Source organism: Blastococcus sp. SYSU D00922, assembly GCF_054050495.1.
Genome location: NZ_JBJGZL010000012.1, coordinates 56,858 through 112,907 on the forward strand (window position 1 = coordinate 56,858; position 56,050 = coordinate 112,907).

At 73.4% G+C, this 56,050-nt stretch carries 53 protein-coding genes, 2 tRNA genes and 1 riboswitch (2 of these 56 cut by a window edge); of the genes, 26 read left to right on the plus strand and 29 right to left on the minus strand.

What is annotated here, in order from left to right:
- The 4 genes from ACI78T_RS16360 to ACI78T_RS16375 form a co-directional block, all read right to left on the minus strand.
- Window positions 1-146: the beginning of an esterase/lipase family protein gene (locus tag ACI78T_RS16360; RefSeq protein ID WP_456559177.1), read on the minus strand. It extends 586 nt beyond the left edge of the window; only the first 146 of its 732 coding nucleotides appear in the window; it begins with the start codon at window positions 144-146; its stop codon lies beyond the left edge, outside the window.
- A 7-nt stretch (window positions 147-153) separates the two neighbouring features.
- Entirely contained in the window at window positions 154-942 is a 789-nt protein-coding gene (locus ACI78T_RS16365) for a class E sortase (protein ID WP_456559178.1), read from the minus strand.
- 8 nt (window positions 943-950) lie between these two features.
- A complete protein-coding gene (locus ACI78T_RS16370) occupies window positions 951-1,256 on the minus strand; it encodes a hypothetical protein (RefSeq protein ID WP_456559179.1) in 306 nt (101 codons plus the stop codon).
- Between the two features lie 63 nt (window positions 1,257-1,319).
- Window positions 1,320-1,898, minus strand: a complete 579-nt coding sequence (locus ACI78T_RS16375) for a hemerythrin domain-containing protein (RefSeq protein WP_456559180.1) — start codon at window positions 1,896-1,898, stop codon at window positions 1,320-1,322.
- A gap of 151 nt (window positions 1,899-2,049) precedes the next feature.
- Here ACI78T_RS16375 and ACI78T_RS16380 point away from each other — a divergent pair, with 151 nt between their 5' ends.
- The gene (locus ACI78T_RS16380; protein ID WP_456559181.1) at window positions 2,050-2,310 is read left to right on the plus strand and encodes a hypothetical protein; all 261 of its coding nucleotides are present in this window, start codon (window positions 2,050-2,052) and stop codon (window positions 2,308-2,310) included.
- 9 nt (window positions 2,311-2,319) lie between these two features.
- Here ACI78T_RS16380 and ACI78T_RS16385 read toward each other — a convergent pair whose 3' ends face one another.
- Both ACI78T_RS16385 and ACI78T_RS16390 read right to left on the minus strand, forming a co-directional pair.
- Window positions 2,320-3,504, minus strand: a complete 1,185-nt coding sequence (locus tag ACI78T_RS16385) for an acyl-CoA dehydrogenase family protein (protein ID WP_456559182.1) — start codon at window positions 3,502-3,504, stop codon at window positions 2,320-2,322.
- A 50-nt stretch (window positions 3,505-3,554) separates the two neighbouring features.
- Window positions 3,555-4,061, minus strand: coding sequence for a mycothiol transferase (locus tag ACI78T_RS16390; RefSeq protein ID WP_456559183.1), 507 nt, complete (start codon window positions 4,059-4,061; stop codon window positions 3,555-3,557).
- 86 nt (window positions 4,062-4,147) lie between these two features.
- On the opposite strand from ACI78T_RS16390, the gene ACI78T_RS16395 reads away from it, so the two are divergent.
- Window positions 4,148-5,179, plus strand: coding sequence for an ion channel (locus tag ACI78T_RS16395; protein ID WP_456559184.1), 1,032 nt, complete (start codon window positions 4,148-4,150; stop codon window positions 5,177-5,179).
- A 1-nt stretch (window position 5,180) separates the two neighbouring features.
- On the opposite strand, the gene ACI78T_RS16400 is transcribed toward ACI78T_RS16395, so the two are convergent.
- From ACI78T_RS16400 to ACI78T_RS16410, 3 genes are all read right to left on the minus strand, one after another.
- Window positions 5,181-6,356 (minus strand): serine/threonine-protein kinase, encoded by a 1,176-nt coding sequence (locus ACI78T_RS16400; protein ID WP_456559185.1) that lies wholly within the window; start codon window positions 6,354-6,356, stop codon window positions 5,181-5,183.
- A gap of 180 nt (window positions 6,357-6,536) precedes the next feature.
- A complete protein-coding gene (locus ACI78T_RS16405; protein ID WP_456559186.1) occupies window positions 6,537-8,183 on the minus strand; it encodes an AMP-binding protein in 1,647 nt (548 codons plus the stop codon).
- Window positions 8,184-8,191: 8 nt separating this feature from the next.
- Window positions 8,192-9,160 (minus strand): cyclase family protein, encoded by a 969-nt coding sequence (locus tag ACI78T_RS16410; RefSeq protein ID WP_456559187.1) that lies wholly within the window; start codon window positions 9,158-9,160, stop codon window positions 8,192-8,194.
- A gap of 132 nt (window positions 9,161-9,292) precedes the next feature.
- Here ACI78T_RS16410 and ACI78T_RS16415 point away from each other — a divergent pair, with 132 nt between their 5' ends.
- Window positions 9,293-10,582 carry a hydroxyacid-oxoacid transhydrogenase gene (locus ACI78T_RS16415; RefSeq protein WP_456559188.1) on the plus strand — a complete coding sequence of 430 codons (1,290 nt, stop codon included), beginning with the start codon at window positions 9,293-9,295 and terminating at the stop codon, window positions 10,580-10,582.
- Here ACI78T_RS16415 and ACI78T_RS16420 read toward each other — a convergent pair whose 3' ends face one another.
- Window positions 10,583-10,999, minus strand: a complete 417-nt coding sequence (locus tag ACI78T_RS16420) for a PaaI family thioesterase (RefSeq protein WP_456559189.1) — start codon at window positions 10,997-10,999, stop codon at window positions 10,583-10,585.
- A 114-nt stretch (window positions 11,000-11,113) separates the two neighbouring features.
- Window positions 11,114-12,187, minus strand: coding sequence for a hypothetical protein (locus ACI78T_RS16425; RefSeq protein WP_456559190.1), 1,074 nt, complete (start codon window positions 12,185-12,187; stop codon window positions 11,114-11,116).
- A 336-nt stretch (window positions 12,188-12,523) separates the two neighbouring features.
- Between ACI78T_RS16425 and ACI78T_RS16430 the strand changes: the two genes are divergently transcribed.
- The 3 genes from ACI78T_RS16430 to ACI78T_RS16440 all read left to right on the plus strand — a co-directional run bounded on the left by ACI78T_RS16430 (window position 12,524) and on the right by ACI78T_RS16440 (window position 15,826).
- Window positions 12,524-13,792: an arginine deiminase gene (locus tag ACI78T_RS16430; protein WP_456559191.1), complete on the plus strand. Its 1,269-nt coding sequence runs from the start codon at window positions 12,524-12,526 to the stop codon at window positions 13,790-13,792.
- Window positions 13,793-13,862: 70 nt separating this feature from the next.
- On the plus strand, window positions 13,863-15,272 hold the full coding sequence (locus ACI78T_RS16435) for a basic amino acid/polyamine antiporter (RefSeq protein WP_456559192.1): 1,410 nt from the start codon (window positions 13,863-13,865) through the stop codon (window positions 15,270-15,272).
- A gap of 20 nt (window positions 15,273-15,292) precedes the next feature.
- Window positions 15,293-15,826 (plus strand): copper chaperone PCu(A)C, encoded by a 534-nt coding sequence (locus ACI78T_RS16440; RefSeq protein ID WP_456559193.1) that lies wholly within the window; start codon window positions 15,293-15,295, stop codon window positions 15,824-15,826.
- An 18-nt stretch (window positions 15,827-15,844) separates the two neighbouring features.
- Here the strand turns inward: ACI78T_RS16440 and ACI78T_RS16445 are convergent.
- A tRNA-Ile gene (locus ACI78T_RS16445) sits at window positions 15,845-15,918 on the minus strand.
- Between the two features lie 216 nt (window positions 15,919-16,134).
- Window positions 16,135-16,287, plus strand: a riboswitch (cyclic di-AMP (ydaO/yuaA leader).
- Window positions 16,288-16,298: 11 nt separating this feature from the next.
- Here ACI78T_RS16445 and ACI78T_RS16450 point away from each other — a divergent pair.
- Both ACI78T_RS16450 and ACI78T_RS16455 read left to right on the plus strand, forming a co-directional pair.
- Window positions 16,299-17,516, plus strand: a complete 1,218-nt coding sequence (locus ACI78T_RS16450; RefSeq protein ID WP_456559194.1) for a peptidoglycan DD-metalloendopeptidase family protein — start codon at window positions 16,299-16,301, stop codon at window positions 17,514-17,516.
- Between the two features lie 33 nt (window positions 17,517-17,549).
- Window positions 17,550-18,224 carry a TVP38/TMEM64 family protein gene (locus ACI78T_RS16455; protein WP_456559195.1) on the plus strand — a complete coding sequence of 225 codons (675 nt, stop codon included), beginning with the start codon at window positions 17,550-17,552 and terminating at the stop codon, window positions 18,222-18,224.
- On the opposite strand, the gene ACI78T_RS16460 is transcribed toward ACI78T_RS16455, so the two are convergent.
- Window positions 18,221-19,114 carry a maleylpyruvate isomerase family mycothiol-dependent enzyme gene (locus ACI78T_RS16460; protein ID WP_456559196.1) on the minus strand — a complete coding sequence of 298 codons (894 nt, stop codon included), beginning with the start codon at window positions 19,112-19,114 and terminating at the stop codon, window positions 18,221-18,223. The two genes, ACI78T_RS16455 and ACI78T_RS16460, sit on opposite strands and share 4 nt — an antisense overlap.
- A 150-nt stretch (window positions 19,115-19,264) precedes the next feature.
- On the opposite strand from ACI78T_RS16460, the gene ACI78T_RS16465 reads away from it, so the two are divergent.
- Window positions 19,265-20,404 (plus strand): diguanylate cyclase domain-containing protein, encoded by a 1,140-nt coding sequence (locus ACI78T_RS16465; protein ID WP_456559197.1) that lies wholly within the window; start codon window positions 19,265-19,267, stop codon window positions 20,402-20,404.
- A 389-nt stretch (window positions 20,405-20,793) separates the two neighbouring features.
- Window positions 20,794-21,294 carry a DUF3145 domain-containing protein gene (locus tag ACI78T_RS16470; protein ID WP_116452324.1) on the plus strand — a complete coding sequence of 167 codons (501 nt, stop codon included), beginning with the start codon at window positions 20,794-20,796 and terminating at the stop codon, window positions 21,292-21,294.
- A gap of 127 nt (window positions 21,295-21,421) precedes the next feature.
- Here the strand turns inward: ACI78T_RS16470 and ACI78T_RS16475 are convergent, their stop codons facing one another.
- The 6 genes from ACI78T_RS16475 to ACI78T_RS16500 all read right to left on the minus strand — a co-directional run bounded on the left by ACI78T_RS16475 (window position 21,422) and on the right by ACI78T_RS16500 (window position 27,946).
- Window positions 21,422-22,834 carry an acyl-CoA carboxylase subunit beta gene (locus tag ACI78T_RS16475; protein WP_456559198.1) on the minus strand — a complete coding sequence of 471 codons (1,413 nt, stop codon included), beginning with the start codon at window positions 22,832-22,834 and terminating at the stop codon, window positions 21,422-21,424.
- A gap of 20 nt (window positions 22,835-22,854) precedes the next feature.
- Window positions 22,855-24,096 (minus strand): beta-ketoacyl-[acyl-carrier-protein] synthase family protein, encoded by a 1,242-nt coding sequence (locus ACI78T_RS16480; protein ID WP_456559199.1) that lies wholly within the window; start codon window positions 24,094-24,096, stop codon window positions 22,855-22,857.
- A gap of 46 nt (window positions 24,097-24,142) precedes the next feature.
- On the minus strand, window positions 24,143-24,388 hold the full coding sequence (locus ACI78T_RS16485; RefSeq protein ID WP_097185612.1) for an acyl carrier protein: 246 nt from the start codon (window positions 24,386-24,388) through the stop codon (window positions 24,143-24,145).
- A gap of 85 nt (window positions 24,389-24,473) precedes the next feature.
- Entirely contained in the window at window positions 24,474-25,439 is a 966-nt protein-coding gene (locus ACI78T_RS16490; RefSeq protein WP_456559200.1) for a beta-ketoacyl-ACP synthase III, read from the minus strand.
- Window positions 25,436-26,686, minus strand: a complete 1,251-nt coding sequence (locus ACI78T_RS16495; protein WP_456559201.1) for an acyltransferase domain-containing protein — start codon at window positions 26,684-26,686, stop codon at window positions 25,436-25,438. Before ACI78T_RS16495 ends, ACI78T_RS16490 begins: the two co-directional genes overlap by 4 nt.
- Window positions 26,687-26,776: 90 nt before the next feature.
- The gene (locus tag ACI78T_RS16500) at window positions 26,777-27,946 is read right to left on the minus strand and encodes a PucR family transcriptional regulator (RefSeq protein WP_456559202.1); all 1,170 of its coding nucleotides are present in this window, start codon (window positions 27,944-27,946) and stop codon (window positions 26,777-26,779) included.
- 56 nt (window positions 27,947-28,002) lie between these two features.
- On the opposite strand from ACI78T_RS16500, the gene ACI78T_RS16505 reads away from it, so the two are divergent.
- Genes ACI78T_RS16505 through ACI78T_RS16515 form a run of 3 tightly spaced genes read left to right on the plus strand, consistent with a single transcriptional unit; the run spans window position 28,003 to window position 30,457 of the window.
- Window positions 28,003-28,698 carry a phosphatase PAP2 family protein gene (locus ACI78T_RS16505; RefSeq protein ID WP_456559203.1) on the plus strand — a complete coding sequence of 232 codons (696 nt, stop codon included), beginning with the start codon at window positions 28,003-28,005 and terminating at the stop codon, window positions 28,696-28,698.
- Window positions 28,695-29,240 carry a pirin family protein gene (locus ACI78T_RS16510; protein ID WP_456559204.1) on the plus strand — a complete coding sequence of 182 codons (546 nt, stop codon included), beginning with the start codon at window positions 28,695-28,697 and terminating at the stop codon, window positions 29,238-29,240. Before ACI78T_RS16505 ends, ACI78T_RS16510 begins: the two co-directional genes overlap by 4 nt.
- A gap of 11 nt (window positions 29,241-29,251) precedes the next feature.
- Entirely contained in the window at window positions 29,252-30,457 is a 1,206-nt protein-coding gene (locus ACI78T_RS16515; RefSeq protein WP_456559205.1) for a M20 metallopeptidase family protein, read from the plus strand.
- Here the strand turns inward: ACI78T_RS16515 and ACI78T_RS16520 are convergent.
- On the minus strand, window positions 30,454-31,479 hold the full coding sequence (locus ACI78T_RS16520; protein WP_456559206.1) for a LacI family DNA-binding transcriptional regulator: 1,026 nt from the start codon (window positions 31,477-31,479) through the stop codon (window positions 30,454-30,456). The two genes, ACI78T_RS16515 and ACI78T_RS16520, sit on opposite strands and share 4 nt — an antisense overlap.
- Before the next feature lie 191 nt (window positions 31,480-31,670).
- Here ACI78T_RS16520 and ACI78T_RS16525 point away from each other — a divergent pair, with 191 nt between their 5' ends.
- From ACI78T_RS16525 to ACI78T_RS16545, 5 genes are all read left to right on the plus strand, one after another.
- A complete protein-coding gene (locus ACI78T_RS16525) occupies window positions 31,671-32,987 on the plus strand; it encodes an extracellular solute-binding protein (protein WP_456559207.1) in 1,317 nt (438 codons plus the stop codon).
- Between the two features lie 115 nt (window positions 32,988-33,102).
- A complete protein-coding gene (locus ACI78T_RS16530) occupies window positions 33,103-34,080 on the plus strand; it encodes a carbohydrate ABC transporter permease (RefSeq protein ID WP_456559208.1) in 978 nt (325 codons plus the stop codon).
- Window positions 34,081-34,089: 9 nt separating this feature from the next.
- The gene (locus tag ACI78T_RS16535) at window positions 34,090-34,983 is read left to right on the plus strand and encodes a carbohydrate ABC transporter permease (protein ID WP_456559209.1); all 894 of its coding nucleotides are present in this window, start codon (window positions 34,090-34,092) and stop codon (window positions 34,981-34,983) included.
- 49 nt (window positions 34,984-35,032) lie between these two features.
- Window positions 35,033-36,130 (plus strand): ABC transporter ATP-binding protein, encoded by a 1,098-nt coding sequence (locus ACI78T_RS16540; protein WP_456559210.1) that lies wholly within the window; start codon window positions 35,033-35,035, stop codon window positions 36,128-36,130.
- A gap of 71 nt (window positions 36,131-36,201) precedes the next feature.
- Window positions 36,202-37,605 carry a GH1 family beta-glucosidase gene (locus ACI78T_RS16545; protein ID WP_456559211.1) on the plus strand — a complete coding sequence of 468 codons (1,404 nt, stop codon included), beginning with the start codon at window positions 36,202-36,204 and terminating at the stop codon, window positions 37,603-37,605.
- 45 nt (window positions 37,606-37,650) lie between these two features.
- Here ACI78T_RS16545 and aceE read toward each other — a convergent pair whose 3' ends face one another.
- Entirely contained in the window at window positions 37,651-40,458 is a 2,808-nt protein-coding gene (gene aceE, locus ACI78T_RS16550) for a pyruvate dehydrogenase (acetyl-transferring), homodimeric type (RefSeq protein WP_456559212.1), read from the minus strand.
- A 417-nt stretch (window positions 40,459-40,875) separates the two neighbouring features.
- On the opposite strand from aceE, the gene ACI78T_RS16555 reads away from it, so the two are divergent.
- The 3 genes from ACI78T_RS16555 to ACI78T_RS16565 all read left to right on the plus strand — a co-directional run bounded on the left by ACI78T_RS16555 (window position 40,876) and on the right by ACI78T_RS16565 (window position 41,911).
- Complete coding sequence (locus ACI78T_RS16555) at window positions 40,876-41,295, plus strand: DUF3052 domain-containing protein (protein WP_456559213.1); 420 nt, start codon at window positions 40,876-40,878, stop codon at window positions 41,293-41,295.
- 48 nt (window positions 41,296-41,343) lie between these two features.
- Window positions 41,344-41,805: a peroxiredoxin gene (locus ACI78T_RS16560; RefSeq protein WP_456559214.1), complete on the plus strand. Its 462-nt coding sequence runs from the start codon at window positions 41,344-41,346 to the stop codon at window positions 41,803-41,805.
- A 34-nt stretch (window positions 41,806-41,839) separates the two neighbouring features.
- Window positions 41,840-41,911 (plus strand) — tRNA-Val (locus ACI78T_RS16565).
- Between the two features lie 41 nt (window positions 41,912-41,952).
- Here the strand turns inward: ACI78T_RS16565 and ACI78T_RS16570 are convergent.
- Both ACI78T_RS16570 and ACI78T_RS16575 read right to left on the minus strand, forming a co-directional pair.
- Window positions 41,953-42,141: a hypothetical protein gene (locus ACI78T_RS16570; RefSeq protein WP_456559215.1), complete on the minus strand. Its 189-nt coding sequence runs from the start codon at window positions 42,139-42,141 to the stop codon at window positions 41,953-41,955.
- A gap of 43 nt (window positions 42,142-42,184) precedes the next feature.
- Window positions 42,185-42,994 (minus strand): esterase/lipase family protein, encoded by an 810-nt coding sequence (locus ACI78T_RS16575; protein WP_456559216.1) that lies wholly within the window; start codon window positions 42,992-42,994, stop codon window positions 42,185-42,187.
- Between the two features lie 233 nt (window positions 42,995-43,227).
- Here ACI78T_RS16575 and ACI78T_RS16580 point away from each other — a divergent pair, with 233 nt between their 5' ends.
- Window positions 43,228-44,142, plus strand: coding sequence for an alpha/beta fold hydrolase (locus tag ACI78T_RS16580; RefSeq protein ID WP_456559217.1), 915 nt, complete (start codon window positions 43,228-43,230; stop codon window positions 44,140-44,142).
- On the opposite strand, the gene ACI78T_RS16585 is transcribed toward ACI78T_RS16580, so the two are convergent.
- From ACI78T_RS16585 to ACI78T_RS16600, 4 genes are all read right to left on the minus strand, one after another.
- Window positions 44,143-45,216 carry an NAD-dependent epimerase/dehydratase family protein gene (locus ACI78T_RS16585; RefSeq protein WP_456559218.1) on the minus strand — a complete coding sequence of 358 codons (1,074 nt, stop codon included), beginning with the start codon at window positions 45,214-45,216 and terminating at the stop codon, window positions 44,143-44,145. It lies immediately after the preceding gene.
- Window positions 45,213-46,775 carry a WS/DGAT/MGAT family O-acyltransferase gene (locus tag ACI78T_RS16590; protein ID WP_456559219.1) on the minus strand — a complete coding sequence of 521 codons (1,563 nt, stop codon included), beginning with the start codon at window positions 46,773-46,775 and terminating at the stop codon, window positions 45,213-45,215. The genes ACI78T_RS16585 and ACI78T_RS16590 overlap by 4 nt, the downstream gene beginning before the upstream one ends.
- A 158-nt stretch (window positions 46,776-46,933) precedes the next feature.
- Window positions 46,934-47,830 (minus strand): alpha/beta fold hydrolase, encoded by an 897-nt coding sequence (locus tag ACI78T_RS16595; RefSeq protein WP_456559220.1) that lies wholly within the window; start codon window positions 47,828-47,830, stop codon window positions 46,934-46,936.
- Between the two features lie 100 nt (window positions 47,831-47,930).
- Window positions 47,931-49,895: an FUSC family protein gene (locus tag ACI78T_RS16600; RefSeq protein WP_456559221.1), complete on the minus strand. Its 1,965-nt coding sequence runs from the start codon at window positions 49,893-49,895 to the stop codon at window positions 47,931-47,933.
- Window positions 49,896-49,958: 63 nt separating this feature from the next.
- Between ACI78T_RS16600 and ACI78T_RS16605 the strand changes: the two genes are divergently transcribed.
- The 4 genes from ACI78T_RS16605 to ACI78T_RS16620 are packed head-to-tail and all read left to right on the plus strand — an operon-like array spanning window position 49,959 to window position 53,078.
- A complete protein-coding gene (locus ACI78T_RS16605) occupies window positions 49,959-50,786 on the plus strand; it encodes a Nif3-like dinuclear metal center hexameric protein (RefSeq protein WP_456559222.1) in 828 nt (275 codons plus the stop codon).
- Window positions 50,787-50,816: 30 nt separating this feature from the next.
- Window positions 50,817-51,557, plus strand: a complete 741-nt coding sequence (locus ACI78T_RS16610; protein ID WP_456559223.1) for a zinc ribbon domain-containing protein — start codon at window positions 50,817-50,819, stop codon at window positions 51,555-51,557.
- Window positions 51,554-52,648, plus strand: coding sequence for a bifunctional RNase H/acid phosphatase (locus ACI78T_RS16615; protein WP_456559224.1), 1,095 nt, complete (start codon window positions 51,554-51,556; stop codon window positions 52,646-52,648). Before ACI78T_RS16610 ends, ACI78T_RS16615 begins: the two co-directional genes overlap by 4 nt.
- Window position 52,649: 1 nt before the next feature.
- Window positions 52,650-53,078: a GNAT family N-acetyltransferase gene (locus ACI78T_RS16620; RefSeq protein WP_456559225.1), complete on the plus strand. Its 429-nt coding sequence runs from the start codon at window positions 52,650-52,652 to the stop codon at window positions 53,076-53,078.
- Here ACI78T_RS16620 and ACI78T_RS16625 read toward each other — a convergent pair.
- Window positions 53,068-55,347 carry a putative bifunctional diguanylate cyclase/phosphodiesterase gene (locus ACI78T_RS16625; RefSeq protein ID WP_456559226.1) on the minus strand — a complete coding sequence of 760 codons (2,280 nt, stop codon included), beginning with the start codon at window positions 55,345-55,347 and terminating at the stop codon, window positions 53,068-53,070. The genes ACI78T_RS16620 and ACI78T_RS16625 overlap by 11 nt on opposite strands.
- A 69-nt stretch (window positions 55,348-55,416) precedes the next feature.
- Window positions 55,417-56,050, minus strand: partial view of an SLC13 family permease gene (locus ACI78T_RS16630; RefSeq protein ID WP_456559227.1) — the 3' portion only. It continues 608 nt past the right edge of the window; the window shows 634 of its 1,242 coding nt (coding positions 609-1,242); the start codon falls outside the window, past its right edge — the gene reads right to left on this strand; the stop codon is at window positions 55,417-55,419.

Below are 56,050 nucleotides of genomic sequence, written 5' to 3' on the forward strand. Positions count from 1 at the left end.
AGCACCGGGTGCGGCTCCCCGCGGGGCGCCCACCGGAGGAGGGGCAGCGCCGACGCCGCGGCCCCACCGGCGCTCACCAGCGTCCGGGCGGGCTCCGTGGCGGCGAGGAACAGGGCGCGACGACGGGCGGAACGGGGATCGGTCACCGGCGCCTCAGCCGCCGTGGAGGGCGGCCGGGCCCTCCGGCGCCTCGGACCGCGCCACCGGGGGTCCGGTCAGCACCGCGTGGACGATCATGCGCTGGGCCGCGGAGAACTTCGGGTGGCAGGTCGTCAGCGTCAGGTAGGAACCGGTGGCCGCGGCGCCCGGCTGCCCCGGGACGGGGGCGATCACGTCGACCGCGGAGGGGTCGACGATCTGCCGGCCCGGCACGCCGTCGACGGCCACCGAGAGGTCGCCGGTCTGCTGGTCGCCCAGGACGCGGTACTCGTACCAGGCTTCGGCGGTCTCGACGACGATCGGGTCACCCGGCCGCAACAGGTCCAGGTCGAGGAACGGCGAGCCCTTCCCCACGCGGTGCCCGGCGACGGCGAAGTTGCCCGGCTCCCCGGGCATGGCGGTGTCGACGTAGTGCCCCGGTCCCTGCGCCAGCTCCTCCTGGCTCGTGCCCTCGACGATCGCCCGGGCGTAGTCGTCCCCGAGCCGCGGGATGTGCAGGAAGGCGAAGGCCTGGCCGACCGGCACGTCGCCGACGGGTGCCGGGGGAGCGGCCTCCACGGGTGCCGCTCCCCAGTCGTCGCGCAGCTCGTTCGTCAGGTCGTCCTGCGCGCGGTCGCTCAGCAGATCGGTGACGTAGAGCTCGTAGACCACGAAGAGGAGGACGACGGCCCCGGCGGTGACCATCAGCTCCCCGAGGGCCCGCATGAAGGTGCCGACGGGGTCCCGCGGCACCGGGGGAGGCGGCCTGCGCTCGAGCGGCTCCGCCGTGGCGACGTCGTCCATGCGCCGGCTCAGCCGTCCGTCGGCGGGAGCAGGCGGGGGGCGAACACCTCGTCGATGGGGCGGGGCCCCACGTACTGGCGGCAGGTGCACGGCACCCACGCGACCCCGGCCCAGCGCCCCCGCTTGTCGAACGTGTCGCGGCGGAGCTCGGCGTAGCAGGTGTCGGTCGAGCGGTCGTGCTGGCTCAGCGTGTGCCCGCAGCCGCACACCGGCGTCACGGGAGGGGTCGGAGCGGCCTTGCGGCGGCCGACCCGGCCGGCCACGAACCCGGCGACCAGCAGCGCGCCGCCGACCAGCAGGCTGACCGGATCCATCCCCCGCACTCCCTCCGCTCGGCGGTCCCACGACGGTAACGCGGCAGCGGGCGCGAAGGTTCGTCAGCCGCCGTGCTTGCCCCGCCCGCTGACCGCGTCGCGCAGGTGGTCGAGGAGGCTGGCCACCGGCCCGACGGCCAGGCGGACGCCCGCCTCGTTCGGCGTCATCGGGTGCGCGCGGGTGGGCGCGATCTTCTTGATCGCCTCCACCTCGTGCGCCATGCCGACCAGCTCCTCGCGGCTGAAGCCGGCGCGCAGCTCGGTGAACATCCGGCTCTCCTCGTGCTCGACGTGGTGCCGGATCTCGCGGATCAGCTCCGCGACGGCGCCGTCGAACCCGGGGTCCCCGGCGTCCATGCGCTCGAGGCGCTTCATGGTCTCCTCGGCCTCGGCGTGCTCCTCCTTGGAGTGCTGCGCCTCCTGCTCGTCGAGCTGCTTCTCGACCTTCGGGTAGACCCGCGTCTCCTCGGCGACGGAGTGCTTCACCAGGCCGATCGTCACCTCGTCCACGAGTGCCCGCTTGCGTTCGAGCGACTCGGGGCCGGTCTGCCCGAACAGCTGCTCGAGCTCGCCGAAGATGCGGTCGAACTCGCGGTGGTCGGCGGACAGGACGTCGACGACGTCGCGTTCGGTGTCGGTCATGGGGGCTCCTGCCTCGCAGGATCGTCGGGAGGCTGCTTCTCCCGACGAGGCTGTTCCCGCAGGTAGGACTCGGCACACGTGCGGCTCGGGATCGTCCGGATTCCCCCGTTCGTGGCGGTTGACCGCCTGTGAGGCGGGGCACAGGGAGGTCGTGGACACGTACGCCGTGGGATTCGCGCGACCCGATCGCTGGTCGCTCGGCCACGAGAAGGAGCAGTCGCATCCCTGGCACGCGGTCGAGGCGCACCGGCCCACGGCCGAGCTCGACGGCGAGGTGGAGCTCGCCGTCTGCGGCGCCATCGTCCAGGTGTGGGGATCGCAGAAGTGGGAGCGCGTGGGCAGCGGCCGGACCGCCTGCCCCGAGTGCCGGCGGGTCGCCGCCCGCGTCCAGCCGCTGACGTCGGCGCGCTGAGCTCGTCCGTCAGCGGGTGGGCTTGCGCCCGCTGATCGCCGAGAGGCCGGTGATCTCCCGGCCGACGATGAGCGCCTGCACCGAGTCGGTGCCCTCGAACGTGAAGACCGCCTCCATGTCGGCGTGGTGCCGGGCGACGTGGTGGTCGATGAGGATCCCGTCGCCGCCGAGGATGTCGCGGGCGTCGGCGACGATCGCCCGGGCCTTGGCCGCGTGGTTCATCTTCGCCAGCGACGCCATGGCCGCGGTCATCCGGCCGGCGTCGGCCAGCTTCGACAGCCGCCAGCACATCAGCTGCATCGACGTGATCTCGGCGAGCATCCGCGCCAGCTTGTCCTGCACCAGCTGGAACCCCGCGATGGGCTGGCCGAACTGCACCCGCTGGAGCGCGTGCGCCAGGGCGAGCTCGTAGGAGGCGGTCGCCAGGCCCAGCGCACGCCAGGCGACGGTGTAGCGCGTGCGGTCGAGGACCTGGGACACGTCCTTGAACGAGTGGCAGTTGGCGAGCTTGTTCTCGGCCGGCACCCGGACGTCGTCCAGGGTGATCTCGGCCTGCCACACCGCCCGCAGCGCCGTCTTGCCCGTCATGACCGTCGCCGACCAGCCGGGCGTGCCCTTCTCCACGACGTAGCCGCCGACCGCGCCGTCCTCGCCGCGGGCCCAGATGATCACGTAGTCGGCGATGGAGCCGTTGCCGATCCACTTCTTCTGCCCGTTCAGGACGAAGGCGTCGCCGTCCCGTCGGGCCGAGGTCTCCAGGCCGACGGCGTCGGAGCCGTGCTGGGGCTCGGTGAGCCCGAACGCGCCGATCTTCTCCAGCCGCGCCATCTCCGGCAGCCAGCGCTCGCGCTGCTCCTCGTTCCCGAGCAGGGCGATCGACTGCATGGCGAGGAAGCTGTGCACCCCGTTGAAGGTCCCCACGCTGCCGTCGGCCCGGGCCAGCTCGGCGGCGACCAGCCCGGCCGAGACCGCGCTCATGCCGGGGCAGCCGTAGCCCTCGATGGTGCCGCCCACGATCCCGACCTCGGCCAGCCGCGGCACCAGCTCGAACGGGAACTCGGCCCTCTCCCAGTACTCGTTGATCCGCGGGGTCACCTCCTTCTCGCAGAAGGTGCGGACCCGATCGCGGATCTCGATCTCCTCGGGCTCGAGGAGCTCCTCCAGGGCGTAGAAGTCGGGGCTCAGGTCGCTCACCCGACGGACGGTACGGCCGCGAGGGCCGCGCCGCGCGCCGTGGCCGCTGCTCAGCCCGGGAGGAGACCGCGGACGTAGGCCGCCTGGCCCACGTGCTGCAGGTCGTCGGAGAGCACGCTGATCAGCCGGACCCCGAGCGTCACCGGCGGGTCGTACGACTCGTCCACCACCCGGTCGAGGTCGTCGTCGGTCAGACCGCCGAGGAACTCCGCCGTCCGGGCGTGGACAGCCGAGGCGTAGCCGAGCAGGAGGTCCTCCGACGGCACGCGCACGGAGGCGACCTGGTCGGGGTCGAAGCCGTAGCCGGTGGCCGCCGCGTCGAACGGCAGGGCGAACCGCTCCACCCAGCCCTCCGAGGTCCAGACCTGCTCGCGTCCGGCGACCTCGGCGACGTGGTCGTCCTGCACGCGCAGGAGGTGCCACGCGAGCCAGGCGATCGTGTTGGCGCCTGGCGCGACCGGGCGGGCGAGGTCGTCGGCGGACAGCCCCTCGACCGCGGACCGCAGGGTGTCGTGGACCTGGTCGAAGGCGTAGGCGAGGAGGTCACGGCTGCGCATGGGAGGTGCGCTACCCGGACGTGGGGCCTCCGGTAACGCGGGGCGGTAGCTTGCGCTGACCCTCCGAACTCGCCAGGAGTGACGCAGTGCCGTTCTTGATCGTGCGCCTCGCGCGGTACCTGCGGCTGCGCCTGAAGGGGTGGCGGCTGCCCCTGGCCGTCGCGCTGTTCGTGTTCCTCACCAGCTGGCTGGGCATGGCGCTGCTCGAGACCGCCGACAGCGACATCGCCGACCCCGGCACCTACTGGTGGTACTTCCTGGTCACGTCGGCGACGGTCGGCTACGGCGACGTCTTCCCCGCGACGACCGGGGGCCGGATCATCGGCGCCTACGTGATCGTCGGCGGCATCGTCACGCTCACCCTCCTGTTCACCCAGCTGGCCGGTGCCCTCCAGTCGATCCGGGGCCGGCGTCTGAGAGGTGTGGTTCCCCTGGACCTGTCCGGGCACGTCGTCCTCCTCGGCTACTGGCCGGGGCGCACCGAGCGGATCGTCGAGGAGCTGACGGCGGAGGGGCGGTTCCAGGTGGCGTTGTGCGCCTGGGACGACGTCCCGGAGAACCCGCTGCCCGACCAGCCCGCCGTGCATTTCGTCCGCGGCGATCTCACCCACGAGGACGTCATGACGCGGGCCTGCGTCCAGCGCGCCCGGACGGCGGTCATCGACGGGCGCGACGACAACGAGACGCTGGCGATCGCGGTCGCCGTCGACCACGCCAACCCCGACATCCACCTGGTGGCGGCGGTTCGCGACCTCGGCCGGCGGGAGAACCTGCGGTACGTGAACCCGGGCGTGCAGGCGGTGCAGTGGCACATGCCCTTCCTGCTGTCGGAGGAGGCGACCGACCCGGGCATCACGCAGATCTACAACGACCTGATGAGCAGCGGCGGGCACGGCAACACCTACTCGATGCGCGTCCCGGCGGGCTTCCCGCACTCGACCTTCGGCGACTGCCAGACCTGGTTCGGGCGAACCTTCGGGGCGACCGTGCTGGCCGTGCGCGGGGACGACGGGCTCGTCGTCAGCCCGTCCTGGGACACGCCGGTGCCCCCGGGGACGACGCTGTACTACGTGGCCGCGCAGCGGATCGACGACGGCCGCCTCACCGCGGAGCGCTGACTCAGAGCAGTCCGAACACCGCGGCCAGGGCGAGCCCCGCGCCGACGAGCAGCAGCAGGACGATCGTGACCGTCAGCAGGACCGGGACAACCACCCAGCGCCGCTTGAACCGGCGGCGCCGTGGTGGGGGAGCGGCGGCCGGTCGCCGCTCGGCCTCCTTGCGCTCCCGCCTCTTGTCGGCGAGGTGCCGGGCCTGGTCGCGGGCGTCGCGCGCCACCGAGCCCAGCAGCGCCTTCGACGAGGACGCGAGCGCCCGCAGGTCCTCGCCCTCGATCCGCTCCATCGAGCTGCCGGGCAGCCGGCGGGGGACCGGGGGCGGCGGAGAGGTGGGCGGGGGCGTGGGGAAGCGGCCGGCCGCGACGGCCGCCAGCTGCGGCCGGGCGTCGGCGGCGGTGAACCGTCGGGCGGGGTCCTTGGTCAGCAGGCCCTGCAGCACCGGCTCGAGCGGCCCGGCGCGCAGCACCGGCGCGGGGTGCTCGGAGACGACCGACATGAGCGTGGCCATCGCCTCGCCGCGGTCGAACGGCGGTCGTCCCTCGACGGCGGCGTAGAGGGTGGCGCCCAGCGACCACAGGTCGACCGGCGGCCGCGGTTCCTCGCCGTTGGCCCGCTCGGGGGCCATGTAGGACGGCGAGCCGATGAGCGCGCCTTGCGTGGTGAGGCTCGAGTCACCCGTCGTCGTGGCGATCCCGAAGTCGGTGAGGCACGCGCTCCCGTCGGAGGCCACGAGGACGTTCGCCGGCTTGACGTCGCGGTGCACGACGCCGATCGCGTGGGCGGCGTCGAGGGCGTCGAGCAGGTCGAGGCCGATGCGGGCGACGGCGACCGGCGGCAGCGGGCCGTGCTGCTCGAGCAGGTCCTGCAGGCTGCGCGCGTCGACGTGCTTCATCACCAGCCACGGCTTGCCGCCCTCCTCGACGACGTCGTAGACGGTGGCCACGTGCGGGTGGTCCAGGCGGGCGGCGGCCCGGGCCTCGCGCATGGTCCGCTCGCGCAGGACGGCGCGCTCCTCGTCGGTGACGTGGATGGAGAAGGTGACCTCCTTGAGGGCCACCTGCCGCTCGAGCACCGTGTCGGTGGCCCGCCAGACGGTGCCCATGCCACCTCTGCCGAGGACCTCGCCGAGCGCATAGCGCCCCGCGACCACGCGGGTCTGCGGTCCGGTGTCAGCGTTCATGATCGGGTCGGTACCCGCGGGCGGCGGTCAGGATTCGTCGCTCTCCGGCTCGCTCTGCGCCTCCAGGTCTGCCTCCACCTCGGCGGTCTCCTGCTCGATGGCGATGTCGCGCGGCTGCGGGTCCGGTGAGGTCATGCCCCGAGCCTGGCGCACCGGCGCCGTTCCTGCAGTCGGTCGACGTCAGCCGCGCAGCTCGCGGCGGAGGATCTTGCCGGTCACGGTCTTGGGCAGCTCGTCGACCAGCACGACGCTCCTCGGGTACTTGTAGGCCGCCATGCGCTCCTTGCAGTGCGCGATCAGCTCGTCCTCGGTCACCGAGGCGCCGGGCTTCAGGCTGACGAAGGCCTTCACCGTCTCGCCGCGCTTCTCGTCGGGCACGCCCACCACCGCGGACTCGCGGACGGCGGGGTGCTCGGCGAGGACGTCCTCGACCTCGCGCGGCCAGACCTTGTAGCCCGAGGCGTTGATCATGTCCTTCTTGCGGTCGACGATGAACACCCATCCCTCGGGGTTCATGAAGCCCACGTCGCCGCTCTTCAGCGCCCCGCCCGGCAGGTTGGCCGCGGTCTCCTCGGGCTTGCCCCAGTAGCCGGCTACCACCTGCGGACCGTCGGCGACGATCTCGCCGATCTCGCCCAGCGGCAGGTCCTGCCCGTCGTCGTCCTGGATCCGGACGATCGTGTTGGGCGCCGGCACCCCCACCGAGAGCGCCCCCGACGTCGGGTCCACCGGGGACGGCGACCCGAACGGCGTGACCGTCATGGGGGACGTCGTCTCGGTGAGGCCGTAGGCGTTGTGCACCTGCTTGCCGGTGGCCTCGAGGAACCCCTTCTCGGCGGTGGGGGAGATGGCCGCCCCGCCCGAGTAGATCGACGTGAACGACGCGAAGTGGTCCTTCGTGAAGCCCGGCGCGTTCAGCAGCGCGCTGAAGGCGGTGATCGCGCCGATGGTGAACGCCGGCCGGTGCTCGGCGAACGCGTCGAGCACCACCTGCGGCTCGAACCGGTAGGCCAGCACGAGCGGCGCCGGCACCAGCATGCTCACCGCGATGTGCCCGATCAGCCCGGTGATGTGGAACAGCGGGGCGATGCCGAAGATCGCGCCGTCCCGCCCGGCGTGCGTCCAGTGCCGGTAGACCTGCGCGGTGAAGACGACGTTCCGGTGGGTGTTCATCGCGCCCTTGGGCACGCCCGTCGTCCCCGAGGTGTAGGTCAGGAACGCGACGTCGTCGGGGCCCAGGTCGACCGGCGGCGGCGCCTGTCCCCGGTGCTCGGCGACGAACTCGGAGAAGTCCGTCGTCCCCTCGTGCCGCTGCCGCGACATGCCCGCGAAGAGGCGGTCGTCGTTCCTCGTCTGGAACTCGAGCTCGCTGGTGGTGAGCACCAGCCTCACGTCGGTGTCGGGGACGACCTCCCGCGCGATCTGGTCGTAGAGCGCCTCCAGGGAGACCAGCACCGTGGCCCCGGAGTCCTTCAGCAGGTAGGAGAGCTCCCGCTGCCGGCTCATCGGGTTGATCGACACCATGACCCCGCCGGCCTTCCACGCGGCGACCATCGAGATCACGAACTGCGGCACGTTCTGCAGGTAGACCGCGAGCCGGTCGCCCGGGGCGAACCCGTGGGCGACCAGGCCGGCGGCCAGGCCGTCGCTGAGCTCGTCGAGCTCCTGCCGGGTGATCACGCCGTCGAAGTAGCGCAGCGCGACGGCGGACGGGTCCTGCGCCACCCCCGCCCGGAACATGCCGAGGGCGTCGTCGAACTCGATGTCGTAGTCGGCCGGCTGGTCGCCGTAGCGGGCGAGCCAGGGGCGCTCGTCGTAGGCGCTCACCGGGGCGCCTACTTGATGACGACGGGGTTGACCGGGGTGCCCGCGGCCTTGGCGACCTTCAGCGGAGCGGCGACGTAGAGGAAGTCGTACCGGCCGTCCTCGGCGCAGTCGGCCGCCAGCGTCTCCAGGTCGGCGATCTCGGTCAGCGTCACGCCGAGGTTGCGCATCAGGGCGCTGTGCAGCACGAGGGCGACGCCGTTGTTCGGGTCCATCGTCACCTCGTTGGCGATGGTGTCGGTGACCAGGTTGGGGATCTCCATCTCCTGGAACCACTGGACGAGCTCGGGGCTGTAGACCAGGCCCGGCTCGTTGAAGCCCTCGTAGAACGCCTCGCCCTGCTCGTGGAACAGCGCCAGGAAGTTCGTCCGGACGATCAGGATGTCCCGCTTCCGGATCTCGACGCCCTGGGCCTTCGCGCACTCGAGCAGGTCCTCGTGGGTGAACGTCTCGCCCTTGTCGAGGGTGTTCTTGCCGCGGAAGCGCGCCATGTCCAGGAGCACGCCGCGGCCGACGACGCCCCTCTCGGCGATCGGCTGCACGCTGGCCTTCTCCAGGCCGCCGATCGTCGTCCGGGCGTCGAACCCGTTCCAGATCTTGCCGTCGTACCAGAGGTGGCCCAGGGCGTCGTACTGGGTCGACCCCTGCAGGTAGGCGTCGATCTTGTCGTCGGCGTAGTGCAGCCCGCCCGGGTACTCGGGGCCCTTGCCGCCCTCGTCCCAGTCGCCCTCGTCGAGCACCTGGGTGCGCACGGCCGGGGTCCGCCCGGGCCACACCGGGTCGCCCTTCGGGTCGCCGATGAGCCGCTGCAGCGTGAAGACCTTGCCCTCGCTGACCAGCCGCACCGCCGCGAGCACCTGCTCCGGGCCCAGGTAGTTCAGGGCGCCGACCTCGTCGTCCTCGCCCCACTTCCCCCAGTTGGTGGGGGCGTCCTTGAGCAGGTCGGCGAGGGCCGGAGGGGTGGTCGCTGCGTCGGTCATGGAGGCCTCCAGGGGCTGAGAGGGGAGTGGCATCCCGGAGTGTCTGCCGGTGTGGTGCCGACCACAACCGCGTGCAACATTCGGTGCAACCGACCCCCGTCCGCACCCCGCCCGACCGCCGAGAGGGACGCCATGAGCACCGCTACGCCCGCCCACCCCGAGTCCGTCTTCACCTACGGCGCGCCCCAGCTGAAGTTCGGCACCGGCGCGTCGGACGAGATCGGCTACGACCTCAGCAAGTACGGCGTCCAGCGGGTGCTCGTGGTCACCGACGCCGGCCTGTCGGCCACCGGCCTCCCGCAGCGCGTGGCCGACCAGATGGCGCAGTTCGGCATCGAGGCGCAGGTCTACGACGGGGTGCACGTCGAGCCGACCGACCAGAGCCTGATCGCCGCGATCGACGAGGCGCGCTCGACCGGGCCGTGGGACGCGTTCGTGGCCGTGGGCGGCGGCTCGAGCATCGACACGGCCAAGGCGATCAACCTGCTGACCACCAACCCCGGCGAGCTCATGGACTACGTGAACGTGCCGGTCGGCAAGGGCGAGGCGCCGTCGCAGCCGCTCAAGCCGCTGGTCGCCGTCCCGACGACGACCGGAACCGGCTCGGAGAGCACCACGATCTGCGTGATGGACGTGATCTCGGCCCGGGTGAAGACGGGGATCAGCCACGCCCGGCTGCGGCCGACGCTCGCGGTGATCGACCCGGCGCTCACGCTCACCCAGCCGCCCGGGGTGACGGCGGCGTCGGGGATGGACATCCTGTGCCACGCGCTGGAGAGCTACACGGCCCGCTGGTACACGACCTACGAGCACAAGACGCCGGAGCAGCGGGTGCCGTACTGCGGCTCCAACCCGATCTCGGACATGTGGTCGGAGAAGGCGCTGTCGCTGCTGGCCGGGTCGTTCCGCCGGGCTGTGCGGCACGGGGACGAGGTGCAGGCGCGTGCGGACATGGCGATGGCGGCCACGTTCGCCGGCATGGGGTTCGGCAACGCCGGAGTGCACATCCCGCACGCCAACGCCTACCCGATCGCCGGGCAGGTGAAGGACTTCCACCCCAAGGACTACCCGGCCGACGAGCCGATGGTGCCGCACGGGATGTCGGTCGCGCTGACCGCGCCGGAGGCCTTCCGGTTCACGTTCGACTCCGCGCCGGACCGGCACGTGCGGGCCGCCCAGCTGCTGGCGCCGAACGCGGGCATCCCGACCGCGCCGGAGGAGTTCCTGCCGATGGTGCTGGCCGACCTCATGCGCGACATCGACATCCCGAACGGCGTGGGCGCGGTCGGGTTCGGGGAGAACGACATCCCCGACCTCGTCGAGGGCACGATGAAGCAGCAGCGGTTGCTCGCCACCTGCCCCAAGGAGGTCACCGAGGACGACATCGCCGGCATCTTCCGCCGGTCGATGTCGCTGTGGTGATCAGCCGGCCCGGACGACGCTCTTGGTGACCGAGGCGGCCGCGACGATCTGGCCGTCGACCGTCGCGTCAGCGCGCATGAAGGCGACCGAGCGGCCGCGTCGGAGCACCGTCCCGGTGATGTCCACCCGCTTGTCGGGCGAGACGGGTCGCAGCAGGGACACCGTGATGTCGTGGGTGACGGCGTGCTCGTCGTCCTCGAGGCGGCGGATCAGCGCGAGGAAGCAGGCGACGTCCATCAGCGTGTAGATGACCCCGGCGTGCAGCAGCCCGCCCGGGTTCAGCGTGGGCTCGGCGACCGGGAACCAGATGCCCGCCGGCGGGTCGTCCGGGTCCTGCAGCTCCAGCCCGAGGAAGCGGTGCAGCGGGATGCCGAGGACGGCGCTCACGCGTGCGTCGAACATGCTGTCGGAGGGCATCGAGCCGCCTCTCGTCGGGGAGGGCGAGCCTCGCACGGCCCGCGTCGCCGGGGGTCGGGCGCCCGACGAGCGCTCGGTGCAGTGACTGGAACGACATCGCTCCAGTGGCTGTAGTCAGCCGGCCGGCGGGAGGCTCCAGCGGATGCCCGCCGCCCAGTCCGCCGGCCGGTAGACCAGCGTGCCGGTGGTGGCCGGCACGTCGAGGACCACGGTGCCGGCAACCGGGGCGTCGGGGCCGGGGCGGCCGTTCGGCCAGCCGTCGGCGAGGCACCCGGCGGAGGCGGCGGTGTCCACGTCGGCGGTGACGGCGTCGTCCGCGCCGACGAAGCGGAAGTCCGCGGCGCTCGGCGACGGCGGCGTCCCCTCGGCGGCCGGGGTCGGGTCGGCGACCTCGACGTGCAGGCCGAGCAGGTGGCCGTTCTCGGGGGTGACGGCGCCGGCCGTGCAGGCGATGTCGGCCTCCACGCGGACGAGGGTGATCGTGAAGTCGACGGTCCCGTCGGCGGCCTTGTGCTCGTACCGCTCGCCCAGCGCGAGGGTCGTGTCCGCCGGAGGCGGGGGAGGCGGTGGCTCCTCCGACGGGGGCGGCGGCTCCTCGGACGGGGGCGGCGGCGTCTGCGTCGGGGGCGGGGTCGCGGGTGGCGTGGACGGCGAGGCAGGGGCGGCCGGCGTCGGGTCGGTCACCGCGGGGGTGGCCGGCGGTGGCGGGGCCGGCGGTCCGACCACCGGGGGGCCGAGCACCGGGGGCTCTGCGGGCGGGGCCGGGGGAGCGGGGAGCCGCTCGACGGGGTTGTCCAGCTCGTCGAGGGAGTCGTAGCGGTTCGCCGGGATCCGGGCGTCCACGTCGTCGTCGTCAGAGGCGGGCACGTAGTCGTCGCCCGCTTCCTTGGCGCGCGCCGCCTCGAGCGCTGAGTAGCGCTCGTCGTAGTCCTCGAGCACGACACCGATGTCCGGCACCTGCAGCGGCCCGCCCGTCGGTTCGGACTCGTCGACCGGGAACCACACGTCGTCGAGCGTCGACAGGACGTCGTCCTGGCTCGTGACGGGCAGCTCGTCGCGCTGCGCGGTCGGGTAGGGCACCGGGTAGACGGCGGAGACGACCGCGGCGACGGCGAGCGTGCCGCACGTCGTCCCGAGCACGTAGACCGAGCGGCCGGCCCTCGGCCGATCGCCCTTGTGCTTCGCCATGCAGCTCCCCCGCGGCTCGGAACGACGTCCCCTCCAGCGTGTCCCGTCCAACGGAGGACGTCCACGGAGGTGACCGCTGTTCACGTCGTGTCGGCCGCTCGGCCACCGGCCGACGGCGCGTTCGGCCGAGCCGTCACGGTACCGCTACAGCCGGTGAGACGGCATCGCCAGCAGAGCGCGAGAACCGGTTCCCCGCACCCCGGAGCGGTCGTATGCTCACTCGCCGTCGTGACGTCGTCGACGCCAGCTGCGTCGCCCTCGGCCGAGGCCAGGTTGCCCGGTTTCCGTCCGTCGTCGCCGCGTCGACCGGTTTCCTGCGTCTCCCGGAGAACCGCCGTGAGCACCACAACGCTGGCACCGACCGCCCGGACGACCGTCTCCTACGGCGTCCACTCGGAAGTGGGCGTCCTCCGCAAGGTCCTGGTCTGCGCGCCGGGCCTGGCCCACTCCCGGCTCACCCCGCGGAACTGCGACGACCTCCTGTTCGACGACGTCCTGTGGGTGGACAACGCCCGCCGCGACCACGCGGACTTCGTCGAGCAGATGCGCGCCCGCGGCGTCGAGGTGGTGGAGCTGCACGACCTGCTGGCCGAGACGATGGCGATCCCCGAGGCCAAGGCGTGGATCCTGGACCGCAAGATCACCGTCAACGAAGTGGGGCTCGGGCTGGTCGACGCCACAAGGGAGTTCCTGGAAGGGCTGCCGGACCGGCGGCTGGCGGAGTTCCTCGTCGGTGGGCTGTCCACCGCGGACCTGCCCGCTGACTTCCGCCCGGGTTACGTCGCCCTGGCCCGCGAGTCGACCGGCGTCCGGGAGTACCTGATGCCGCCGCTGCCGAACACGCTCTACACCCGCGACACCACCTGCTGGGTCTACGGCGGGGTCACCCTCAACCCGCTGTTCTGGCCGGCCCGGCACGACGAGACCCTGCTCTACAAGGCGATCTACACCTTCCACCCGGACTTCGCGGGCTCCACCGTGTGGTGGGGCGACCCGGACCGCGACTGGGGGCTGGCCACCTTGGAGGGCGGTGACGTCATGCCGATCGGCAACGGGGCCGTCGCCATCGGCATGAGCGAGCGCACCTCACGGCAGGCCATCACGCAGTTCGCGGCGGCCCTCTTCGAGAACGGCGCCGCCTCGCGGGTCCTCGTCGCCGGCATGCCGAAACTGCGGGCGGCGATGCACCTGGACACGGTGTTCACGTTCGCCGACCGCGACATCGCCACGGCCTACCTCGACATCGTCGACGGCATCCACACCTTCAGCCTCCGGCCCGGCGACAGGGAGCCGGTCGAGGTCACGGAGGAGACGAGGTCGTTTCCCGAGGTGGTCGCCGACGCTCTCGGGCTCTCCGAGCTCCGGGTGCTGGGGACGGGCGGGGACGCCTACGCGAACGAGCGCCAGCAGTGGGACTCCGGCAACAACGTCGTCGCGGTCGCACCGGGCGTCGTCTTCGCCTACGACCGCAACACGCACACGAACGAGGTGCTCCGCCGGGCGGGGGTCGAGGTGATCCCCATCGTCGGAGCCGAACTGGGCCGGGGGCGAGGCGGCGGCCACTGCATGACCTGCCCGATCATCCGCGATCCCGTCGACTTCTGAGCCGGGCATGGTGGACACAGCTCCGCGGGTGGACACGGCTGCCGAGGTCCCGACGCCGACGCCAGGCCGGATGAGCCTGCCCACGCTGACCGCGATGGTCGTCGGCAGCATGGTCGGCGCCGGGGTGTTCTCCCTGCCCGCCCGCTTCGGCGTGGCGACGGGGATCCTCGGATCGCTGATCGCATGGGCGATCGCGGGGGCGGGCATGCTGATGCTCGCCTTCGTCTTCCAGAACCTCGCCATCCGCAAGCCCGACCTGGACTCCGGCGTCTTCATCTACGCCAAGGCCGGTTTCGGCGACTACGTCGGCTTCAACTCCGCCATCGGGTTCTGGGCGAGCACCGTCGCAGGCAACACCTTCTACTGGGTCTTCATCACCGCGACCCTCGGTGCCTTCTTCCCGGCCTTCGGCGACGGCGACACGGTTCTCGCCGTCGCCCTCGGCACGGCCGGGGTCTGGTTCTTCCACTCCCTCATCGCGCGTGGGGTCCGCGACGCCGCCGTCATCAACCGGATCGTGACGGTGTTCAAGATCCTGCCGATCCTGGTCTTCGTCGTCGTGCTGTTCATCGCGTTCGACGCCGGTGTCTTCGCGGACAACTGGATCGCAACCGGCTACGGCGACCTGGGCTCCCTGGACGAGCAGATCCGCAACACGATGATCATCACGACGTTCGTGTTCATCGGCATCGAGGGCGCCAGCGTCTACTCGCGGTACGCCAGGCGGCGCGAGGACGTCGGACGGGCGACGGTCCTGGGCTTCCTCAGCGTGCTGTCGATCTTCTCGTTGGTGACGCTGTCGAGCTACGCCGTCTTGCCGCAGCCGGAGATCGCGGCGACGCGTCAGCCGTCGATGATCGGGGTGTTCGAATCGGTGGTCGGGGACTGGGGGCGCTGGTTCATCAGCGCGGCCGTCGTCGTGTCGGTGCTGGGCGCGTACCTGGCGTGGACGCTGATGGCGGCCGAGGTGATGTTCATCCCCGCCCGCAACGACGACATGCCCGCCTTCCTCGGCAGGGAGAACGACCGGAGCACCCCCATCACCGCGCTCGTCGTCACCTCGCTGGCCGTGCAAGGACTCCTCGCGGCGACCCTGGTCCTGACCGACGCGCTGAACTTCATGCTCGACCTGAGCACCTGCCTCGCGCTGATCCCGTACTTCCTCGCTGCCGCCTACGCCCTGAAACTGGGTCTGACGGGGGAGTCGTACGACGGTGTCGACCGGCGGACGCGGCGCAAGGAGGCCGTCGTCGCCGGGATCGCCACCGCGTACACCTTGTTCCTGTTCGAGGCCGCCGGCCTGACCTTCCTCCTGCTGGCGACGGTGATCCTCGCCCCGGCCACGGTGCTGTACGTGAAGGCGCGGAGCGAACGGGGCCGCCGGATCTTCAGCCCCACCGAGGCGGTGCTCTGCGCCGTCATCGTGGCCGCCGGGATCACCGGCATCGCCGGCCTGGCGACCGGCTTCATCGCCATCTGACGCCACTCCCTGGAGGCGACGTGAAGCGCGCCGGGTTCGTCGCGACGCTCCTGCTCGTTGTCCTGCTCGCCGGTTGCAGCGCGCTGCGGACCGGCCCGTCGAGCTACGAGCACACGAGGTTCCAGCTCGACAGCGTCGACGGTCGGATCGGCCCCCTCCGGCTGCTCAGCGTGTCCATCGCCTCTCCCGGGACACGCGGCAGCTTCCACGTCGCCGGCGACAGCGCCGCCCTGCTCCTGACGATCGCCAACGACGGCGAGGACGAGGACGAGCTCATAGGGGCGAGCAGCGACGTTGCCGACGAGGTCGTGCTCCGCGACGGCGACGACCCACCGGACGCCGACGTCGCGGTGACAGTGCCGCCGGGCGGAGTCGCCGTGGTCCGCGACGTGGCTGGGGCGCACCTGGAGCTGACGGGGCTGCAGGAGCGGCTGCGCAGCGGCCTGGACGTCCCGGTCACGTTCGAGTTCCGGGATGCAGGCTCGCTGACCCTGAGCGTGCCCGTCGGCACCTACACCGACGTGCGCCCGGACAGGTTCAGCCCGCCGCTCTGAGGCACCCGGGGACTCGAGTGGGGCGGGTGGGGCTCGAACCCACGACCCAGGGATTATGAGTCCCATGCTCTGACCGGCTGAGCTACCGCCCCGACGGCCTCCAGCCTGCCAGATGGCCCCTCCGGGAACGGGTGGTGGAGGGGCTCGGAACCGGCGGTTTCCGGTCCCGGCGAGGGCCGTCCGCCGCGGCTCGGAGGGCTGACCTGCGGCTCGTTATCTCGCCGTGACTTTCACTCCTGCCCCACGTACCGTCGTCCGCGGTCCGGACGAGCTGCCGCCCTCGAACCCAGAGGGCATCGGCCGGGCCCCGCCGAACCGTGCCGGACCGATGTCCGCGCGGACCGGGGAACCACCGCAGTACTGGGGTGAATCACGCCCGCGCGTTTCGGGGACGCGGGTGAGTAGGGCATTTCCGGCCCGAACCCGTCAGCTAACTCGGTAGGCGGTCGCGGAGAACAGGAGACGCGTCGCCTTGGCGACCCTGCACCACACCGAGATCACCCCTGCCCAGAACCAGCTCCGGCACCGCACCAGGCGGGCCGGCCTCGTCGCCGGAGCCCTCGCGGCCCTCCTGCTGAGCACCGCGACGGCCCACGCCGCTCCGGGCGACCGCACCGCCGAGGCGCAGAGCGAGCACGACGCCGTCGAAGCCCGGGTCGCCGAGATCTCGGCCCGCGTTGCCGAGGCGGAGGAGACCCTCCAGCGGCTCACCGTCGAGGCGGAGGCCGCCGCCGGCGAGGCGCTCGCGGCGCAGGCCGCCCTGGCCGCCGCCCAGGAGGAGGCCACCGCCACCGCCACCCGGCTCGCCGAGGCGCGCGGCGCCGTGGACGACGCCGAGGAGCAGGTCTCGGACGTCGGCCGGGAGGCCTACATGGGCGGCGACGACACGTTCGGTGACGTCGCGATCCTGCTCGACGCCGACAGCCCGACCGAGGTGCTCCAGCAGGCGGCCACGCTCGAGCACCTGGGCGAGCAGCGCATGGAGGTGCTCGACCAGCTGGAGGCGGCCGAGATCCGGGAGCGCCGTGCGGACCGGGCGGCGCGCACCGCCGTCGCCGAGCGGGACCGGCTCGCCCGCACCGCGGCGGAGAAGGAGGCCGCGGTCAACGAGCAGCTGGCCGCCGCGCAGGGCACCTTCGACGCCGCCGCCGCGGAGAAGGCCGCGCTCGACGGGCAGCTGCGCGAAGCCGAGATCCGCCTCCTCGCGCTGCAGGGTGCCCGGGACGCCGAGGCCGCCTGGGCGGCCCAGCAGGCGGGGGCGGCCGCGAGCACGCTCACCGCGGCGGCCGGCGCGATCGCCCCGACCACGGGCCGGGTCACCTCCTGCTACGGCAACCGGTGGGGCACGCTGCACGCCGGCGTCGACATCGCCGCCCCGATCGGCACGCCGGTCTTCACGCCGGCCGACGGCATCGTCCTGCAGGCCGGCCCGGCCAGCGGCTTCGGCCTGGCGGTCGCGGTCCAGCACGGCGACGGGACCATCACCCTCTACGGGCACGTCAACCAGATGTTCGTGTCCGCCGGGCAGGTCGTGACGGCCGGCCAGCAGATCGCCGAGGTCGGCAACCGCGGCCAGTCGACCGGACCGCACCTGCACTTCGAGGTGCACACCGGCGGCCTCTACGCGAACCGGGTGAACCCCGTGCCGTGGCTGAGCGCTCGCGGCATCTCTCTCGGCGGGGGTTGCTGACCCCGGGCGTCCGCCCCGGGTGAGGATGGACGGGTGAGGACGGCGGTCGACAGCACCTGGGTGCGTGCCGCCGTCCTCGGCCTGGTGGTGCTCGCCGGGCTGCTCCTCGCGGTCACCGTCGAGCTCCCCGACGTCGGCACGGTGCGGACCTGGGTCGACGGCGCCGGCCCCTGGACCTGGGCCGGGATCGTCCTCGGCGTCGCCGTCGTGCTGCTGGCGCCGGTCCCGCGGTCGGCCGTCTCGGTGCTGCTCGGCGTGGTCGTCGGCTTCCAGGCGGGCCTGGCGGTGGCCCTCGCCGGCGGGCTCCTGGGCGGGCTGGCCGCCTTCGGCCTCGCTCGCCTGCTCGGCCGCCCGGCCGTCGCGCGCCTGGCCGGGAAGCGGATGGAGCGCGTCGACCGGCTCATGCTCGACAGGGGCTTCTGGGCGCTGCTCGCCGGGCGGCTCCTCCCGGTCATGCCGTTCGTCGTCCTCAGCTACGGCGCGGGCCTCACCGCCGTCCGGCTCGGGCCCTACACGCTGTCGACCGCGCTTGGGCTCGTCCCGAGCACCCTGGTGCAGGTCGGGGTCGGCGCCTCGGCCGGCGTCCTGGCGCACTGGGCCACGACCGTCACCGTCGTGCCGGTCGGCGTCGTGGTCCTCGTGCTCGCCGGGGTCGGCTTCCTGGCGTGGCGCCGGCGGCGTCCGGCGCCCGAGCGGGAGCCGGTCTAGCCCTTCCGGAACAGCCGTCCGAGCATGCCGCCGGCGCCGCCGACGGTGCGCGCGGCGAGCTGGAGGATCGGGCCGCCCGGGATGCCGGGGACCGCCTGCACGATCGGCGCGAGCTGGAGGAGGCCGCCCACGTCGTGCACCTTGAGCTTCCGGCGCGCGACGGCCGGCACGGGGTTGATCCGCCCCGAGGCCGCTTCCAACAGCAGATCGGCCGGCCCCTCGACCGCGGGGCCCTCGATCCGCCCGGCCGGCACCTGGTGGACCGTCCACCCACCGCCGGACGAGACGAACGTCCAGCCGCCGTCCGGGGTCGCCAGGGTGACCTCGCCGTCGATCGCCATGGAGGCGGCCAGCCCGCCCGTGACGTCGGCCAGCGCGGCCAGGCCTGACTGCAGGACGTCGGGCGGCGGGGGAGCGGCGCCGCACGACACCAGGTCCAGGCCGTGGACGGCGAGCTCGTAGGCCTGCCCCAGGACGACGCTCAGCAGCGGGATGCGCCCGACGACCGAGACGGTGAGCGCGGTGTCCAGATCCTCGGGCTCCTCGGCGAGGTAGCGGGCCGTCGCCTCGCGGTTGCGCCGCAGCCCCTCCAGCACCTCCTCCCGCGAGGCGTCGCGGTGCGCGGCGGTCACCCGGGCGTTGGTGGCGTCGACGTCCGGTGGAGTGCCCGTTCCTCCCGCGCGTGCCGAGGCGATGAGGTCGGCCATCGCGGTGTGGTCGTCCCAGCAGCCGAGGTGCACGCAGATCTCCTGCGCCCGCCAGCCGCGGAGCCGCGAGGGGCGGTCGAGGTCGACCGACGCCGCCTGCTCGATGAACACGTCCCACGCCCGCAGCACCCGGCCCGCGACCTCGTCGCGCCCGGCGTCCGCCATGCCCTGGTGTCGTCCCACGGGAGTCGCCCTACCCGCGGCCGGGAGCGGGCAGGCATGGAGAACCGCAGGTCATCGCGTGGCACGCGCCACGTCCGCCCGGCAATCGCTCTCCCCCCGTGGGGTGAGGGGCGGGTCAAGGAAGGTGTGGACCGGGCCGATCGCAGATCCGTGACCGAACGACCGCCTGGAGACCGCCGGGCCGCCACCGCGCCCGTCGTCGCCCGGCCGGGCCCTGTGCGCCGGCTGGCCGCCGCGCTGCGCGCGGGGCTCTACCGACCGCTCGCCGAGGACGACGACCGGGCCGCCTACTGGGTCCGCCACGTCCGCTACGGCGTGCTGCTCACCGAGGTCGCCGCGTGGACGGTCGTCGGCTACACCTTCCTCACCGAGACGCCCGGCCGGCACCACCCGGTCATCCTGGCCCTCGCGGGCCTCGTCATCGTCGGGGTCCCTGGCCTGCTGCTCCTGCCGCTCGAGGCGATGATGCGCGACTCCCGCGGGCCGTCGCTGTTCTACGCGTGGAGCGTGCTCACGACGGTCGTGGTGATCGTCGGCACCCGGCTGGACGGCGGCTCGTCGAGCCCGCTGGACGGCCTGCTCTTCCTCACCCTGACCTTCATGGCCGTCGCCTACTCGCCCTACGGCGTGGTCGCGATGGGGAGCGTGATGACCGGCAGCTACCTCCTCTTCGTGGAGCTGCCCGACGTCAGCACCTCCGGCCTGTTCTTCCTCTGCCTGCTCGGCTCGATCACGATGGTGTGCGCCATGGCCTCGGCCAACTCCTGGGCCGCCTACGACCGCCAGGTCATGCTCATCCGCACGCAGGAGACCCTGGCCGCGACCGACCCGCTGACCGGCATCCCCAACCGCCGGGCGTTCCTCGAGCGGGTCACCAACGCCGTCCACGACGCCGCCTGGGGCCACCAGACCGTCGTCTGCCTCGTCGACCTCGACGGGTTCAAGGCCGTCAACGACGCAGGCGGGCACGCGGCCGGCGACGCGATGCTCCGCGCCGTGGGCGCCGCGCTCGGTGCCGCGGTCCGGGAGACCGACACGGTGGCCCGGCTGGGCGGCGACGAGTTCGCCGTCCTGGCCGACACCTCCGTGAGCTCGTCGGGCGAGATGCTCGCCGAGCGCCTCCGTGCCGCCGTCGCCCAGGTGGGCGGCCCACAGGGCGTGACCGCGAGCGTCGGCGTCGCCGAGGTCGAGCCCGGGGACGACGTCGAGGACCTGATGCACCGCGCCGATGCGGCGATGTACCGCTCCAAGAGCGGTGGCGGCGACCGCGTCACGATGCTCGCGTACTGACCCCGCTGCGGGGGTACCGCGAGTCGCAGGTACCGCCGAGCCGCTCCGTCGACTACCGTGCGTCACGAGGCCAGCGATCTGGATCACGTCGCCGGATCAGCCGTCCGGCGGGTCGTCGAGGCGCTCCCGCGCGCCCCTCCGGAACGCGCGCGCTCTGCTGGACGACACGGCGCCGGTCGTGGTATTGGCGTTTGACCAGCGACAAGACGCACCAGCAGTGACCATCCGTCACATTCGTCCCAACCGTCACGACTGGGCTGGCGCGATCACCCCTCGATCGTGCAAACTGGTCACGGAAGCCCTGCTTCGTCACTGCCGAATACAGCGCGTCACCGAATCGACTGGTCCGTAGGGGAAGACGAGACCAATCGAGTCGATGGAGGTGCCTCGTGCAGCGACGGTCTACCCAGGGTGTCGTCTTCGTGCACGCGTGCCCGAAGGCGCTCTGCCAGCATGTCGAGTGGGCGCTCGAACGCGTCGTCGGCGCGCCGGTCTCCCTGTCGTGGGCTGAGCAGCCCGCGGCGCACGGCTCGTTCCGTGCCGAGGTCGCCTGGACCGGTGCGCCCGGTACCGGCGCCCGCCTCGTCGCTGCGCTGCGCGCGTGGCCGATGCTCCGCTTCGAGGTCACCGAGGAAGCCAGCCACGGCAACGACGGCGAGCGGATGTCCTACGTGCCCGGGCACGGCGTCTTCCGTGCGCCGACCAGCGCCAACGGCGACATCATGATCAGCGAGCAGCAGCTGCGGCACCTGGCGGCCACGGCGACGTCGGCCGAGGCCTTCCGCCACGGCGTCGACGAGCTGCTCGGCGCCGCGTGGGACTCCGACCTCGAGGTCTACCGCCACGCCGGCGACGGCAGCCCCGTGACCTGGCTGCACCAGGTCGTCTGACGTCACGATTCCGCTACGAGACCCGGCCCCGGTCCCGGAAGTCGTCGTAGCCTGAGAGCCAGGTCGTCCGGGCGCCGTCGGGGAAGCGGCGTCCGGGCGGCCTTTCTCTTTGCCCGGGTTCCCGGGGCTAGAGCGGGATGTTGCCGTGCGCGCCGCGTCCGGGCGGGGCGGCGGCGAGCGCGGCCACCAGCCGGCGCTTGGTCTGCGAGGCCTCGACGACCTCGTCGACGACGCCGATCTGCAGCGCCCGGTTCACACCGCCGGCGATCCGCTCGTGCTCCTCGGCCAGCTGCGCGTGCAGCGCCTCGCGCTCCCCGGGCGGGACGGCGGCCAGCTTCTTGCGGTGCAGGATGCCGACCGCGGCCTTCGCGCCCATGACGGCGACCTCGGCACCCGGCCACGCGAAGACGGTGGTGGCGCCCAGCGAGCGGGCGTTCATCGCGATGTACGCGCCGCCGAAGGACTTGCGGGTCACCAGCGTCACCCGCGGCACGACGGCCTCGGCGAAGGCGTGCAGCAGCTTCGCCCCGCGCCGCACGACGCCGTCCCACTCCTGGCCGACGCCGGGCAGGTAGCCGGGGACGTCGACCAGCACGACCAGTGGGATCCCGAAGGCGTCGCACATCCGCACGAACCGCGCCGCCTTCTCGGCCGACGCGGAGTCGAGGCAGCCACCGAGGCGCAGCGGGTTGTTCGCGATGACGCCGACGGTCCGCCCGGCCAGCCGGCCCAGCGTGGTGACGACGTTCGGCGCGAACCGCGGGTGCAGCTCCAGGCCCGGCCCGTCGAGCACACCGGCGATCAGCGGCTTGACGTCGTAGGCGCGCTGCTTCTGCTCGGGCAGGAAGGCGCTGAGGTCGACGTCCTCCTCGTCCTCGGCCGGCGCGAACGTGCCCTGCGCGGCCAGCAGGTCGACGGCCATGCGGGCGGTCTCCAGCGCCGCCGGCTCGGAGTCGGTGACCACGTGCACGACGCCGCTGCGCCGGCCGTGCGTGTCCGGTCCGCCGAGCTGCTCCTGGTCGACGACCTCGCCGGTGACCGAGCGGACGACGTCCGGGCCCGTGACGAACACGCGGCCGGCGGGCCCCATGATCACGAGGTCGGTGAGGGCCGGCCCGTAGGCGGCACCACCGGCAGCCGGGCCGAGCACGACCGAGATCTGCGGGATCCGGCCGGACGCCCGCACCATCGCGGCGAACACCTCGCCGACGGCGTGCAGCGCGGTGACGCCCTCGGCCAGCCGGGCGCCGCCGGAGTGCCAGATGCCGACCGAGGGCACCCGCTCGCGAAGCGCGGTGTCGATGGCGTCGACGATGTGCCGGCACCCGTCGACGCCCATCGCGCCGCCCATCACCGTCGCGTCGGTGCAGAAGGCGACGACCGGGCTGCCGGCCACCGTGCCTCGCGCCGCGAGCACACCGGAGGTGTCGCGAGCGGCGAGCAGCTGCATCGAGCCGTCGTCGAAGAACCGCTGGAGGCGGTCCTCGGGGTCGCGCGGATCGGGGGAGGGGAGGACGGGGGCGGCCTGCACTGTGGTCACGGGTACCTCGGGGTCCTGGGTCAGGCCGTCGTGAAGACCAGCGCGATGTTGTGGCCGCCGAAGCCGAACGAGTCGTTCACGGCGGCGGTGAGTGTGGTGCGCCGGGGCTCGTGGCGCACGATGTCGAGGGCCTGGACGGCCGCGTCGTCGTCCGGGTCGTCGAGGTTCGCGGTCGCGGGCACGACCTGCTCCCGCAACGCGAGGATCGTGAACACCGACTCCAGCGCCCCGGCGGCGCCGAGCAGGTGGCCGGTCTGGCTCTTGGTGGCGGTGACCAGCACGTGCTCGCCGATCGCGCTGCGGATCGCGGCCGCCTCGGCGGTGTCGCCCACCGGCGTCGAGGTGGCGTGCGCGTTGACGTGGCCGATGTCGGTCTGGGTGAGGCCGGCGTCGCGGATCGCGGCGCCGATCGCCCGGCCGGCACCCTCGCCCTCGGGGTGCGGGGCGACCAGGTCGTAGCCGTCGGCGGTGGCGCCCGCCCCGGCCAGCCGCGCGTGGACGCGGGCACCGCGGGCCTTCGCCGCGTCGGCGCGCTCGAGCACGATCGCGGCCGCACCCTCGCCGAGCACGAAGCCGTCGCGGGCCTTGTCGAACGGCCGCGAGGCGCGCTCGGGCTCGTCGTTGCGGGTCGACATCGCGCGCATCGCGGCGAAGCCGGCCATCGGCAGCGGGTGCACGCAGGCCTCGGTGCCGCCGACGAGGACGACGTCGGCGCGGTCGAAGCGCAGCAGGTCCAGGCCCCAGCGGATGGCCTCCGCGCCGGACGCGCAGGCGCTGACGGGCGCGTGCACGCCGCCCTTGGCGCCGACCGCCAGGCCGACGGCCGCGGCGGGACCGTTGGGCATGAGCATCGGGATGGTGAAGGGGGACACCCGCTTGGGGCCCTTCTCCTCCAGGACGTCGTCCTGACCGAGCAGGGTGAGCGCGCCGCCGATGCCGGTGCCGAACACGACGGCGACCCGCTCGGGGGCGACGCCGGCGTCGGCCGCGCCGGAGTCGCGCCACGCCTCCTCGGCGGCGATGACCGCGACCTGCTGGCTGCGGTCCAGGCGGCGGGCGCGGACCCGGTCGAGCTGCTCGGTCGGGTCGGCGGCGAGCCGGGCGACGAGCTGGGCCGGGTAGTCCTTGACCCAGTCGTCGGTGATGCGGCTGACCCCCGACCGCCCCGCGAGCAGGGCGTCCCAGGTGCTGGCGACGTCGCCGCCGAGCGGCGTGGTTGCGCCCAGCCCGGTGACGACGACGTCGGTGGCGGACGTGCTCATGACGATTCCTCCTGGAATGGTGGCCGGACGGCCGGGGGGTGCTGCGTCAGCCCTGGTTCTTCTCGATGTAGCTGATCGCGTCGCCGACGGTCTTGATGTTGCCCAGCTCGTCGTCGGGGATCGCGACGCCGAACTTGTCCTCGACAGCGGTGGCGATCTCGACCATCGACAGCGAGTCGACGTCGAGGTCGTCGGTGAACGACTTCTCGGGAGTGGCGTCGGCGGGGGTCACACCGGCGACCTCCTCCAGGATTTCGGCGAGACCGGCCTGGATGTCTGCGGTGCTGGGCACGCGGGGTCCTCTCTCTCGGATGGTGACGCCGGGCCGAGCGGCCCGCCGTCGTCGTCCGGGACGCGTGTCCCGGCAGTCGGTGGGGTCAGGGCACGACGAGCACCTGGCCGGCGAAGGTCAGCCCCGCGCCGTAGCCGAGCACCAGCGCCAGGTCGCCGGACTTGGCCTCGCCGGACTCGATGAGCGCGGTCAGCGCCAGCGGGATCGAGGCGGCCGAGGTGTTGCCCGCCTGGACGATGTCGCGGGCGACCACGGTGCTCTCCGGGAAGCCGAGCCGCTTGGTCATCGACTCGACGATGCGGAGGTTGGCCTGGTGCGGGGCGAACACGTCGATGTCGGCGGGGCCGACGCCGGCCTTCTCCATCGCCTCCACGAGCGTGGCGGTGAGCTTCGTCGTCGCCCACCGGTAGACGGCCTGCCCGGCCATGGTCATCGTCGATCGGCCGGCGGCGATCTCGATCGCGCTGTACTGGTCGCCGTCGCTGCCCCAGGCCACCGGGCCGATGCCCGGCTCGTCGGAGGCGCCGACCACGGCGGCGCCCGCACCGTCGGCGAAGATCACCGCGGTGGAGCGGTCGCTCTGGTCGGTCACGTCGGTGAGCCGCTCGACGCCGACGACGAGCGCGTTGCGCGCCGAGCCGGCGCGGATGCTGTCGGCGACCACGCCGAGCGCGTAGCAGAACCCGGCGCACCCGGCGTTGAGGTCGAAGGCGCCGGGGCGGTCGATGCCCAGCCGGTGGGCGACCTGCGGGCCGATGCCCGGGATGGGCGCCCGCAGGCTGGCGCTGGCCAGGATCACCAGGTCGATCTCGTCGGGGGACAGGCCGCTGGCGGCGATCGCCTTGCCGCCCGCCGCGACCGCCATTTCCACCAGCGTCTCGTCCTCGGAGGCCCAGCGGCGCTCGGCGATGCCGACCCGCGTCTGGATCCACTCGTCGCTGGTGTCCATGACCTGGGCGAGCTCGTCGTTGGTCACCCGCCGACGGGGCCGGTAGGCGCCCAGGCCGAGGATGCGCGCACCGGGCGCGCCGGAGGCCAGCTGGATGTTCATTCGGAGACCTCCGGGTAGAGACGCGCGATCGGGTCGCCGGCGTCCACGAGGTCGCCCTCGTGGACGAGCCACTCGGCCAGTACCCCGTCGTAGCCGGCCGAGACGTGGACCTCTTCGCGACGGCTGCGGATCAGGCCCAGCGGGCTGCCGGCGGGCAGGTGGGTGCCCTCGGCCACCTCGGCCGGGGAGACGGTGCCGCGCACGGGGGAGACCACGACCCGCCAGTCGGGCAGGTGCTCGGCCTCGGCCCGGCCGCGCTCGGCGTCGATCAGCTCGCGGGCGCGGTCGAGGTCGGCCGGGCCGCTGAGCGCGAGGATCTCGACGCCGGCGCCCTTCCACTCCCGCTTGGCGAGGCCGGCGAGCGCGCCGGCGGGCGGCAGCTCGATGACCGCGGTGACGCCGAGGTCGCGCATGGTGGCCAGGCACGAGTCGAAGCGCACGGGGCTGGTCACCTGGCTGACCAGGCGGGAGAGCGCCTCCGCGCCGGTGGGGACGGCGTGCCCGTCGGCGTTGGAGAGCAGCAGCCGGCTGGGCTCGGCGGGCCGCAGGCCGCCGACCAGTCCCTCGAGCTCGGCGCGGGCGGAGGCCATGTAGTCGGTGTGGAACGCGCCGGCGACCGACAGCGGCATGATGCGCGCCTTCGCGGGCGGGTCGGCCTTGAGCGCCTCCAGCCCCTCGAGCGCGCCCGCGGCCACGACCTGGCCGGCGCCGTTCATGTTCGCCGGGGTCAGGCCGTGCTTCTCGATCGCGGCCAGCACCTCGTCGGGGTCGCCGCCGAGGACGGCGGACATGCCGGTCGGCGTCTGCGCGCAGGCGGCGGCCATGGCCCGGCCGCGGACGGCGGTCAGCGCGATCGCCGCCTCGACGGAGAGGACGCCGGCCAGCGCGGCGGCGGTGAGCTCGCCGACGCTGTGCCCGGTGATGACGACGTCGCGGCCGGCGTGCGGGCTGTGGGTCACCGGGCCGGGGAGCCCGCCGAGCTCGCGGGCCACGAACAGGCTCATCGCGACGACCAGCGGCTGGGTGACGGCGGTGTCCTTGATCGCCTCGGCGTCGCCGGTGGTGCCGAGCGTCAGGAGGTCGGCGTCGGCGATCGCACCGGCCCAGCGGAAGAACGATTCGGCGCCGGGGAGGTCGAGCCAGTCGGTGAGCATTCCGGGTTTCTGCGCACCCTGTCCGGGGGCGAGGACGGCCAGCACTCCTTCACCGTGCCAGTGATCATCTCGGCGCGGGCCTCGGTTCGGCACGAAAGCACACCGGTGATCTTTGTGGGAACCCTCCAAAGACCGCGGCCCGTCACGGCTCCCGGACGTGTCCTGCTGGTGAACTCACACCAGTCAGTGCCAGAGGGACCGCTCGCGGTCCAGCTGCGCGAGAGCCAGTGCGACCTGGAGGGTCCAGCTGCCGCGGGGGTCGGTGACGGAGACGCCGGTGAGGTCGGCGGCCCGCTTCAGCCGGTACCGGACGGTGTTCGGGTGCACGAAGATCGCGCGGGCGCTGGCCTCCAAATTGCCGCCGCTGTTGAGCACGGCGCGGACCGTCTCGAGCACCTCTCCGCCCGCAGCGCGCAGGGGGGCGGCGACGCGCTCGTACAGCGCGGCGCGGGCCAGCGGGTCGCCGTCCAGCGCCCGCTCCGCGAGCAGTGCGTCGGCCGCCACCGGTCGCGGCGCCTCCGGCCACGCGGAGGCGGCCCGGAGGCCGGCGAGGGCTGCCGCCGCCGACTCGCCGGCGCGGCCCAGCCCGTCGACGACGGGGCCGGCGACCACGGGCCCCTCGCCGAACTCGTCGCTGATCCGCTCGGCCACCTCGTCGAGGTCGTCGGTCCGCCCCAGGACGACGACGAGCTGCTCGGCGTGCACCCCGACGAGCACCTCGCTGCCCATCGACCGCGCGGCCCGGCGGACCGCGGCGTGCGGGTCGTCGACCCCGGTCGGCGTCGCGCCGACCACCACGACCACCGGCGTGCTGGTCGCCCAGCCCAGGGCCGCCGCCCGGCCGGAGAGCTCCTCCGACCGCTCGCCGCGGACGAGCGCGTCCACGACCAGCGCCTCCAACCGCGCGTCCCAGGCCCCGCGGTTCTCCGCGAAGCTGGCGTAGACGTGGGCGGTCGCGAAGGCGACCTCGCGGCTGAACTGCAGGACGGCCATGTGCAGTGCGTCCTCGTCGCCGGGCTCGGCCATGGTCGCGACGTGGTCCTCGAGGACCTCGACGGTCACCTGGATGAGGTCGACGGTCTGCTTGAGGGCGACCACCCGGACCAGCTCGCGAGGCGCGGCGCCGAACACGTCGCCGGTCAGCCGGGGCGGTCGTCCCGGGTTGCGGCACCACTCGACCAGCGAGGCGATCCCGGCCTGGGCGACGAGCGTGACCCACGAGCGCCGGTCGGCCGGCATCGCGCGGAACCACGAGAGCTTCTCGTCCATCCGGGCGACGGCGCGGGTCGCGAGCGCACCCGACGATCGCTCCAGCCGCCGGATCGTGGCCTCGGACGGCGGGCGGTTGCTCACCCGGCTCCTCACCCGGCCAGCGTGTCACGGGAGACGCCGTCAGGGAGAGTGGGGACGTGGAGGTTCCCCCGGACGCGCCCGTGGCGGTCACCCGTCGGCGGTCACCCGCCCCCACGGCGGTCACGGTGGGTTGCCTCGCCTCCTGCCTGCTCCTGCTCGCGCTGCTCGGCGCCGCCGTGCGAACCGACTTCGGGCCGCTCCTGCGGCTGGACGCGACGGTCAGCGAGGCCCTGTACGCCGGTGACGACCGGGCGGGCGCGCTGGACGGCCTGCTGCAGGTGCTGACGGCACCGGGCCTGTCCTGGGTGCGCTTCCTCGTGTTCCTCCCGGTGCTGGTGTGGCTGCTCCGGCAGCGCCTGTGGCTGACCAGTGCGTGGGTCGTGACCGCCGTCGTCCTCGTCGCCCCGCTGAACGCGCTGCTCAAGGACTGGTTCGGCCGGGTCCGCCCGCCGTTCGAGCACGGCGGCGCGCGCTACGAGTCGCTGAGCTTCCCGAGCGGGCACTCCTCGGGGATCGTGGCGCTGGTCGCCGTCGCCCTCGTGCTCGCCTGGCCGCTGCTGAGCTCGCGCGCCCGGCGGTGGTCGCTGGCCGGCGGGGCGGCGCTCGTGCTGCTCGTCGGCCTCACCCGCATGTGGCTGGGCGTCCACTACCTCTCCGACGTCGTGGGCGGCTGGTCGTTCGGGCTGGCGTGGGTCCTCGGGACGGCGCTGCTCTTCGGCGCCTTCCCCGGCGGGCGGGCGGCGTTGCGGTGACCGGGCTCGAGCAGCGGATCGTCCTGGCCCCTCACGACGGCTCGCTGGGGCCGCTGCTGCGGGTGGCCGACGACCGGCTCGACCCGCTGGCCGGCTACGGCTCCCACGAGCACCGGGCGGTCGACGTCGTGGCCGTCGTCCTGGCGGGCGCGCTGCGGCACCGGTGGGGCGGCGGCGCGGAGATGGCCGCGGGCGACGTCGCGGTCCTCCGGGCGGGGTCGGGGCTGTCGCACGACGAGGTGGCCGGACCGGACGGGGCGCGGGTGCTCCAGTGCTACCTCCGCAGCGCCGACCCGGCGGCGGGACCCGGCCACGAGGTGCACCGGGGTGCATCCGGCTGGGTGGACCTCGGCCGTGCCGACGCCCGGCTGTGGGTGGCCCGGCCGGGGCCGGGCGCGGACGTCGAGGTGCCGCCCGGGCTGCTCCTCCTCCGGGGCCGGGACGAGGTGCTCGTCGAGCAGCAGGACGGCCGCCGGGTGGAGGGGCCCGGAGCGGTCCTGGTGTGGCAGCTGGAGACGGCGAGGCCCGCCTGGGCTGTGTGAGAGTGGGGCGCATGCCGAGTTCCGCCGCCGACCTGCTGTCCGCCGCCTACAACGACGCCGACCGCACCATCGACCTGCGGCGTCGGCTGCACCGGTGCCCGGAGATCGGGCTGCACCTGCCGCGGACCCAGGAGCTCGTCCTCGAGGCGCTGGCCGACCTCCCGGTCGAGATCACCACGGGGACGTCGACCAGCTCCGTGGTGGCGGTCCTGCGCGGCGCCCGGCCGGGACCGACGTACCTGCTGCGGGGGGACATGGACGCGCTGCCCGTGCAGGAGGACACCGGGCTGCCGTTCGCCTCCGAGCACCCCGGGGCCATGCACGCGTGTGGGCACGACACGCACGTGGCCATGCTGCTCGGCGCCGCCCGGCTGCTGGCCGAGCGCCGTGACGAGCTCACCGGGCAGGTCGTGTTCATGGTCCAGCCGGGGGAGGAGGGCTTCCACGGCGCCCGCTACATGCTCGAGGAGGGGCTGCTCGACGTCGTCCCGGAGGCACCGGTCAGCGGCGCGTTCGCGCTGCACATCTCCTCGACGCTGGACAGCGGCAGCGTCAACGTGCGGCCCGGCCCGATGATGGCCGCCGCCGACCAGTGGCGGATGACGGTGAAGGGCCGTGGCGGCCACGCCTCGGAGCCCGCCGCCGCGGCGGACCCGATCCCGGTGGCCGCCGAGATCGTGCTGGCGCTCCAATCGATGGTGACCCGCCGGGTGGACGTCTTCGACCCGGCCGTGGTCACGGTCGCGCACATCGCGGCCGGGTCGACCAACAACGTGATCCCGGACAGCGCGTTCCTCGAGGGCACGATCCGGACGCTGTCGCCCGAGCGGCGCGCCGACGTCGTCGCCTCGGTCCGGCGGGTGGCCACCCACATCGGTGCCGCGCACGACCTGGAGGTCGAGTTCGAGCACGAGGAGGGCTACCCGGTCACCGTGAACGACCCGCAGGCCGCCGCGGCCGTCCTCGACGAGGCCCGCGAGCTGCTCGGCGCCCGCGCGAGCACGCTGTCGCCGGCCCCGCTCATGGGCGCCGAGGACTTCTCCTACGTGCTGCAGCGGGTGCCCGGCGCGATGGCGTGGCTGGGCGCCTGCCCGCCCGGGCTGGACCCGGCGACCGCGCCGGCCAACCACTCCAACCTCGTGGTGTTCGACGAGGAGCCGCTCCCGGCCGGTGTGGCGCTCTACGCGCGCATGGCCCTGCGGGCCCTGGCGGGCTAAGCAGAGCCGCGGACGACCAGGCGGGTGTCGCACACCCGCGCCTCGACCTCGTCGTCGCCGTCGATCCGGCGCAGGAGCAGGTCGACCATGAGCGCCGTCATGTCCTCCAGCGGCTGGGCGACGGTGGTCAGCGGGGGGTCGCAGGCCTGGGCGATCGCGGCGTCGTCGAACCCGACGACCGCGACGTCGTCGGGCACGCGGCGGCCCGCGTCACGCAGCACCCGCAGCGCGCCGGCCGCCATGACGTCGGAGGCGGCGAAGACGGCGTCGAGGTCGGGCGCCCGCTCGAGCAGCGCCGTCATCGCGCGCACCCCGCCGGCCTCGGTGAAGTCGCCCGCCTCCACGAGATCCTCGTCGACGGAGCGGCCGGCGCCCCGGAGCGCCGCCTGGAACCCGGCGAAGCGGTCCTGGCCGGCGACCATGTCCATCGGCCCGGTGATCGTGGCGATGCGGGTCCGGCCGAGGCCGAGCAGGTGGTCGGTGGCCGTGGTGGCGCCGCCGAGGTTGTCGGCGTCGACGAAGCAGACCGGCCGGCTGTCCAGCGGGCGGCCGGACAGCACCAGGGGGACGTGCGACCCGGCGAGGATCTCGGGCAGCGCGTCGGCGCTGTGCAGCGACATCAGGATGACGCCGTCCACGTGCCCCTGGCGCACGTAGCGGCCGACCTTCTCCTGCTCGCGCCGGTCGCGGGCGGCGAGCATGACCAGGTTCAGGTCGGTGTCCGCGAGCCGGGCGGTCAGCCCGCGCACGATGCTGGCGAAGAACGGGTCGGAGAAGATCTGCGTGTTCGACTCCGAGAGCACCAGCGCGATGGTGTCGGTCCGCCGGGTGACCAGGCTGCGGGCCATCCGGTTGGGCACGTAGCGCAGCGTCTCGACGGCGGCCTGCACGGCTTCGCGGGCCTCGGGGCTGACCCGGGGGGAGTCGTTGATGACCCGCGACACCGTGGCCCGCGAGACGCCGGCCAGCACCGCGACCTCGTCCAGCGTGGCCGTGCCGGGACGGGCGCCGGTGGCACTCATGCGGTCTCCTCCCCGACGGTCGGGTCGTGCGGTCGGGGTCACGGTAACGGCGTGGAAGCGTTTTCACGAGACCCCTTGACAGGTCAGTGTGACCGCCACCACTCTGTGCCGCATCACTCGTGAGAGCGTTCTCACACCAAGCCTCGGCAGGCGATCGACGCGGTGGTCGGCCGATGACCAGGAGGTCCCTGATGTCTGTGTCCGCGAGGGGCAGAGCAGCCTCGGCGGCGCTCGCCGTCCTGATGCTGACCGCCGCGTGCGGTGGGTCCGACGACGACTCCGGAGGCGGTTCCGACGACGAGATCACGCTGACCGTCGGGTTGTTCGGGACCTTCGACTTCGACAACGCCGGGCTCTACGACGAGTACATGGAGCTCAACCCGAACATCAAGATCGAGCAGACGGCCGTGGCCCAGTCCGCCGCCTACTACCAGGCGCTGCAGACCCGCCTCGCGGCCGGTTCGGGCCTCGCCGACATCCAGGGCCTCGAGATCGGCTTCATCGCCGACGTCGTCCGCAACCACGCGGACGCCTTCGTCGACTGGAGCAAGGAGGACAACGCCGACGAGCTCGAGGGCAACTTCTACGACTGGAAGTGGGGCCAGGCCAGCTCCGAGGACGGCAAGGTCGTGGGCCTCGGGACCGACGCCGGTCCGCAGGCGATGTGCTACCGCAAGGACCTCTTCGAGCAGGCGGGGCTGCCCACCGACCGGGAGCAGGTCGGCGACCTCTGGCCGGACTGGGAGAGCTACCTCGACGCGGGCCGGCAGTACGCGGCGGCGCCCGGCAAGCAGGCCGACAGCGCCTGGGTCGACAGCCCGGCGAGCATCTTCTCCTCGTCGGTCTACCAGGGCGAGCTCGCCTACAACGACGAGGACGGCAACCCCATCCCCGGCGAGAGCGACGGCGTCGAGTCGGCCTGGAGCTACGCCAGCCAGGCGGCCGCCGAGGGGCTGACCGCCAACCTCACCCAGTTCGGTGACGAGTGGAACGCCGCCTTCTCCAACGGCGCGTTCGCGACCATCGCCTGCCCGGCCTGGATGCTCGGCTACATCAACTCCCAGATGGGCGACGAGGGCGCCGGCCTGTGGGACATCGCGCCCCTGCCCGGAGCCAGCGAGGCGGCCAGCAACTGGGGCGGCTCGTGGCTCGGCGTCCCGTCCAGCGGCGAGAACGTGGAGGCGGCCAAGGACCTCGCGGAGTGGCTGACCGCTCCGGAGCAGCAGATCAAGCTGTTCACCCGCACCGCGCACTTCCCCTCCAGCCCGCAGGCGGCGGAGGATCCGGAGGTCGTCGACGCGGTGAACGAGTACTTCAGCAACGCCCCCACCGGCCAGATCTTCGGCGCCGCGGCGGCGAGCATCCGGCGGACGCCGATCGGCCCCTACGACACCCAGATCCAGGAGGCCTTCACCACGGCACTGACCGACATCGCGACGTCCGGGACGGACCCGGACGAAGCGTTCGAGAACGCGCTGGAGACAGCGGAGCAGGCAGTCGGCGGCTGAGCCCCGAGCCCAGCAGCCGATCACGGACGCGGTGCCCGGGAGCGACTCCCGCTCCCGGGCACCTGCACCGGCCGGCCTTCTCCCCGCCCGCCCCCTCAGAACCGCCGAGGCCCGCATGACCATCGCCAGCGAGACCCCGCGGACAGCGGCGGTCGCCGCGCCGCAGCCCGCGCCCGCGGCCCCCACCCGCCGACGGCGCAGGCGGCTGTCCCAGAACCGCTGGGGCTACGCCTACGTGGCCCCCTTCTTCCTCGTCTTCGGGGCGTTCAGCCTCTACCCGTTCGTCTACACCGCCTGGGTGTCCCTGCACCGGACGAGCCTGTCCGACATCGGCGGGGGTGAGTTCGTCGGCCTGGAGAACTACCGCAACCTGCTGCAGAGCGAGTTCTTCTGGAACGCCGCCCGCAACACCCTGACGATCGGGATCATCTCGACCGTCCCGCAGCTGTGCATGGCCCTCGGGCTGGCGCACCTGCTGAACTACAAGCTCCGCGGCCGGACCTTCTTCCGGACCGTGATGCTGATGCCCTACGCCACCAGCATCGCCGCGGCGACGCTCGTGTTCGCGCAGCTCTTCGGCCGTGACTACGGGCTGATCAACACCGCGCTCGAGGCGGTCGGCCTGGACCGGATCGACTGGGAGAGCGGCACCTGGAGCAGCCAGGTCGCGATCGCGGTGATCGTCACCTGGCGGTGGACTGGCTACAACGCGCTGATCTACCTGGCGGCGATGCAGTCGATCCCGAACGAGCTGTACGAGGCCGCGGAGATGGACGGCGCCAGCCGGTGGAAGCAGTTCCTGCACGTGACGATCCCGTCGCTGCGGCCCACCATCCTCTTCACGATCATCGTGTCGACGATCGGCGCGGTGCAGCTGTTCGGCGAGCCCCTGCTGTTCGCCGGCGACGGGACGACGACCGGCGGCTCCCGCGGTCAGTACCAGACCCTGGGCCTGCTGATGTACCAGCAGGGCTGGCGCAACTTCCACATCGGGCAGGCGGCCACCACCGCCTGGACCATGTTCATGATCATCCTGGTGATCGTGGGGATCTACGCCCTGGTCGGGCGTCTCCGCGCCCGGGCCGAACGGTAGGGGCCGGACATGGCAACCATCGCGCTCCCCGGGAGCTCCGACGTCGCCCCACCGGCCACCGGCCGGCGAGGCGGAAAGGGCGGGCGGGCCGGCCGTGCCGGTCCGGTCACCTACGCCCTCCTGACGCTGTCGGCGCTGGTGTCGATCTTCCCGCTGTACTGGACGCTCGTCGCGGGCTCCCACTCCAACGCCGAGATCGCCGCGACCCCGCCGCCGTTCCTCCCGAACGCCAGCCTGTTCGAGAACTTCGGGCGGGCGCTGGACCAGGCGCCCATCGGCCTGGCGATCGTCAACTCGGTCATCGTGGCCGGGTCCATCACGGTCGGCACGGTGCTCTTCTGCACGCTGGCCGGTTTCGCCTTCGCGAAGCTGCAGTTCCGCGGTCGCGGCCTGCTTCTCGCCCTCGTCGTCGGCACGATGATGGTGCCGACCCAGCTGGCCGTCATCCCGCTGTTCATGATGATCGCCGAGCTGCAGTGGGTGAACCAGCTGCAGGCCGTCGTCCTGCCGACCCTGGTCAGCGCCTTCGGCGTCTTCTTCATGCGCCAGTACCTGGTGAACGCGCTGCCCACCGAGCTGCTGGAGGCCGGGCGCGTCGACGGCGCCTCGACCTTCCGGATCTTCTGGTCGATCGTGCTGCCGGTTGCGCGGCCGGCCATGGCGGTGCTGGCCATGCTCACGTTCCTCACTGCCTGGAACGAGTTCTTCTGGCCGATCATCGCGCTGACCCAGCAGAACCCGACCGTGCAGGTCGCCCTGGCCGGGCTGGGCTCGGGCTACGTGCCCCAGCGCGGCGTGATCATGGCCGGCACCCTGCTCGGCACGCTCCCCGTCCTCATCGTCTTCGCCGTCCTCGGCAAGCAGATCGTCGGCGGCATCATGCAGGGCGCGGTCAAGGGATGACCGCCCCCTCCACCCCGTTCGTGACCGTGCCCGGAGAGGGGCCCCACCCATGGCGACCGTGACCTTCGACGCGGCCACCCGCATCTACCCGAAGGCCGACCGGCCCGCCGTCGACGCGCTCGACCTGGAGATCGCCGACGGCGAGTTCCTCGTCCTCGTCGGGCCGTCAGGCTGCGGCAAGTCCACCTCCCTGCGGATGCTCGCCGGGCTGGAGGAGGTCGACTCGGGGGCGATCCGCATCGGCGACCGCGACGTCACCGACGAGCCGCCCAAGCAGCGGGACATCGCGATGGTCTTCCAGAACTACGCGCTCTACCCGCACATGACCGTCGAGGAGAACATGGGCTTCGCGCTCAAGCTCGCCGGCGTGCGCAAGGACGAGATCGCCCGCCGGGTCGGCGAGGCCGCGAGGATCCTGGACCTCGAGGACTACCTGCAGCGCCGTCCGAAGGCGCTGTCCGGCGGTCAGCGCCAGCGGGTCGCCATGGGGCGGGCGATCGTCCGCGATCCGCAGGTGTTCCTGATGGACGAGCCGCTGTCCAACCTCGACGCCAAGCTGCGGGTGCAGACGCGCACGCAGATCGCGGCGCTCCAGCGCCGGCTCGGGACGACGACGGTCTACGTGACGCACGACCAGGTCGAGGCGATGACGATGGGCGACCGGGTGGCGGTGCTCAAGGACGGCCTGCTGCAGCAGTGCGACACCCCCGCGGCGCTCTACGAGCGGCCGGCCAACGTCTTCGTGGCCGGGTTCATCGGCTCACCCGCGATGAACATCCTCACCGGCGAGGCCGTCGACGGCGGCGTGCGGCTGGGGACGGCGGTGCTGCCCGTCCCGCGGGACCGGCTGGACCGGGCCGCTGCGGGGACCGGACGGGTGACCGTGGGCTTCCGCCCCGAGTGCCTGCAGGTCGCCGAGCACGGCAGCGGCCTCCCGGTGACCGTCAACGTCGTGGAGCAGCTCGGCTCCGACGCCTACCTCTACGCGACGCTGGCGGGGGAGAGCGACGACCCGCTGCACACCTCCGACGTGGTCGTCCGCGTCGAACCCCGCCGCGCGCCCGACATCGGCGCGACCGTGTGGTTGCGGGTACCCGAGCCCGATCTGCACGTCTTCGACCCCAGCTCCCAGGCGCGCGTCGACTAGCGCCCCCGACCCTTCCGCTTCCTCCGCCGGCGCCACCGGCGGTCCTCCCCATGCCAAGGAGCACTGCACCCATGACCTCGACCGACGTCCGACCGGAGCTCGCCGCCGGGCTGACCTTCCCGCCCGGCTTCACCTTCGGCGCGGCGACCGCCGCGTACCAGATCGAGGGTGCGGTGGACGCCGACGGCCGCGGCCCCTCCATCTGGGACACCTTCAGCCACACGCCGGGCCGCACCTTCGAGGGGCACACCGGCGACGTGGCGGTCGAGCACTACACCCGCTATCCCGAGGACGTCGCCCTGATGGCCGAGCTGGGGTTGTCGGCCTACCGGTTCTCGGTCGCCTGGTCGCGGGTGCTGCCCGACGGCGCCGGCCGGGTCGAGCAGCGCGGGCTGGACTTCTACCGCCGCCTGGTCGACGAGCTGCTGGGCGCCGGCGTCGACCCGTGGCTGACGCTCTACCACTGGGACCTGCCGCAGGCGCTCCAGGACCGCGGGGGCTGGACCGCCCGCGACACCGCCGCCCGGTTCGCCGACTACGCGGGCATCGTCCACGACGCGCTCGGCGACCGCGTGCGGCACTGGTCGACGCTGAACGAGCCGATGTGCAGCGCCCTGCTGGGCCACATGTCGGGCCAGCACGCGCCGGGGGAGCGGAACCCCGTCGCCGCCGCCCGGGCCACCCACCACCTGCTGCTCGGCCACGGTCTCGCGACCCGGCTGCTGCGGGAGCGTGGGGCCGACCACCTCGGCGTCACCCTCAACTTCACGCCGATGACCCCGGCCACCGACCGGCCCGAGGACGTCGACGCCGCCCGCCGGCTCGACGGCCAGCAGAACCGGATGTTCCTCGCGCCGATCGTGCACGGCGCCTACCCGGCCGACGTCGTCGCCGACCTGGAGGCCGCCGGCGCGCCGCTGCCGGTCAAGGACGGCGACCTCGAGGTCATCTCCGCGCCGCTGGACTGGCTCGGCGTCAACTACTACTTCGAGTCGACGGTGCGGGTCGGCGTGCGCTCGCCGGACCGGCCGACCTCGTTCATCGGCGCCGAGGACGTCGTCGAGCTCGACCCCGAGGGGCCGACCACCACGATGGGCTGGGGGATCAGCCCGGAGGCGTTCACCCGGCTGCTGCTGTGGCTGGGGGAGGAGGCGCCCGGCCTGCCGCTGGTCGTCACCGAGAACGGCTCGGCCTGGCCCGACGAGGTCGCCGAGGACGGCGCCGTCCACGACCCGGAGCGCACGGACTACCTGGTGCGGCACCTCGCCGCGGTCACCGACGCGGTCGCGAAGGGCGCCGACGTGCGCGGCTACTTCGCCTGGTCGCTGCTGGACAACTACGAGTGGGCCCGCGGCTACGCGCAGCGCTTCGGGCTCGTGCACGTCGACTACGCGACGCAGCACCGCACCGTGAAGGACAGCGGCCGCGTGTACGGGGACATCCTCCGGCGCCACCGGCAGGCGCAGGGGGAGTAGAAGGGGGCCGGCGGCGCAGGGGGCCTCCGCCGCCGGCCCTCCCCATCAGGTGGCGGGGCTGGGGTCGCTCCGCTCGTCGGCCGGCGCGGCCTGCACGTCACGCACTTGGTACTTCTCGACCGCCTGGCGCACGACCGACCGGTCGAGCCTGCCCCAGTCGGCGAGCGAAGCCAGCGTCCGCACCACGATCGACTCGGCGTCGACGTGGAAGTGCCGGCGCAGCGCCGGGCGGGTGTCGGACAGACCGAACCCGTCCGTGCCCAGCGACTGCATGCCGTGCGGCGCGTACGGCGCGATCAGGTCGGGGACCGAGCGCATCCAGTCCGACACCGCGACGACCGGACCCTCCGCCTCCTGCAGCCGCGAGGTGACGTAGGGGACCTGCGGCTCCTCCTCCGGGTGCAGGAGGTTGTGCTCGGCCACCGCGTCGGCCTGCCGGCGCAGCTCGCCCCACGAGGTCACCGACCAGACGTCGGCCGAGACGTTCCAGTCGTTCGCGAGCAGCTCCTGCGCCCGCAGGGCCCACGGGACGGCGACGCCGGAGGCGAGGATCTGCGCCTTCTGCGCCCCGTCCAGCTGCGGGCCCTCGGCGTAGCGGTACATGCCCGCCAGCAGCCCCTGCACGTCCAGGTCCTCCGGCTCGGCCGGCTGGACGAACGGCTCGTTGTAGACCGTCAGGTAGTACATGACGTCCGGCGAGCGGTGCCCGCCCAGCGGCGAACCGGGGTCGTCGCCGTACATGCGGACCAGCGCGTCCCGGGTGATGTGGGCGACCTCGAAGGAGAACGCCGGGTCGTAGGACACCACCGCGGGGTTGGTGTGCGCGAGCAGCAGCGAGTGCCCGTCCTCGTGCTGGAGGCCCTCGCCGTTGAGCGTCGTCCGCCCGGCGGTGGCGCCCAGGATGAAGCCCCGGGTCATCTGGTCGGCGGCCGCCCAGAAGCCGTCACCGGTCCGCTGGAACCCGAACATCGAGTAGAAGATGTAGATCGGGATCATCGGCTCGCCGTGCGTGGCGTACGAGGAACCGACGGCGGTGAACGACGCCGTGGAGCCGGCCTCGTTGATGCCCTCGTGCAGGATCACGCCCTGCTCGGACTCCTTGTAGGCCAGCATCAGCTCCCGGTCGACCGAGGTGTAGCGCTGCCCGGCCGGGTTGTAGATCTTGTGGCTGGAGAACAGCGAATCCAGGCCGAAGGTGCGGGCCTCGTCCGGGATGATCGGCACGAAGCGCGGGCCGAGCTCCTTGTCCTTGAGCAGCTCCTTCAGCAGGCGGACGAACGCCATCGTCGTCGCCACCTCCTGCTTGCCCGAGCCGCGGCGCACGACCTCCAGCGCCTTGTCGTCGGGGGCCTTGAGCGTCTTGGCCTCCGACCGGCGACGGGGGACGGCCCCGCCCAGCTGCCGGCGCCGCTCGAGCATGTACTCCAGCTCGTCGGAGCCCGGCTGCGGCTTGTAGTAGGGCGGCAGGGTCTTGTCCAGCGCCGAGTCGGGGATGTCCAGGTAGAGCCGGTCGCGGAAGAGCTTGAGGTCCTCGGCGGTCAGCTTCTTCATCTGGTGCGTGGAGTTGCGGCCCTCGAAGTGGCTGCCCAGCGTCCAGCCCTTGATGGTCTTCGCGAGGATGACCGTCGGCTGGCCCTTGTGCTCCTGCGCCGCCTTGAACGCCGCGTAGACCTTGCGGTAGTCGTGCCCGCCGCGGGAGAGGTTCCAGATCTCCTTGTCGCTCATGCCCTCGACGAGCTTGCGCGTGCGCGGGTCGCGGCCGAAGAAGTGCTCGCGGACGAAGGCGCCGTCCTCGGCCTTGTAGGTCTGGTAGTCGCCGTCCGGCGTCTGGTTCATCAGGTTGACCAGGGCGCCGTCGCGGTCGGCCGACAGCAGCGAGTCCCACTCCCGGCCCCAGATCACCTTGATGACGTTCCAGCCGGCGCCGCGGAAGAACGACTCCAGCTCCTGGATCACCTTGCCGTTGCCGCGCACCGGCCCGTCGAGCCGCTGCAGGTTGCAGTTGATGACGAAGGTGAGGTTGTCCAGCTCCTCGCGCGCCGCGAGGCCGATGGCGCCCAGCGACTCGGGCTCGTCCATCTCGCCGTCGCCGAGGAAGGCCCAGACGTGCTGGTCCGAGGTGTCCTTGATGCCGCGGTCGTGCAGGTAGCGGTTGAACCGCGCCTGGTAGATCGCGTTGAGCGGGCCCAGGCCCATCGAGACGGTGGGGAACTCCCAGAAGTCCGGCATCAGCCGCGGGTGCGGGTAGGACGACAGGCCGCCGCCGGGGTGGCTGACCTCCTGGCGGAAGCCGTCGAGCTGCTGCTCGGTGAGCCGGCCCTCGAGGAAGGCGCGGGCGTAGATGCCGGGGGAGGCGTGCCCCTGGAACCAGATCTGGTCGCCGCCGCCGGGGTGGTCCTTGCCGCGGAAGAAGTGGTTGAAGCCGACCTCGTACAGGGACGCGGAGGAGGCGTAGGAGGAGATGTGGCCGCCGACGGCGATCCCGGGCCGCTGCGCGCGGTGCACCATGATCGCGGCGTTCCACCGGATGTAGGCGCGGATGCGGCGCTCGACGTGCTCGTCGCCGGGGAACCACGGCTCGCGCGCCGGCGGGATCGTGTTGATGTAGTCGGTGCTCCGCAGCGCGGGGACGCCCACCTGCTGCTCGCGGCTGCGCTCGAGCAGCCGCAGCATCACGTAGCGGGCTCGTTCACGGCCGGCGTTGTCGACGACGGCGTCGAGGGAGTCCAGCCACTCCTGGGTCTCGTCGGGATCGGTGTCGGGGAGTTGGCTCGGCAGCCCGTCGGTGATGACCGCGCGGGGCGTGCCGGCGTCGCGGGCGGGGTCGCCGTCCGACTGCTGCGGTGCGCTCATGTGTCCATCGTCTCGCGTCGGGCCCATGATCGTCACGCCTACCCGCGGGTTGTGTGCCGAGTCGCGCTCGCGCGGGGAGGGTCCGACCGTCGCGCGCGGCTTGCGTCAGGGCCGCCATGCCCTACGCTTCCGCCAGCGGTGGCTCGCTGGAGCGGCTCCGCACAGCGTGACCGGACGTCCCGGCCACGGGGACGTCGGGGAACGAGAGGGGTGACATGACCAGGCTGCGGGGAAGCCGCCCGCCGGTCGTGTCCGTCGCGCGTGCCCTGCGCGCCGACGCAGCCCGCGGCGCCTCCGGTCTCCCGGACGACGCGGACCGGTGACCGTGTCGCGTCCGCGCGCGTTCGGCGCCCCGACAGGGCACCATCCACCCCACCACCGGTCAGCAGCAGGCCACTCCATGGAGGATCAGCAGGGATGAGCGTCGACAGCACCGGCATGGCGGCCCGGCTGGGCATCAAGCCGGGCATGGTCGTGCAGGAGCTCGGTTGGGACGAGGACGCCGACGAGGACCTGCGCGACGCCATCATCGAGGTGTCGGGCGGCGAGATGGTCGACGAGGACACCGACGAGGTGGCCGACGTCGTGATCCTCTGGTGGCGCGAGGACGACGGTGACCTCTTCGACGCGCTGACCGACGCCATCACGTCCCTGGCCGACGACGGCGTGGTGTGGCTGCTGGTCCCGAAGTCGGGCCGCCCGGGCCACGTCGAGCCGGGCGACGTCACCGAGGTCGCCCCCACCGCGGGCCTGTCGCAGACCAGCAGCATCTCGGCGGCCAAGGACTGGTCGGGCATCCGGCTGGTCACCCCGAAGGCGGCCCGCTCCCGCCGCTGATCGCGACCCTCGCGCAGCGCTCGCGTCCACGTCAGGCACGATCGGGCCATGAGCCTCTCCGTCGGTGACGTCGCGCCCGAGTTCAGCCTCCCCGACCAGGACAAGCAGGTCGTGTCCCTCGCCGACCTGCGCGGGACGCCCGTCCTCGTCGTCTTCTACCCCTTCGCGTTCTCCGGTCTGTGCACCGGCGAGCTCTGCCAGCTGCGCGACGAGCTCGCGGTCTACACCGACGCCGGTGTGCGGGTCCTCGCCGTCAGCACCGACCCGGTCTTCAGCCTCAAGGCCTTCCGCGAGAAGGAGGGCTTCGACTTCCCGCTGCTGTCGGACTTCTGGCCGCACGGCGCCACCGCCCAGGCCTACGGTGCGTTCAACGACAAGGCCGGCATGGCCCTGCGGGCCACCTTCCTGGTCGACGCCGACGGGAAGATCGCCTTCGCCGAGGTCAATTCGCCCGGTGACGTCCGCGAGCAGTCCGGCTGGAAGGACGCCGTCGGCAAGCTCGCCGCATGACCTGCCGCCCCGGACACCTAGTCTGGGGCGTGCGGGGCGCGTAGCTCAGCGGGAGAGCTCTCGCCTTACAAGCGAGCGGTCGCAGGTTCGATCCCTGCCGCGCCCACTCCGTGCAGTCCCGCCGTCCTGCGTCTGTCGCGCAGGTCGTCACTCGCGGACGACCCAGACCTCCGCCGGGCCCTGCGCGGTCTCCTGGACCTGGCGGGGCTCGAAGCGCTGGTAGACGCCGAACCACCGGGGCCCGTCGTAGACGAGCACGGAGGAGGCGAGCTGCTCGGCGGGCACCTCGTCCACCTCACCGTGACGAGGGCCGCCCCAGTGCGAGATCAGTGCCATGCCTCCACGGTAGTCCCGCCGCGGGGACGGCCGGCGGGCGCGGTCAGGCGGCGGTCCCGTGCGCCGCGACCGGGTCGGCGGGCGAGGGCTGGGCGGGCTTCGGGAAGGCGGGGCGGAGGAACAGCGGGGCCTTGAACGGCTTCCAGGCGCCCTCGCGCTGCGCCAGCCGGTCGGTGACCGCCCACAGCGAGGCCGGGTGGTGCCCGAGGCCCAGGTGGCTGGCCATCACGGCGATGTTCTCGCAGCGCTCGCCGGGGGTGTCCAGGCACGTGCTCCAGTGCACGATGCCGTCGTAGTGGGAGTAGATCGACGTCGCCGGCACGGTCAGCGGGGTGTTCTCCGACTCGAGCGGCAGCGTGCGGTGCTCGACGTGCAGGTGCGAGAAGCGGTCGAAGACCTTCGTCGCCCGGCTCTGGCTGTGGCGCGCGAGCCGGAACGGGCTGCCGAGGGTGATCACCTGGCGTACCGACTCGGGGGAGCGGCGGGCCAGGTCGCGGGCGAAGATGCCGCCGAGGCTCCAGCCGATCAGGGAGACCGGCCGCTGGTGCTTGTCGGCCAGGTGGTCGAGCAGGTCGCGGGTGCCCTTCACGCAGGCCGCCGTCGGGCCGATGTTGCGGCCCAGACCCCAGCCGTGCGCGTCGTAGCCCAGCCGGCGAAGCACCGCCCGCAGGGCGCGGGTGGAGATGTCGTCGGCAAGCAGCCCGGGCAGCACCAGCACGGGGTGGCCGTCCCCGCGGGGGAGGCGTGACATCAGCGGCTTGGCGGCGAGGTAGAGGCCGTAGTCGCCCACCGCGCGCCCCGGTTCCGTGAGGTACAGCGGGAGTGCGGGCCCGTCGTCCTGCCGTGCTGCCACTTCGTCCTCCTGCTGCCGACCACCGTTGGTACCGACGTGTACCAATGTGGGACCTGGCTCACACGTCGTCCACCACATGCGCAGGCATATGTTGCCCAAATGTGTCCTGGGTCATATGAGCCGTTTACGTTCCGCGGGTATCGGAGGCCTGGTGTGACCGTTCGGTTCACGGCAGATGACGTGCACCTGGCCCCGCCCGAGCGGGTCGCGGGTGCCCGGGTGAGGATGCTCGGGTGACCGAGCGGCGGGGCAGATACGGGGAGAGCCGGACGGTGGACCTGGGCGGTCCCGTCCACTACGTGGACTTCGGCGGTCCGGACGACGCCCCGACCGTGGTGCTGGTGCACGGGCTCGGCGGCTCGCACCTCAACTGGGACCTGTTCGCACCGCTCATCCGCGACCACGCCCGCGTGCTCGCCCTGGACCTCCCCGGGTTCGGGCGCAGCGAGCCCGGCGGTCGCCGGACGACGGTCCAAGAGAACGTGAAGGTGCTCGACCGCTTCCTCACCGAGGTGGCCGGCACTCCGGCCGTCCTCGTCGGGAACTCGATGGGCGGGATGATCTCGATCCTCCAGACCGCTTCCTCGCCCCGCACCGTCAACGGGCTGGTCCTGCTCGACGCCGCCGTCCCGGGCCCGCGCCGCGCGCTCGACCCGGTCGTCGCCGTCATGTTCGCCGTCTACGCGATCCCGCTCGTGGGCGAGCGGTTCCTGGCCCTGCGCCGCAGGCGGTCGACGCCGCTGCGACAGGTCCGGGACATGCTGCGGCTGTGCGGGGTGGACCCCGACGCCCTGCCGGCCGAGACGATCGACCGCTCGCTGGAGCTCATCGATCGGCGCGAGGACGTGCCGGCGATGGACAAGGCGTTCCTCTCGGCCGCCCGGTCGCTGCTGCGCCTCCTGGTCGACCCGCGCAGCTACCGCCAGGCCATGGCCTCCATCCGCGTGCCGGTGCTGCTCGTGCAGGGCGACGAGGACCGGCTGGTCCCCGTCGCCGCCGCCCGCGACATCGCCCGGCGCCTCCCCGCCTGGCGGTACCTGGAGCTGCCGGGCGTCGGACACGTCCCGCAGCTGCAGGTGCCCGAGCAGCTGGCCGGCGCGTTCCTCGCCTGGCTCGAGGAGACGGCCGGGGACCGCGCGGCCGTCTGATCAGCTCGGGTCGCGCAGGGTGTCCCGGAGGGCCTCCAGGCCGGTGTAGCGGGGGCGCCAGCCGAGCTGCTCGTGCGCCTTCGTGGTGTCCATGATCGCCGGTCGGCTGGCGGCCTCCACCCACTCGGCCACCGGCGGCAGGAAGGGCAGCCGGGAGAACGCGCGGGCGGCGGCCTGCGCGGGCTGGGGCGGCACCGCGATGGGGAGCGCGCCGAACTCGCGGGCGACGTCGGCCGCGGTCAGCACGCCGTCCCCGGCGATGTTGTAGGCGCCGGGCGGACCGGCGCCGACGATGCACTGCACCAGCGCCCGGCCGACGTCCTCCTCGTGGATGAACTGCAACGGCAGCGCCGGCACGAACACCGGCACGGGCACCGGCAGCCGGCGGGGACGGGCGAACAGCCGTCGGCCGAGGGGCGCCAGCGGCCCGGGCAGGACGTCCTTGCCGCCGACGACGTTGGGGCCGAGGACGACGGGCGGCCGAAGGAGGAACAGCGCGAGCTCCGGGTGCTGCGCCGCCTCCTGCTCCAGCAGCTCCTCGAGCTCGGCCTTCTCCTGGGCGTAGAACAGCCGGGCGGCCGGCCGCGTCGGCCAGTCCTCGGCGATCGTGTCCGGGTTGTCGGGGTGGAAGCCGTACGCCGCCACGGACGAGGCGTAGACGAACCGCCGGGCGCCTGCGGCGGCCGCCGCGCGGAACACGTTGAGCGTGCCGTCGACGTTGATCGAGCGGGTCGTTTCCCGGGAGGCGTTCCCGGTGATCAGGAAGGCCAGGTGCACGACCACGTCGGCGCCGTCGAAGGCGGCCCGCAGCGCCTCGGTGTCGCGCACGTCGCCCTGCCGGTACTCCATCTTCGTCCAGCCGCGCTCGGCCGGGTCGAAGGGGCGCCGGGCGATGCCGATGACCCGGGTGACCCGGTCGTCGTCCTGGAGCAGCGGCACCAGGCCCGAGCCGAACGTGCCGGTCGGGCCGGTGACGGCGACGGTGAGACCGCGCTCGCTGCCGCCGCCCGGCTCCTCCACCCCGCGCGGCCCCTCGCCGAGGGCGCCTGCTCCGCGGCGCCGGCCAGGGCTCACCGGGCGGCTGCCGCGGTGGTCTTCTTCGCCGGCCGGGACGCCTTGGCGGGCGCCTTCTTGGCCGCAGCCTTGGCGGGAGCCTTCGCGGGCGCCTTGGCCGGAGCCTTCGCCGGGGCCTCGGCCGGCGGTTCGGCCACCGCGTCGGCGGCCGCCTCGGCCTGGACCTCCTGCTCGGTCTTCTTCTTCGCCAGCGCCAGCAGCTGCTCGATGCCGCGCCGGATGCCACCGGAGAGGACGTCGACGTCCGGGTAGCCGTCGAAGTCGGCGTTGATGCCGAACGTCATCGTGTTCAGGTACGAGAAGATGCCGATCGAGCAGCGGGTTCCGCCGGCGATGGGCACGTAGGCGGTGGCGCTCGTCATCCGCTTCCCCAGCACGTACAGCGGCACCCGTGGGCCGGGCACGTTGGTGGTCACCGCCTGGCACCACATCTGCCCGGCCTGCAGCGTGGCCCTGACGCCCAGCGACAGCAGCGTCGGCGCGATGAAGTTGCCCATCGAGATGATCGAGTTGGCGTCGACCGCCTGCATGGCGCGCTTGTACTCGTCCATCTGCCCGCGGATCGACGTCAGCCGGTCGATCGGGTCCTTGAGCCCGACCGGCAGGTCGACGAACACCGCGGACACCTGGTTGTTCAGGCTGCCCTTCTGGTCCTCGCGGCGGACCGAGACCGGCACCATGGAACGGACGACGAGCTTCTCCGACGACAGCTCGCCGCGGCCCTGCAGCAGGTCGCGGAACCCGCCGGTGATCGCGGTGAGGACGACGTCGTTCACGGTGCCGCCGAACGCCGTCCGGACCGCCTTGAACTCCTCGAACTTGCCCTCGGTCCACGCCCAGCGGCGGTGCGGGCCGATCGGGCCGTTGAGCGAGCGGGCGGTCGGGGTGACCGCCTGCTTGGCGAGCGAGGGCACGGTCTTCGCGAGCGTGCGGCCGGAGTCGGCCAGGCTCTTCACCGCCCGGACCGGGCTGCCGATGGTCGGCGCGTTGGACAGCTGCTGCAGCGGGCTGGTCAGGCTGTCGCTGACCGAGCTCGCCATGACCTCGAGGCTGGACGGGCTGCGCCGCGGCGTCCAGTCCTTGACGGCCTCGTGCGTGGCGTCGGGGTCCAGGTCGAACATCAGCTGCATCAGGTCGGTGCCGGCGACGCCGTCGACCATGCAGTGGTGGACCTTCGAGATGAGGGCCCACCGGTCGTCGGCCAGGCCCTCGACCAGCCACAGCTCCCACAACGGCTTGGCCATGTCGAGGCGCTGCCCGAGCACCCGGCCGGCCAGGTTGCGCAGCTGCTCGTCGCTGCCCGGACGCGGCGTCGCGGTGTGCCGGACGTGGTACAGGATCTGGAAGTGCGGGTCGTCGACCCACAGGGGACGGCCGAGCTGCATCGGTACCGGGCGGACGCGCTGCCGGTACCGCGGCACCTTGGGCAGCTTGCCCAGGATCAGGCGCACGACGTCGCCGTAGGTAGGGGCCGGCCCCTCGAAGACGGCGACCGACCCCACGTGCATCGGGGTGTTCTCGCTCTCCGCGTAGAAGAAGCCCGCATCGAGGGCGCTCATCCGGTCCACGTTCTGCTCCTCGCCGCCCCTGTCCTCTGCTCGGACCGGGGCCTGTCCACGTCGTCGGGGGCCGCTGAAGTTAGGCGTGTCGTGCCGTCACTGCAACACGGTCGCGGTGACGCCCACCACACTCTCGCGTTGCCCGGCGGACCGCACGGTCAACCGGCTTTTCGGTCTCCGGTCGCCACGCGGTCCAGCAGGCCGTTCAACGCGTCGTCGACGATCTGGGTACGGGTCAGGTTCACGCTGTGTCCGGCACCACTGACGGTCACCAGCTCCGCGTCCTCGCCGATCGCCTCCGCCATGCGCCGCCCGTGCTCGTACGGCGTGAGCCGGTCGTGGGTGGCCGCGACGACCGTGACCGGCACGCGGCGGAGCACCGCCAGCGACGCCGTCTCCTCGTGGTCGAGGAACGTCGCGTAGAACGCCATGACGACGGGGTACGGCGTCTCCTCGAGCAGCTGCTGGACCAGCCGCACGCTGGCCGGGTCGGCGTCGTCCCGGCCGAAGAGCAGGCGCCGCGTGAACCACCGGCCGAAGGCGCTGCCGCGCCGGCGGAACCGCTCGAGCACCGGGGCCACCAGCTGGAGAACCCGCAGGTAGACCGGCAGCAGGTGCAGCCAGCGGATGACCTTGACCGCCCAGCCGAGCAGCCCGGTCTCCACCAGCCCGCCGGCCGACGTGGCGAGCAGGAAGACCCCGACGACCCGGTCGCCGAACAGCTCGGGCCGCTGCCGCGCCAGCGCCATGATGCTCATGCCGCCCATGGAGTGCCCGGCCAGCACCACCGGCCCCGAGGGGGCGACGGCGTCGAGCACCTGACCCAGGTCGCGGCCGGTGCGGTCGATGGTCGCGTCGGGCAGCGGCGTGACCGCCGACCGGCCGTGGCCGCGCTGGTCGAACAGCACCAGCCGCGCCCGGTCGCGGATCGCCGCCCGCTGCAGCTCCCACTCGGCCAGGCGGGCGGTGAACCCGTGCGCGAAGACCACGGTGAGCGGCGCGTCCGGAGGGCCGTCGACCTCGACGTGGAGGCGCACGCCGTCGTCGGTGGTCACGGTGCGGGAACCCGGCGGGGGCGGGCCGGTCAGGGGAGGGAGGGGCAGCGGCTCCAGCGGCATCCCGCCATCCCAGGGTGCCGCTCCACGGCTCGCAACCTCAGGGGCCGCCGCGCCGTCCCGGGGCGTTCTCCCTGACCAGGCGCCTGGCGGTGTCGACCTCGCGCGCCACGGGGCTCAGCACGCCGTCGGCGTGGATCTCCGCGTCGTCGGGCGCGCGGTGGGCCTTCACGTCCTCCTCGAGCTGCCGGATGGCCTTGCGCAGCACCGCCACCTGGGCGAGGTCGGGGGCCGGCTCGCCCATCCGCTGCGCGATGACCGCCTCGGTCACGGCGTCCGACGTCCGCTCCAGCTGCACGATGACCGGCCACCAGGCGGCGGCCCGGTTGCTGATCGGCGGGGGCTCGGCCAGCCGGCGCTGCAGCTGGGTCTGCAGCTCGGTCAGCGCCCGGTAGTTCCGGCGCCGGGCGCGGCGCCGTTCCGCGGGGCTGCCGGTGAAGGCGGCGTCCACGAACGCGTCGAGGGCCAGCGCCGCCGCCCGCAGCGCCTCGTCGAGCGGCGCCCGCCAAGTTTGCGGCCACAGGAGGTAGCCGAACACCAGCACGATGGCGCACCCGATGAGGGTGTCGACCAGCCGCGCGCCCACCAGCCCCGGACCGCTGGGCAGGGCGAGGTCCAGGAGCAGGATGATCACCGGGGTCTGGAAGACCGAGAACAGCCCGAAGTTGGCGTTGCGGGCCCAGGGCAGCAGCGCCGCGAAGGCGGCCATCGCGACGAGGACCCAGGCGTCGCGCGGCAGCACCGCCAGCAGGGCCGAGCCGATGAGGACGCCGAGCAGGGTGCCCGCCCCGCGCTGGACGGCGCGGGTGAAGACCGACCCGAAGTCCGGCTTCAGGACGATGGCCACGGTGAGCAGCACCCAGTAGGGCCGCTCGATGGGCAGGTACTGCCGCGCGATCTCGGCCACGGTCATGCACAGCGCCAGCCGGACGGCGAAGCTGCGGCTCTCGGTGCTGGCCAGGGTGCGGTCGGCCAGCTCGCGCAGGCGGGTGCGCAGGTCGACCTCGGCCCGCTGGGCGGCCGCGCTCGCTCGCTCCTCGGGGTCCCCGACGACGTTCCAGACCAGGCGCACGCCGTGCCGCACCGCGCGCCTCGCCGGGGGTGCGTCGTCGACGGGCGGCGGGCGCTCCTCGGCCAGGTCGTCGTCGGACTCCAGGGCGGCGGCGAGCGCCCGGACGGCGTCCACGTCCTCGGGGTCGGCGGGCACGCCGGCGCGGGCCGCCGCCACGGTCCCCTCGACCAGCGGGGCGGCGGAGTTGAGGACGCCCGCCAGCTCGGACAGCTCCTTGATCCGCCCCGCGGAGTGGCTGCGGCTGCGGATGACCCGGTCGTAGGCGGCGTTCAGCGCGGTGGTCATGCCCCGGCGGGCCTCGTCCGACCGGTCGCTGCCGCTGGCCTCGAGCAGGTCGGCGATGCTGCGGAACACCGCGGCCACCGAGGTGCGGTCGGGGTCGAGCGGCTCGGTGCGGGCCTGGACGAGCGTGGTCAGCGTGGCCCAGGCGCCCCCGGCGAAGAAGAAGCCGATCTCGGCCGGGAGGGGCAGCGGCGTCACCAGCCCCGACGAGAGCGCGGTGTAGATCAGCAGCTGCAGGGAGCCCAGCGACATGGCGGCGTTCACGGAGCTGATGAGGGCCGCCACGGCAGACAGGGCGGCGATGACGACCACCGGGACCCAGCCGCCCCCGGTGGCGTACTGGCCGACGACCAGCCCCACGGCGCCGAAGCCGATGGCGGCGGCGATGCGCCGCAACCGGTCCCGCAGCGGCCCCGACTGCGGCGCGAGCGTGGCCGCCAGCGCGCCGGTGGTCGCGAAGACGCCGGCACCGAGCGCTGGACCGGGCTCCACCCCGCCGGCGACCAGGAGGGCGACGGCCAGCGGCATCGGGATGGTGACGGCGAAGCGGACGACGTCGCGCCAGGGGACCGGCGGTGGCGTGGTGCGCACCAGCTCCTCGAGCCAGGCGGGTGCCCGGAGCCCGCGCTCCCGGGGCCCGCGGTCCGTCACGCGGAGAGCTTGTCATCGACGGCGTCGCGGTCGTGGGACCGGTCGCCAGCTACGGTCCGAGCCGTGCCAGTGCCCCTCCGCGAGGTCATCGCCGCGCTCGACGCCCGCTACGACCGCGGACTGGCCGAGAGCTGGGACGCGGTCGGGCTGGTCTGCGGGGATCCCGACGAGCCGGTGGGCCGCGTGCTGTTCGCCGTCGACCCGACGAGCGCCGTCGTCGACGAGGTGCTGGACAGCGGGACCGACCTGCTCGTGACCCACCACCCCCTGCTGCTCACGCCGGTCCACGGCGTGCCGGCCGACGACCCGAAGGGCCGCCTGGTGCACCGGCTGGTCCGTGCCGGGGCGGCGCTGTTCGTCGCGCACACCAACGCCGACCGGGCTCCGGGCAGCGGCGTCAACGCCGCACTGGCCGACGTCCTCGGGCTGGTCGGGGCGGTGCCGTTGGAACCGGCCGGGGACGACCCGGCGGCCGGCCTCGGCCGGGTCGGCGACCTGCCCGAGGCGACGACGTTGGCCGGCTTCGCCGAGCGGGTGGCGGCCGTCCTGCCGGAGACCGTCGGCGGCGTGCGGGCGGCGGGGGAGCCGCACCGCGTGGTGCGCCGGGTCGCCGTGTGCGGGGGCAGCGGTGGGTCGCTGCTCGGCGCGGCGACCGCCGCCGGCGCGGACGTGTTCCTCACCAGCGACCTCAAGCACCACCCGGTCTCGGACGCGGGCGAGGTCGACGGCCCGGCGCTGTGCGACGTCGCGCACTACGCCTCCGAGTGGCCGTGGCTGCCGGTCGCCGCGGCGCGGCTCGCCGACGACCTCGGCGGGCGGGTCGAGGTGGCGGTCTCCCGGCGCCGGACCGATCCGTGGACGCACCACGTCGGGCAGGGCAGGGGAGCCTGAGCGTGCCGGGCGCACCGGTACGTTGGCGACGTGAAGGCCGACCACTTCGAGCAGCAGAAGCTGCTGGACCTCGCCGCTGAAGACGTCGTGCTGACCCAGCTGGCGCACCGGCAGCGCACGCTGCCGGAGGTCGCCGCCGTCCAGGCCGCGGAGGAGGCGGAGCGGACGCTGACCGCCGACGTCGTCCGCGCCGAGACCGAGGTGAAGGACCTCGGCCGCGAGGTCAAGCGCCTGGAGTCCGACGTCGAGACGGTGCGGGCGCGCGAGGCCAAGGACCAGCGCCTCCTGGAGTCGGGCAGCGTCTCGCCCAAGGAGATGACCAACCTCCAGCACGAGCTCGACTCGCTCAAGCGCCGCCAGTCCGACCTGGAGGACCAGGAGCTCGAGCTCATGCAGCGGCTCGAGGACGCCGAGGCCACGCTCACCGCGGCCCAGCAGGGGCTCGAGCAGGCGCGGGCCGACCGCGAGCGGGCGGAGCAGGCGCGCGACGACGCGCTGGCCGACATCGCCGACGGCACGAAGCAGCACGAGGCCGCTCGCGCCGAGGTCGCGAAGGGCATCTCGGCGCCGCTGCTGTCGCTCTACGACCGGATCCGCACGCAGACCGGGAGCACCGGTGCGGCGATGCTGCGGGCGCGGGCGTGCCAGGGCTGCCGGCTGGAGCTGTACGGCAACGAGCTCGCGGCGGTGCGCAACGCCGACCCGCACGAGGTCGTGCGCTGCGAGAACTGCGGCCGGATCCTGGTGCGCACGGCCGAGTCCGGGCTGTGAGCAGGCGGCTCATCGTCGAGGCGGACGGCGGCTCCCGGGGCAACCCCGGCCCGGCCGGCTACGGCGCGCTCGTGCGGGACGCCGACACCGGGCGGGTGCTCGCCGAGCGGGCGGCCTCGGTCGGCCGCGCGACCAACAACGTCGCCGAGTACGGCGGCCTCGTCGCTGGGTTGCAGGCCGCCCTGGACCTCGACCCCACCGCCAGCGTCGAGGTCCGCATGGACTCCAAGCTGGTCGTCGAGCAGATGTCGGGCCGCTGGAAGGTCAAGCACCCCGACATGCAGCAGCTGGCCCTTCAGGCGCAGCGCCTGGCCCGCCAGCTCGCCGACGTCCGCTACACCTGGGTGCCCCGTGCGCAGAACGGTGCCGCCGACGCCCTGGCCAACAGCGCGATGGACGGCAAGCCGGTGCACCGCGACCCCGCCGCCGAGGCCGTCGTCGTCGAGGACGACGTCCAGCCGACCGCCGAACCGGCGCCGGTCGTCACCACGGTGACCCACCTGCTCCGGCACGGGCAGACCGAGCACACCCCGGAGCGGCGCTTCAGCGGGCGCAACGACCTGCCGCTGTCGCGCACCGGGCGGGCCGAGGCGGAGGCCGCGGCGCACCGGGCGGAGGATCTCGGGATCGAGGTCGTCGTCGCCTCGCCGCTGCGGCGCACCCGGGAGACGGCCGAGATCGTGGCGGCTGCGCTGGGCCTGCCGGTCGCGCTCGACGACGACCTGGCCGAGCTGGACTTCGGGGAGCTCGAGGGGCTCACCTTCGACGAGGCCCGCGCCCGGCACCCGCTGGCCGCCCGGCGCTTCCTGGAGGACGTCACCGTCGCCGCGCCCAAGGGGGAGTCGGTCGCGGACGTGAGCGCCCGCGTGGCCCGCGCGCGCCGGCGGATCCTGGCCGAGCACGCGGGGCGCACGGTCCTGGTCGTCAGCCACGTGACGCCGATCAAGCTGCTCCTCGCGGCCGGCCTGGACGCCGGGGACGCGGTGGTGCACCGGGTGTTCCTGGAGGCGGCCTCGCTGTCGTCGGTCGCCTGGTCGTCGGACGGCCGTGCCTCCGTGCGGCTGGTGAACGACACCTCGCACCTGCGCTGACGTGCGCGTCCGCAGCCTCATCGCCGCGGACCTCGCCGTCCTCGACTGGCTCGACGACGGCACCCGCACCGGACTCGGCGTCGCGGTGGACGCCGGCCCAGAGCGCGCGCTCGTGCTGGCCGCGCCCGGCCAGGGTGGGCTTGCGGGCGTGCTGGCGGCCGACCTGCCGCCCTGGCGGGGTCGCACCGAGCCGTGGCTGTGGCTGGTCGAGGTGCGGGCAGGGCTGCGGGGGAGGGGGACCGGGACGGCGCTGCTCGGCGAGGCGCACCGCCGCCTCGCGGTGGCAGGGCACCGCGGCGTGGAGCTGAGCGTCGACGACCGCAACGAGGGAGCGGCCGCGCTCTACCGGCGCCTGGGCTACGGGGCGGTCGGCGTCGGGACCGAGCCCGGCGGGACGTGGACCAGGATGCGGTTGCCGCTCAGCCCGTGACGGGGGTCAGCGGCGCGCCGTGAGCGGCCAGCCACGCCACCAGCTCGTCCGCCGGCAGCGGACGGGAGTGCAGGTAGCCCTGGCTCACGTCGCAGGAGAGCGCGTCGAGGTGGCGCAGCGTGGGCTCGTCCTCGACGCCCTCAGCGACCACGCGCAGCCCCAACCGGTGGGCCAGCTCGATCGTGCTGGCGACGATGGCCTCGGTCCGCTCGTCGGTGAGCAGGTCGGCGGTGAACGAGCGGTCGAGCTTGAGCTCGGCCACCGGCAGGTCGCGCAGGTACGCCAGCGACGAGTAGCCGGTGCCGAAGTCGTCGATGCTCACCGTCGCGCCGAGCCGGGCCAGCGCGCCGACGACGGCGAGGCTCCGGTCCGGATCGGTGATGAGCACGCTCTCGGTGACCTCGAGGACCAGCGCGGCCGGGGGAAGCCCCTGCGTCGCGAGCAGCTCGGCGACCCGGCCGGGCAGGCCCACGTCGAGCAGGTTGCTGGCGGAGAGGTTGACCGACATGCGCAGGTCCAGACCCTGCCGGCGCCACTCGGCGGCCTGGGCGACGGCCTGCTCGAGGACTGTCTCGGTGAGCGCGCCCATCAGCCCGTGCACCTCGGCGAGCGGCAGGAAGTCGCCGGGGAACAGCAGCCCGCGCTCCGGGTGGGCCCAGCGCACCAGCGCCTCGACCCCGCTCACCTGGCCGGTGGCGACGTCGAGCTGGGGCTGGTGGTGCAGGACCAGCTGGCCGTCGGTGAGCGCCCGGCGGAGCTCCTCGACGAGGGCGAGGTGCCCGCGGCTGTCGGCATGGCGGTCGCCGTCGTAGAGGGCGACGCCGCTGCCGGAGCGCTTGGCGTCGTACATGGCGACGTCCGCGCGGCGGAGGAGGTGGGAGGGCCGGGCGACGTCGTCGTCGGTCGTGGTGACGCCGATGCTGGCGGACGCGTGAACGAACATGCCTTCGACGGGGAAGGGCTCGGCGAGCCGCTCGTGCAGCCGCGTGCCGAGGGCCAGCGCGGCCTCGGCGGCGGGCAGGTGCGGTTCGAGGGCGGCGACGACGGCGAACTCGTCGCCACCCAGCCGGCCGAGCAGGTCGCCGGCGCGCAGGGCGGGCTCGAGGCGGCGGGCGACCATGCAGAGGAGGTCGTCGCCGGCGGCGTGCCCCAGCGCGTCGTTGACCTCCTTGAACTTGTCGACGTCGAGCAGCGCGAGGGCGACCGGCGTCCCCTCGGCGCACAGCTCCTCGACCCGACGGAGGAGCGCCCGGCGGTTGGCGAGCCCGGTGAGCTCGTCGGTCAGGGCCTCCCGGCGGGTCACCGCCAGGGCCGCGATCTCGCGGACGTTCACCGCGAGGCGGGTCCCCGAGGCGACGGCGGCGAGCCCGGCGCACCAGGCCGCCCCGCTGCCGGCTCCGGTCAACGCCCCGGTGAGCAGCGTCGCGGTGGAGGCCACGATCACGACGTAGGCACCGATGGTGGCCGCGGTGGGGTCCGTCGGCTGGGGGGCCGCGCGACGCGACCGGAGGGTGGCCGCGACTCCGAAGCAGAGCAGCAGGGCGGTGTGCGAGACGGTGACCCACCCGGCGCCCTGGCCGCCGCCGAGCAGGGCGGCCACGGCGGCGGACATGTCGGCCACGAGGGCCCCGACCACGAGCCACGTCCGCGGGTCACGGCCCATGGCCCCCAGGAAGGGCAGCGTCAGCGCCGTCCCGGCCAGGACGAAGCAGACCGCGAACTGGCCGAACAGGGCCTGCAGCTCCCACGCCGGCAGGAGTGCGAGGGAGGGGCTGGCCGGAAGGACGAACACGTTGAGGACGGCCACCACCGCCAGCACGGCGGCCGAGCCGTTGAGCACGTCGTTCGGGTCGGCGAGGCTCGTCCCGTAGCGGTTCCAGCGGACGATTCCGCCGTACCAGAACGGGAACACCGCGACGCCGGACCAGAAGGCGGGGACCAGGGCCGCCGCACCCGTGCCGGGCACCAGTGCCAGGACCCCGGACGCGCCCATCCCCACGACGTAGACAGCGGCGCCGAGGGCCAGCCGGTTCCAGACCGCCCGCTCCGTGGGGACGCTCCGGGCCCGCCACACGAGGATCGCGAGCACCAGCACGTGCATGGCGATGATCCAGGGCAGGTCGGTCACCAGCGACGTCCCGGGGAAGAGGCCCGGGTCCACGACGCGGACCGCACCGAAGAGGCCGAAGGGCACGGCGACGAGCGCGAGGAGACCCAGCAGCCACCGCGGCGCACCGGGCAGCAGCCTGGAGCGCACACGACCGGCCACGGAGCAGGTATCGGCCGAGCCGACGGGGCGGTGAACGCGGGCGTCGACGGATCACCCCGACGGGGGAGGTCAGACCTGGAGGCCGAGCCAGAGCGCCGCCGTCGCGGCCAGCAGGGTGAGCGGCACCGTCGCGAGGCCGATCGCGGTGTGCTGCCCCGGCGACGGCGCCTCCAGCCCCAGCACCCGCCGCCACAGCAGGTTCGCCAGCGAGCCGACGTAGGTGAGGTTCGGCCCGACGTTGACACCGATGAGCACGGCGAGGACCGTCCCGGGGCCTCCCGCGGCGGCGACCGGCAGCAGCGCCAGGGTCGCCGGCAGGTTGTTGAGCAGGTTGGCCAGCACGGCGGAGATCGCGGCGACCGCGAGGAGGGGGAGGAGCGCGTCGCCGTCCGGCAGCACCGCGCCGAGGAACGCCTCCAGCCCGTTGCGGAGGACGGCGAGGACGACGACCGACAGGGCCAGGACGAAGACCGCGAACGGCAGGTCCGCGGCCTGCACGAGGTCGGTCCACCGGGTGGTCCGGCGGACCAGCTGCCGCGCGGCCAGGACGACCACGCCCACCACCGCGGGCCACACGGGTGAGATCCCCGCGAGGGAGCTGACCCCGAAGCCCAGGACGACGAGGGCCACCACGGTGAGCCCGACCGCGGGCACGGGCGGCACCGCGGTGACCGGCTCGCCCGCCGGCTTGGCCAGCTCCCCG

What these genes read in the sequence shown, in the direction of transcription:
- ACI78T_RS16365 (WP_456559178.1), bottom strand. Translation starts at nt 942, where the DNA reads ATGGACGACGTCGCCACGGCGGAGCCGCTCGAGCGCAGGCCGCCTCCC.
- ACI78T_RS16370 (WP_456559179.1), bottom strand. Translation starts at nt 1,256, where the DNA reads ATGGATCCGGTCAGCCTGCTGGTCGGCGGCGCGCTGCTGGTCGCCGGG.
- ACI78T_RS16375 (WP_456559180.1), bottom strand. Translation starts at nt 1,898, where the DNA reads ATGACCGACACCGAACGCGACGTCGTCGACGTCCTGTCCGCCGACCAC.
- ACI78T_RS16390 (WP_456559183.1), bottom strand. Translation starts at nt 4,061, where the DNA reads ATGCGCAGCCGTGACCTCCTCGCCTACGCCTTCGACCAGGTCCACGAC.
- ACI78T_RS16400 (WP_456559185.1), bottom strand. Translation starts at nt 6,356, where the DNA reads ATGAACGCTGACACCGGACCGCAGACCCGCGTGGTCGCGGGGCGCTAT.
- ACI78T_RS16410 (WP_456559187.1), bottom strand. Translation starts at nt 9,160, where the DNA reads ATGACCGACGCAGCGACCACCCCTCCGGCCCTCGCCGACCTGCTCAAG.
- ACI78T_RS16415 (WP_456559188.1), top strand. Translation starts at nt 9,293, where the DNA reads ATGAGCACCGCTACGCCCGCCCACCCCGAGTCCGTCTTCACCTACGGC.
- ACI78T_RS16420 (WP_456559189.1), bottom strand. Translation starts at nt 10,999, where the DNA reads ATGCCCTCCGACAGCATGTTCGACGCACGCGTGAGCGCCGTCCTCGGC.
- ACI78T_RS16425 (WP_456559190.1), bottom strand. Translation starts at nt 12,187, where the DNA reads ATGGCGAAGCACAAGGGCGATCGGCCGAGGGCCGGCCGCTCGGTCTAC.
- ACI78T_RS16435 (WP_456559192.1), top strand. Translation starts at nt 13,863, where the DNA reads ATGAGCCTGCCCACGCTGACCGCGATGGTCGTCGGCAGCATGGTCGGC.
- ACI78T_RS16480 (WP_456559199.1), bottom strand. Translation starts at nt 24,096, where the DNA reads ATGAGCACGTCCGCCACCGACGTCGTCGTCACCGGGCTGGGCGCAACC.
- ACI78T_RS16490 (WP_456559200.1), bottom strand. Translation starts at nt 25,439, where the DNA reads ATGAACATCCAGCTGGCCTCCGGCGCGCCCGGTGCGCGCATCCTCGGC.
- ACI78T_RS16515 (WP_456559205.1), top strand. Translation starts at nt 29,252, where the DNA reads ATGCCGAGTTCCGCCGCCGACCTGCTGTCCGCCGCCTACAACGACGCC.
- ACI78T_RS16520 (WP_456559206.1), bottom strand. Translation starts at nt 31,479, where the DNA reads ATGAGTGCCACCGGCGCCCGTCCCGGCACGGCCACGCTGGACGAGGTC.
- ACI78T_RS16525 (WP_456559207.1), top strand. Translation starts at nt 31,671, where the DNA reads ATGTCTGTGTCCGCGAGGGGCAGAGCAGCCTCGGCGGCGCTCGCCGTC.
- ACI78T_RS16530 (WP_456559208.1), top strand. Translation starts at nt 33,103, where the DNA reads ATGACCATCGCCAGCGAGACCCCGCGGACAGCGGCGGTCGCCGCGCCG.
- ACI78T_RS16535 (WP_456559209.1), top strand. Translation starts at nt 34,090, where the DNA reads ATGGCAACCATCGCGCTCCCCGGGAGCTCCGACGTCGCCCCACCGGCC.
- ACI78T_RS16540 (WP_456559210.1), top strand. Translation starts at nt 35,033, where the DNA reads ATGGCGACCGTGACCTTCGACGCGGCCACCCGCATCTACCCGAAGGCC.
- ACI78T_RS16545 (WP_456559211.1), top strand. Translation starts at nt 36,202, where the DNA reads ATGACCTCGACCGACGTCCGACCGGAGCTCGCCGCCGGGCTGACCTTC.
- aceE (WP_456559212.1), bottom strand. Translation starts at nt 40,458, where the DNA reads ATGAGCGCACCGCAGCAGTCGGACGGCGACCCCGCCCGCGACGCCGGC.
- ACI78T_RS16555 (WP_456559213.1), top strand. Translation starts at nt 40,876, where the DNA reads ATGAGCGTCGACAGCACCGGCATGGCGGCCCGGCTGGGCATCAAGCCG.
- ACI78T_RS16560 (WP_456559214.1), top strand. Translation starts at nt 41,344, where the DNA reads ATGAGCCTCTCCGTCGGTGACGTCGCGCCCGAGTTCAGCCTCCCCGAC.
- ACI78T_RS16570 (WP_456559215.1), bottom strand. Translation starts at nt 42,141, where the DNA reads ATGGCACTGATCTCGCACTGGGGCGGCCCTCGTCACGGTGAGGTGGAC.
- ACI78T_RS16590 (WP_456559219.1), bottom strand. Translation starts at nt 46,775, where the DNA reads ATGAGCGCCCTCGATGCGGGCTTCTTCTACGCGGAGAGCGAGAACACC.